This window comes from Micromonospora sp. DT233, assembly GCF_049841815.1.
Lineage (GTDB): Bacteria > Actinomycetota > Actinomycetes > Mycobacteriales > Micromonosporaceae > Micromonospora.
This window is the reverse complement of sequence record NZ_JBNCLB010000014.1, coordinates 54922-111813: the sequence shown is the minus strand read 5'-3', so window position 1 is coordinate 111813 and position 56892 is coordinate 54922. Positions and strand designations below refer to the sequence as shown.

Genomic DNA, 56892 nt, shown 5'->3' with positions numbered 1-56892 from the left:
AGCCCATGAACACCGAACGTCTCACCACCAAGAGCCGCGAGAGCATCACCGGTGCCGTCGCGCTGGCCAACCAGCGCGGCCACGCCACCGTGGAGCCCTGGCACCTGCTGTTGTCGCTGCTGGACACCGAGGGGTCGACCGCCGCCGGCCTGCTGCGCGCCGCCGGGGCCGACCCCGTCGAGCTGCGCCGGGCCGCCCAGCGGGCGGTCGACGCCCTGCCGGCCGCCCGAGGCTCCAGCCTCGCCGAGCCCACCCTCGCCCGCGAGTTCGTCAACGCCATCGGCGCGGCCGAGCAGATCGCCCGGCCGCTGGGCGACGAGTACACCTCCACCGAGCACCTGCTGGCCGGCCTGGCCCGGGTCGGCGGCGCGGTCGCCGGCGCGCTGAAGTCGGCCGGTGCGACCGAGGAGACCCTGGTCGCGGCCTTCCCGACCGTCCGGGGCGGGGACCGCCGGGTGACCACCGCCGACCCCGAGCAGACCTACCAGGCGCTGAGCAAGTACGGCGTCGACCTGACCGCCAGCGCCCGGGACGGCAAGATCGACCCGGTGATCGGCCGGGACTCCGAGATCCGCCGGGTGATCCAGGTGCTGTCCCGGCGTACCAAGAACAACCCGGTGCTGATCGGCGAGCCCGGCGTCGGCAAGACCGCGATCGTCGAGGGCCTGGCCCAGCGGATCGTGGCCGGGGACGTGCCCGAGTCGCTGCGCGACAAGAAGCTGATCTCGCTGGACCTCGGCGCGATGGTCGCCGGCGCGCAGTACCGGGGGCAGTTCGAGGAGCGGTTGAAGTCGGTGCTGGAGGAGATCAAGAACTCCAACGGCCAGGTCATCACCTTCCTCGATGAGCTGCACACCGTCGTCGGCGCCGGCAAGGGCGAGGGCTCGATGGACGCCGGCAACATGCTCAAGCCGATGTTGGCCCGCGGCGAGCTGCGGATGGTCGGCGCGACCACCCTGGACGAGTACCGCGAGCACATCGAGAAGGACCCGGCGCTGGAGCGCCGCTTCCAGCCGGTGCTGGTCGGCGAGCCGACCATCACCGACACCATCGGCATCCTGCGCGGGCTCAAGGAGCGCTACGAGGTGCACCACGGCGTACGGATCACCGACGCCGCCCTGGTCGCCGCCGCCGCCCTCTCCGACCGCTACATCACCGAGCGGTTCCTGCCCGACAAGGCCATCGACCTGGTCGACGAGTCCGCGTCCCGGCTCCGGATGGAGATCGACTCCCGGCCGGTCGAGGTGGACGAGATCGAGCGGGCGGTGCGCCGCCTGGAGATCGAGGAGATGGCGCTGGCGAAGGAGCCCGACGCCGCCTCCGCCGAGCGGCTGGAGCGGCTGCGCAAGGAGCTGGCCGACAAGCGCGAGCAGCTCACCGCGCTGTCGGAGCGCTGGAAGCTGGAGAAGGACCACATCACCAAGCTCTCCACGGCCAAGGAGGAGTTGGAGCGCCTCGGCGGCGAGGCCGAGCGGGCCGAGCGCGACGGGGAGCTGGAGCGGGCCGCCGAGCTGCGCTACGGCCGCATCCCGGCGCTGAAGACCGACCTGGCCAAGGCCGAGGAGGAGCTGGCCCGGCTCCAGGCCGACGGCGCGATCCTCAAGGAGGAGGTCGGCGCGGACGACATCGCCGCCGTGGTCGCCTCCTGGACCGGCATCCCCGCCGGCCGCCTGCTGGAGGGCGAGACCGCCAAGCTGCTCCGGATGGAGGAGTCGCTGGCCGCCCGGGTGGTCGGCCAGGCCGAGGCGGTCGGCGCGGTCTCCGACGCGGTCCGCCGCGCCCGGGCCGGCGTCGCCGACCCGGACCGCCCGACCGGCAGCTTCCTCTTCCTCGGCCCGACCGGCGTCGGCAAGACCGAGCTGGCCAAGGCGCTCGCCGAGTTCCTCTTCGACGACGAGCGGGCCATGGTCCGCATCGACATGAGCGAGTACGGCGAGAAGCACTCCGTGGCCCGCCTGGTCGGTGCCCCGCCCGGCTACGTCGGCTACACCGAGGGCGGTCAGCTCACCGAGGCGGTGCGCCGCCGGCCGTACTCGGTGATCCTGCTCGACGAGGTGGAGAAGGCCCACCCGGACGTCTTCGACGTGCTGTTGCAGGTGCTCGACGACGGCCGGCTCACCGACGGCCAGGGGCGCACGGTGGACTTCCGCAACGCCATCCTGGTGCTCACCTCCAACCTCGGGTCGTCCGTGGTCGGCGACCTGACGCTGGCCGACGAGCAGCGCCGCGAGGGCGTCCTGGCGGTGGTCCGGTCGCACTTCAAGCCGGAGTTCCTCAACCGGCTCGACGACATCGTGGTCTTCGCCTCGCTCCTCGGCGACGACCTGCGGGCCATCGTCGACATCCAGTTTGAGCGCATGCGCCGCCGGCTGGCCGACCGCCGACTCGGGCTGGAGATCACCGAAGCGGCCCGGGGCTGGCTGGCCGAGCACGGCTACGACCCGATCTACGGCGCCCGCCCGCTGCGCCGCCTGGTGCAGACCGCCATCGGCGACCAGCTCGCGCGCGCGCTGCTCTCCGGCACGATCCGCGACGGTGACACGGTGAAGGTCGACCTGGCCGACGGCAAGGACGGCCTGACCGTCACCGCGAGCTGACGGGCGACCGCCGCCGCGCAGAGGTCAGGGTCGCGCAAAGGTCAGGGTCGCGCAAAGGTCAGGGTCGCGCAAAGGGTCAGGAAGGGCCCCTCGGATCGACGGGGCCCTTCCTGCCGAGGAAGGACAGGGATGCTCGGACGGGGCAACAGGAAACTCGACGGGGCGGTCACTGAGCTGGCGGAGGCCAACGCCCTGATCTTCGGGTTGAGCATGCTCGGGGCGTCGCCGCAGGCCGAGGCGTACTGGGAGGTCGAGCGGCAGCTCGACGCGCACCCGGAGCAGGCCCGCCGGAAGGTCGACCGGCTGCTGACGCACGGCTCGCCGGCCGGCCGGGCGTACGCGGCCACCCTGCTCGACCGCATCGACCCGGCGGCGGGCCGCGCGGCCTGGGCGGCGATGCGCGCCGATCCGACCGAGCTCGTCACGCAGACCGGCTGCGTGCGCCGCCGGACGACGCTGGGCGAGTACGCCGCCGGCGAGCTCGGCAAACGTTGATCAAATAGCCGGGTCGACGCCGACCGATCGGGGCTGCCGAATGCCCGGCCGCCGACCGTACGGTGCGGGCATGACCGCACCCGGGGCTGCCCCGATCCGCCCGCCCCGACCGACCTCGGTCACCGTCGCCTGCTGGCTCCAGATCGCCACCGTGCTGATCCTGCTCGGGCTGGTCGCCCTGGCCGCGTACGAGGCGGTGCGCTTCGACGGGGAGATCAGCCGCGCGGCCCGGCTGGTGCCGACGGCCGATCCCGCCGAGGTGCGCGACGAGCGGAGTGCCAACGTCTTCGGCACCCTCTTCGTGGGCGTGCCCGTCCTGCTGCTCGCCGGGTGGCTCGCCGGCACCGCGCTGCCGCTGCTGCGGGGGCGCAACGTCGCGCGCGTCCTGGTCTTCGTCTCCGGCGGCGGGCAACTGCTGCTCTGCCTGGCCCAGGCGTGCGGTGGCGCGCTGCTGTTCCCGCTCGTGCTCGTGCTCGGGCTCTCCGAGGGCATCGATCCCGAGGGCATCGATCCCGAGGGGATGGGCCCCGACGGGGAGCCCTTCCCCGAGGAAGGCTTCTGGCAGGAGTCGAAGTTCCTGGAGACCCTGTACGAGCGGCAGGACGCCCACGACGCGGTGATCTTCCCGGTGATCGGCCTCGGCGTGCTGACCGTGCTGCTGCTCAGCGCGGCCGTGGTGCTGCTGCTCGCCCTGCCGCCCGCGAACCGTTACTTCCGGCCCCGGCCGCAGCCCCCGGCCGGCCCGATGCCGTACGTCGGCTGGCCCAGCCCTCCGCTTCCGCCCGCCGGGCCGGTCGCGCCGGTGGGCGGCTGGCTCCCGCCGGGGTATGCGGTCCCGCCCGGGTACGTGATCTGCCCCGCCCCGGCCCTGCACCTGGCCCACCCCCCGACGCCACCCGGCCCGGCACCCGCGCCGCCCGTGTCGCCCAGCCCCGGGCCCACCGATTCGCCCGCCGCGCCGGGTAGCTGATCGTTTACTCAGCGAACAGCTGGTTTCCCCACGTGCACGGGGTTGTTACCGTCCTCGCCGACGCACCTGGGGAGGCGATCGCAGTGGACGGATCGGTGGCGTATCTGGTGACGACGGCTGGCTGCCTCGTCGCGGTGGCCGGAATCGTGGTCGCCGTGCTGGCCTGGCGGCGGTCGCGCAAGAAGACGGGGCATGCCGGCCCGACGGATCCGTTCCGCGACCGGGATGCCGACGCGCTGCGCGGCGACCCGCGCCGGCTCAGCCCCGGCGACATCGTCGAGATCCGTGGCACGTCGTACGCGGTGCGCGGCTCGGTGCTGCTCAAGGAGGGCACCTGGACCTGGTCGGAGCACCTGCTCGACGACGCCGCCGGCGGGCAGCTCTGGCTCTCCGTCGAGGAGGACCCGGACCTGGCGCTGGTGCTCTGGACGACCGACCCGGCGCTCACCCTCACCCCGGGCGCGCGGAGCATCGACCTCGACGGCCGCCGGTACACCAGCAAGGAGTCCGGGCACGCCCTGTTCACCTCCACCGGGACCACGGGCCTCGACCCGTCGGGCGCGATGCGCTACCACGACTACCGGGGACCGGGCGCCCTGCGGCTCTCCTTCGAGGCGTACGGCAACGCGGCCTGGGAGGTCGCCCGGGGCGACGAGCTGCACCGCGCCGAGGTCATGATCTATCCGCAGTCCGGCCCGGAGAAGGTGGGCTGAGGCGTGCTGGTCACCCTGGACGCTCCGTACGTCGACACCAGCGCCGCCGACCTCAGCCTCGCCCTCGGCGACGCGGAACGCCCCGCGCTGCACGTGCTCGACCTCGACCTGCCCGCCGGCGTGCGGCTGCGGCTGCGACTGCTCGGCGCGTCCCACCAGGTGCTGCTGCGCGCCCCCGGCGTCGAGCTGACCGAGACCGTGGCGTGCCTGCCCGGCCGCCCGCCGGAGCTGCCCGCCACCAGGCTGGACGAGGCGACCGGCTACCGGTTCACCGCCACGGTGCTGCGGCCGACCGGCACCGGGCTCGCCGACCGGGTCGCCGCGCTCCGCGCCGAGCTCGCCGGCGACCCGTACGCCCTGGTCGGGGTCTTCCCCGGCGACGTGGACGCGGTGACCGCCCTCGCCGTCCGGGCCGATCCGCCGGGCGGGACGGTCGCCTGGCGCACCTGGCACGCGTATCCCCAGACCAACGAGCTGGTCCTGACCGAGACGGTGGTGGCAACTGTGAGCGCGAGGAGTGAGCCGGTTCTGCGAGCCCCGCAGTCGCGAGCGGAGGGGGAGCTGTGAAGAAGTCGTACCGGACCTGGCTCGTGGCGGGCGCGGCGCTCGCCGTGGTCGGCGCGCTGATCGCCGCCGTCGCCATCTTCTCCGGCAACTTCTCCCCCCGTGGGTACGTGGAGGACAACTACAGCCGGGCGTCGAGCCGGGACATCGGCGACGACGCGATCGCGTACACCTCGCCGAAGTCGCCCAGCCAGGTCGCCAAGGAGGTGACCGACGCGTGGAAGCCGGCCGACGAGTACGTCGACGGCAGCGGCGTCTACCTGCGCTACGACGACGACTCGGTGGTGATCCTGCCGATCGCCGCCGGCTCGGTGATCCTGCTCGAACGGATGACCACCGCCCACGCCCGCTACCACTCGACCGTCGGGTCGTACTGGGGTTGGGGGCGCGGCAACACCGTCCGGGGCGGCGGCCCCGGTTCCGGCAAGTAGCCCGACGACCGACCCCTCGAACTGGAGCCCCCTGTGCAGAATCTCGTCATCGACCTACTGGTCACCCTCGCCTACGGCGTGGTCGGCGTCGTCCTGATGGGCGTCGGCTACGGGCTGGTCGACGTGATCACCCCCGGCAAGCTGCACGAGCTGATCTGGACCGAGCGCAACCGCAACGCCGCGCTGCTGCTCTCCTCCAACCTGCTCGGCGTCGGCATCATCGTGGTCGCCGCCATCGTGGCCAGCGACGACGACTTCGTGCTGGGCCTGATCGGCGCGGCGGCGTACGGGATCGTCGGCCTGGTCATCATGGCCGTGGCCTTCCTGCTGCTCGACGCGCTGACCCCGGGCAAGCTCGGCGAGCTGCTGGTCGACCCGGAGCCGCACCCCGCCGTGTGGGTGTCGGCGGTGGTGCACCTGGCCACCGGCGCGGTCATCGCCGCCGCGATCAGCTGATGTTCACCCGCACCGCCGCCACCCCCGCCGACCCGGGCGACAAGCACCCGACGCCGCCGGAGAAGCCGCAGGCCAGTGCCTTCGCCGCCGGCCTGTTCATCTTTGCGCTCTGCGGCATCCCCTTCGGGCTCGGACTGGCCTTCGCCGACGAGTCCGGCACCGACGTGCCGCCGCCGACCGCCGAGGAGCGGGCCCAGACCGTGCCGCTGCTCGCCCAGGCCGCCGCCGGCCAGGGCATCTGCTATGGCTGGCGGCTGGAGCGAGATTTTGATTCCCTGGTCAATGTCGGCTCCAATTTCGGCGACGGGGTCGCCGTCAACAGCGCCGGCTGCACGCGCTGGGTGCAGGTCCGCGTTGTGATCGACTACGGCGTGGAGAGCCGCGACATCGCGTCAATTGCCGTGACCGGCTCGTCCGGCTTCCGATTCGCCGAGCTGCGCGCGATCGAGCGGGGCCTGGAGCGGTTCGGGCTGGACGAGGACGCCTTCCTCGACGAGCCCGGCTGGGCGATCTGCCGGGCCGCCGCGACGTTGCCGCTGCTGGCCGCCGAGGCCGGCCTGGCCCCGCCGGCCGCCCCGCCGAGCGCCGACCCGTCCGCCTCGGTGGCCCCGCTGCCCGGCGCCGGCAGCGACTTCTGGCGGGACCGCTGGGGCTGGCTGCTCGCCACCGCCGGGGTGCTGCTGGTCGCCGGGCTGCTGATCGCCGTCGGCCTCGTGCAGTGGCGTCGGCAGCGGGCGACGCCAGCCGGGCGTACCCAGGGCGCGGCGTGACCACCGACGTGTCGGCGGCGGCGGTCGACGGCGGGCCGACCGCCCGGCCGCGCCGCCGGTCGGCCCGCACGGCGGTGCTGGTCGCGGTCTTCGTCTGCGCCGCCTGCGGGTTGGTGTACGAGCTGGCGCTGGTCGCCCTCGGCAGCTATTTGATCGGCGACACGGTCGGCCAGGCGTCGATCGTGCTCGGCGTGATGGTCTTCGCGATGGGCATCGGCGCGCTCGCCGCCAAGCCGTTGCAGCCCCGCGCCGCCGCCGCGTTCGCGCTGGTCGAACTGGCCCTCGCCCTGCTCGGCGGGCTCTCGGTGCTCGGCCTCTACGCCGCGTTCGCCTGGCTGGACCTGTACGGCCCGGCGCTGGTCGGCACCGCGTTCGTGCTCGGCCTGCTCATCGGCGCGGAGATCCCGCTGCTGATGGTGATGCTGCAACGCATCCGGGAGCAGTCCGCCGGCAGCGCCGTGGCCGACCTCTTCGCCGCCGACTACGTGGGCGCGCTGCTCGGCGGGCTAGCCTTTCCGTTCCTGCTGATGCCGGTCTTCGGCCAGCTCAAGGGCGCGCTGGTGGTCGGTGCGGTGAACGCGGTGGCCGGCGTCGCGCTGGTCTGCACGGTGTTCCGCGCGGAGCTGGGTCGCCGGGCGCGGATCGCGGTCGGCGCGGGCTCCGTGGTGGTCGCCCTCTGCCTGGGCTACGCCTGGTTCACCGCCCACGACTTCGAGCTGACCGCCCGCCAGCAGCTCTACCGGGACCCGGTGGTGCACGCCGAGCGCAGCCGCTACCAGGAGATCGTGCTGACCCGCTCGGTGCGGGAGGCGGGCCGCACCGCCACCGACCTGCGGCTGTTCCTCAACGGCGACCTGCAGTTCAGCTCCGTCGACGAGTACCGCTACCACGAGGCGCTGGTGCACCCCGCACTCAACGGCCCGCGCGGCGAGGTGCTGGTGCTCGGTGCCGGGGACGGGCTCGCGGTCCGGGAGATCCTGCGCTACCCCGACGTGCGCCGGGTGACCGTGGTCGACCTCGACCCGGCGGTGGTGGCGCTGGCCCGCCGCGAGCCGCAACTGCGTGAACTCAACGGCGACGCGTTCGCCGACCCCCGGGTGCGGGTGGTCAACGCCGACGCGTTCGGCTGGCTGCGCGGCACCGCCGAGCGTTTCGACGTGGTGGTGGCCGACCTGCCGGACCCGGACGAGACGGCCACCGCCAAGCTCTACACCGTCGAGTTCTACGCCCTGGTCCGGTCGGTGCTCGCCGGGGACGGGCGGCTGGTGGTGCAGTCCGGCTCGCCGTACTTCGCGCCCCGGTCGTACTGGTCGATCGAGGCGTCGGTGCGGGAGGCCGGCTTCGCCACCGTGCCGTACCACGTCGACGTGCCCAGCTTCGGCGACTGGGGGTTCCTGCTGGCCGCGCCCGGGGCCACCCCGCCGGCGTTGGCGCTGCCCGCCGCCGCACCCCCGCTGCGCTTCCTGAGCGCGGGGACGCTGGCGTCGGCGGGGAACTTCCCCGCCGACCGGCCCCGGCTCGACGTCCCCGCCTCCACCCTGCTGCGACCCCGGGTCCTGGAGTACGCCCGCGCGGAGTGGCGCGGCTACTGACGGACCGACGGGCACCGGCGGTGGTCCGTTCGCTGGGCGACCCGGTCGCTCGGCGCATGGCGTGTCGGCGCGTTGTGCGTCCTTCGAGGTGCCGGCCTGGACCGCACTGGTTACGGTGTGAGCCCCAGCCCAGGAAGGGAGCATCGTGGTCGACCCGCACAGCCCCCCACCGGCCCGGACACGTCCGGCCGTCGTCACCGTCTCCAGTTACCTACTGATGCTCGTCGCCCTGATCCAGGTGATCCAGCTGATCTTGACGTTGGTCACCTTCGGCGCCACCCGCGACGTACTGCGCGACGCGTACGCCGGCACCAGCCTCGAGTCGACGACGGACTTCACCCTCGCGGTGGGCGTCGGCAGCTCCATCTTCGTGCTGCTCTTCGCGCTCGGCCTGGTGGCGCTGGCCTTTTTCAACAACCAGGGCCGCAACGGCGCCCGGATCACCACCTGGGTGCTGGGCGGCCTGATGGCCTGCTGCTCCGGCAGCAGCCTGCTGTTGAACAGCGTCGGCGGCGGGCTCGCCGACACGGGCGGAAGCACCAACGACGGGCCCAGCCCGGAGGAGCTCACCCGCCGGCTGGAGGCGGAACTGCCCTCCTGGCTGACCCCGGTCAGCAACACGCTGGGGGTCATCGCGGTGCTCGCCCTGTTGGCGGCGCTGATCCTGCTGGCCCTGCCGGCGGCGAACGCCTTCTTCCGCAAGCCGCAGCAGGCCTGGGAGCCCCCGGTGCCGGGTGCCGCCTACCCGGCGTACCCCCAGGCACCCGACCAGTCCTACGGTGCCGGCCAGTACGGCCAGCCCGGCCAGCCCGGTCAGCACGGCCAGCCCGGCCAGTACGGCCAGCCCGGCCAGTACGGCCAGCCCGGTCAGTCGTCCGCGCCGCACGCGGCTCCCGGCTCGACCTCCCCGGATCAGCCGTACCCGTACCCGGGCCAGCCGGCCCCGGGATCGTCGTACGACCCGCCGGGTCCGGCCGGGCCGGGGCAGTCGGCCGACCCCGGGCCGTCGCCCAGCGGCGGCAGCGGTCACAGCGGCGGAGACAGCGGCGGCAGCGGTCACAGCGGCGGCGGCGACTCCGGGGGCGGCTCCTCGTCGTCGGACTCGGGCTCGTCCTCCTCAAGCTGACCCCACCCCCGCGCGGGACGCGCCGGACAACGGGGACACCGACGATCCCTCCGAGTAGGTTCCACACGGACGCCTACCGGAGGGATCTGTCGTGTCGTACCCCGAGCAGGTGCCGGCCCGCCGCCCCGTGGCGGTGCGGCTGGCGGCCTCGATGCTGGTGCTGATGGCGGTCGGCGCGTTGGCCTACGCGATCGCCGCGCTGGTCACCCTGGGCGGCACCGTCGACCGGTTCCGGGCGGCGGCGGCCGACACCACCGCCGGCGCCGGGGCGGTCGACGGCCTGGTCACGGTGCTCCGGCTGACGGTGGGGCTGTCGGCGGCGCTGACCGTGCTGGTCGGCGTCGTGCTCGTCGGGCTGGCGTTCGGCCTGTTGGCCGGTCGCGGCGGGGCCCGGACGGCGACGTGGGTGGTCGCCGGCCTGGGGTCGGTCGTCGGCTGCTGCGGGCTCGCGACGCTGGCCGGCCAGCGGGCCGTGCCGCTGCGGGGCGACGCGAACGACCGGGCCACCACCGAGCTGCTCGGCCTGGTCGGCGACGCCTACCCGTCCTGGTGGCTTCCGGTCAACGCGGCCCTTTCCGTCGGCCAGGTCCTCGGTTACCTTGTGGTAACCGCGCTGCTGGCGCTGCCGGCCGCCAATGCGTGGTTCGGTCGGCGCCGTCGCGCGTCAACTCCGGTCGGTCCCCCGCCGGCCATGCCCCCGTACCCGCCCCGATGAGGACCCCGTGACCGCAGGGCAGGCCCCCGCCGCGCGCCGCGCGCTGGTCACCGGCGCGACCGCCGGTATCGGGGCCGAGTTCGCCCGCCGGTTGGCCGCCGAGGGCTGGGCCCTCGTGCTGGTGGCCCGCGACGCCGACCGGCTGGCGGCGGTCGCCGCCGAGCTGACCGGCCGGCACGGCCACCCGGTCGAGGTGGTCGCGGCGGACCTCTCCACCGACGAGGGCTGCCTCGCCGTGGAACGCCGGCTCACCGAGGGCACCCCGGTCGAGCTGCTGGTGAACAACGCGGGGACCAGCCTCAACCAGACCTTCCTGCGCTCCAGCGTCGCCGACGAGTCCCGCCTGTTGCGGCTGAACGTGCACGCCGTGCTGAGGCTGACCCTCGCCGCGATCGGGCCGATGACCGACCGGGGGCACGGGGCAGTGATAAATGTCTCTTCGATCGCGGGCTTCGGCCCGGTGATGCCCGGGTCGACGTACCCGGCGAGCAAGGCGTGGGTCACCGCGTTCAGCGAGTCCGTCGACCTCACCACCAGGCCCCGGGGAGTGCAGGTCATGGCCCTGTGCCCCGGCTACACCCGCACCGGCGCGCACGAGCGGCTCGGCATCGACATGTCGGCGATGCCCCGCGCGATGTGGCTGGAAGTCGAGCAGGTCGTCGGGGAAGGGCTGCGTGACCTGCGGAAAGGTCGCACAGTGAGCGTGCCGTCACGGCGCTACCGGCTGGCCGCCGCCGCCCTGCGGCACGCGCCCCGGAGCCTGCTGCGCCGATTCGGCCGAGACACCCGCGGACGCGATCGGCAAACTCCCGGCTGACCTGCGAGCCAGCGCCCGCCCCGGAGCCCGCAGGAGGTTCCGCCGGGCCCGGTGCCGCGAAGACGATCGCACAGAGTAGCTGAACATCGCCAACCATCGTCGCCCTCAGGGCTGATCCCGGGTGGGGCGCGCACACGGCACCCAGACTTGCGCAGTACCCTCTATCGCCATGGGGGCCCATGACGACCTGCGTAAATTCATCACTGACCTGGCTGTTGTCCAGGGGCGGGTGGTGCTTTCCTCGGGCCAGGAGGCGGACTGGTACGTCGATCTGCGACGTGTCACGCTCCATCACCAGGCTGCACCTCTGGTGGGTCAGGTGCTGCTCGACCTGACCTCCGACTGGGAGTACGACGCGGTGGGCGGCCTGACCCTGGGCGCCGACCCGATCGCCCTCTCCATGCTGCACGCCGCGTCGGCGACGGATCGCCCCCTCGACGCTTTCGTCGTTCGCAAAACGGGTAAGGCTCATGGCCTGCAACGTCGGATCGAGGGGCCTGACGTTGCAGGGCGACGGGTGCTGGCGGTCGAGGACACGTCCACGACCGGTGGCAGCGTGCTGACCGCGGTGGAGGCACTGCGCGAGGTCGGAGCCGAAGTGGTGGGTGTGGCGGTTATTGTTGATCGTGGCGCCGGCGACGCGGTGCGAGCCGCCGGATTGCCGTATCGGACGGCCTATACGTTGGCTGACCTCGGCCTTGTGGCCTAAAAGTTTACCGATTCGGATCTGCTGATATGCAGCCGGATCGATGCTGCTGGTGGAAGGATGGAATTCGTGGGAACTGCTTTGGCTGAAATGACCATGCCTCAGATCTCGCCGCTTGCCGGCGAGCCGATCGAACGTGCCGACGCCGAGCGGCTTGCGGGGGTCCTCAAGGCCCTCGCAGACCCCGCCCGGCTTCGGCTGCTCAGCCTGATCCAGTCGGCGCCCGAGGGCGAGGCGTGCGTGTGCGACCTGACCGCACCGCTCGGCCTCTCCCAGCCGACGGTCAGTCACCACCTGCGTATCCTCACCGAGGCCGGCTTGCTGGAGCGGGAGAAGCGCGGTGTCTGGGCGTACTACCGGCTGGTGCCGTCCGCGATCGCGACGATCGCGGATCTGCTCACGCCGCCGCGTAAGCGGGCCACGAAGAAGGCTCGCTGACGAGGTTCTCTTCCGGGCCGTCCCGTTCTCGGGCCGGCATCGGGTGGCGTGTCAGGGGTGGCGCCACCACCGGACGGTGATCCGTGCCCGGGTTACCGGCAGAGCCTTGTCGCTTCGTCCGCCGTCGATTCGTCGCGGCCTTTTCCGATGGCCGGTCCCGCAGCGCGGGGCCGGCCATCGGCGCGCGTTCCGCCGGCCCTCCGCCGGTCGTCGGGCCATGGCCTCCGCCGGACCGTGTCGCGACGGAGGCCACCGGCACCCGGCGTCGCCTATTGACCCTCGCCCGACTCCGGGCGCCGTCCACCGTAGGTCGTCGGCGGGTACTGCTGCGAGGGGTACTGCGCCGGCGGATCCTGCTCCTCGTACGGCGGCACCCCGTACAGCGGCGGCGACATCTGCGGCGCCTCCTGCTGCGGGGTACCCGGCGTGAAGGTCGCCTGCTGCAGCGGCGCTCCCTGGTCCCTGTAAAGCGGCTCGCCGTACTCCTGCGTCGGGTCGTGGTGCTGCCGAATCGGCTTGCCGTACTGCTGGGTCGGCTCGTCGTCGTGGTGGCGGTGGTGGTCGACGGCCTCCCGGAGGGCCTCCACCGCGCCGACGGCGCTGGCCGCCGCGACCACGGTCATCGTCTCGCCCCGCTTGCGGGCCCGCCGGTCGCGCAGGAACTCGAAGAAGATCGGCAGCACCGAGATCACGATGATCAGCGCGACCACCGGCAGGATGTACCGGTCGATCTTGTCGCCGATCGCGGCGTAGATCCGGTCGGCCAGCAGGTACCCGATCAGCAGGATGCCGTCCACCCAGAGGATCGCCCCGACGATGTTCCAGAGCAGGAACTGCTTGGCCGGCATACCGAGGACCCCGGCCACCGGGTTGAGGAACGTGCGGACGATCGGGATGAACCGGGCCAGCACCACGGCCTTGGCCGGGCCGAACTTCTGGAAGTAGTACTCCGCCTTCTCCACGTACTCCCGCTTGAACAACCGGGAGTTGGGGCGGTCGAACATCCGCCGGCCGTACCGCGCACCGAGCCAGTGCCCGAGCTGGGCGCCGACGATCGCGCAGATCGGCCCGCCGATCAGGAGCCCGGCCAGGGAGACCCGGGTGCCGTCGCCGAAGATCGCGTCCGCGACCGGCGACGCGGCGACGCCCGCCAGGAACAGCAGCGAGTCACCCGGGAAGAAGAAGCCGACGAGCAGGCCCGTCTCGGCGAACAGGATCACCCAGACGCCGACCAACCCGAAGGTGTGGATCAGATCCTTCGGGTCGAGCGGGTTCAGGGCGACGGTCTCGGCGACCGCTCGTGCCTTCTCTGCTGTGTCCACGGCCACAGAGGCTACCGAACCCCGCAGGACACGCCCACCCAGCACCGCCCCCGCCGGCCAGGCGGTGCCGGGGGGCGGCTGCGGGCCGGCCCGTCGGCACCGACGGGCCGGCGCGGCGGGGCCGTCAGAGGCGGGGGTCGACCGGCTCGGACTCGCAAGCCAGGATCGCGAAGACCAACTCGTGCCGCCGCCACAGTGGGGCGTCGCCCGCCAGCGCGTCCAGGGCGGCCAGGCCGAGCGCGTGCTCGCGCAGGGCCAGCCCCCGCTTGCGGCCCAACGACCGGCGGCGCAGCGCGGCGAGCTGCACCGGCGCGGTGTACCCCGGGCCGTAGATGATCCGCAGGTACTCCCGGCCCCGGCACTTGATCCCCGGCTGTAGCAGCGACCCCCGCGCCGACCGGGCGGCCAGCCCGGCGTACGGCTTGACCACCATGCCCTCCCCGCCCTCGGCGGTCAGCGCCAACCACCAGTCGGTCGCGGCGGCCTCGGCCGAGGCGTCGGCCAGGTCGACGACCCGCCGCCGGGTGAGCGTGAAGAACTCCGGGTCGGCGGCGCAGAGCCGGTCGGCCAGGTCGAGGTGCCAGCCGTGGTCCCGCTCGGCGTGGCTGGCCCCCGCCGAGGCGAGCACCGCGAACGGGGCGAGGGTCATCCCGCGCAGCCCGTCGGTCGGCCCCACGTACGCCCGGTAGGCCGCCGAGTACGCCGTCACCTCCGCCAGCCGGTCGGCCATCCGCTCCCGCAGCGCAGCCACCGGCAGGCCCCGCCCGACCGCCGCGTCCAGGGTGGCCAGCACCGCCGGCAGGGCGGCCCGGCCGGCCGCGCCGACGCTCGCGTACTGCTCCCGGATCAGCCCGCCGGCCTTCGCCGACCAGGGCAGCAGCTCGCAGTCCAGCAGCAGCCAGTCGGTGTCCAGCTCCGCCCAGAGCCCCGCCGTGGTCACCGCCGCCCGCACCCGGTCCAGCAGCTCGCCGTCGAGCGGTGGGCCGAAGAACGGCCGACCGGTGCGGGTGTGCACCACCCCGCCGCCCGGCCCGAACGGGCCGCCGTCCGGGTCGCGGCAGACCAGCACCACCGCCCGCGAACCCATGTGCTTCTCCTCGCAGACCACCCGCTCCACGCCCGCCGACCGGAAGTCGGCGAACGCCTGCGCCGGGTGCTCCAGGAACCCCTCGACCGTGGCCGTCGAGCAGGGCGCCATGGTCGGCGGCAGCCAGGCCAGCCGGTGCGGGTCGACCGCGAAGCGGCTCATCACCTCCAACGCGGCGGCCGCGTTCTCCGCCGGCACCGTCAGCGTCCCGTACGCGTGCTCGACGTGCCGGCGGCCGGTGACGTCGCGCAGGTCCAGCACCGTGTCGGGGCGGGCCGGTGCGGGCTCGACCAGCGGGCGCACCGGCTCGTACCACTGGCGCAGCGCGTCGACGGCGACCAGCTCCCGCTCCGGGTAGCGCAGCGCGGTCAGCTTGCCGCCGAAGACGCAGCCGGTGTCGACGCAGAGGGTGTTGTTCACCCACTCCGGCACCGGGGTCGGCGTGTGCCCGTACACGACCATGGCCGAGCCCCGGTATTCGCGCGCCCACGGGTAGCGCACCGGCAGGCCGTACTCGTCGGTCTCGCCGGTGCTCTCCCCGTAGAGCGCGAACGACCGGACCCGGCCCGACGCGCGGCCCTGGTAGGCCTCCTTGAGCCCGGCGTGCGCCACCACCAGCCGGCCGCCGTCGAGGACGTAGTGGCTGACCAGGCCGTCGATGAACGCGGCGGTCTGGGCGACGAACTCCGCCGGCTCCGCCTCCAGCTGGGCCATCGTCTCGGCCAGCCCGTGGGTCAGCCGCACGTCCCGGCCGCGCAGCTTGCGCAGCAGCTTCTGCTCGTGGTTGCCCGGCACGCAGATCGCGTGGCCGGCCGCCACCATGCCCATCACCAGGCGCAGCACCCCGGGGGAGTCCGGGCCGCGGTCCACCAGGTCACCCACGAAGACGGCGGTACGCCCCGCCGGGTGCGCCGCGTCCACCGGGCGGCCCGCGTCGTCGTGGCGCAGCAGGTAGCCCAGCCGCAGCAGCAGCGCCTCCAGCTCGGCGCGGCAGCCGTGGACGTCGCCGACGATGTCGAACGGCCCGGTCAGCTCCCGCCGGTCGTTGAAGAGCTTCTCGTAGCGGATCTGCGCCGCGTCGATCTCCTCGACGCCGCGCAGCACGTGCACCTTGCGGAAGCCCTCCTGGGCCAACTGCCCGTACGACCGGCGCAGGTCCCGCTGCATCCGGGCCAGCACCGGCCGGCCGAAGCTGCGGTCGGCGCGGCCCTGCGTGCGCTCCCAGGCCAGCGGCTCCGGCACGTCCAGCACGATCGCCACCGGCAGCACGTCGTGCTCCCGGGCCACCCGGACCAGCCCGGCGCGGGCATGCGACTGGAGGTTCGTGGCGTCCACGACGGTGAGCCGGCCGCGCCGCAGCCGGATGCCGGCGACGTGGTGCAGCGCGTCGAAGGCGTCGGCCGACGCCGACTGGTCGTTCTCGTCGTCGGCGACCAGCGTCCGGAACGCGTCGGAGGAGAGCACCTGGCTCGGGGCGAAGTGCCGCCGGGCGAAGGTCGACTTGCCGGAGCCGGAGACGCCGACCAGCGCCACCAGGGCCAGCTCGGGAATGTCGATCACCGGGTCTCCGCCTTCGTCGCCGTCGTCTTCGCGGTCCGCGCTGCCTCGCCGGTCCGCGCTGCCTCGCCGGCCCTTGCCGGCCCGCCGGCCTTCGCCGGCTCGGCGGTGCGGAAGACGGCGAGCTGGGTGGGCGGGCCGACCTGCGGGTCGTCGTCGCCGATCCCGTCGATCGTCGCCGTGTAGCCGTGCGCGGCGGCGACCCGCCCGACCCAGGCGGCGAACTCTGCGCGGGTCCACTCGAAGCGGTGGTCCGGGTGCCGGAACCGGCCCGCGCCCAACCCCTCGTAGCGGACGTTGTGCTCGGCGTTCGGCGTGGTCACCAGCACCGTGGTTGGGCGGGCGTGGCCGAACACGGCGTCCTCCAGCGCCGGCAGGCGCGGCGGGTCAACGTGCTCGATGACCTCCATCAGCACCGCCGCGTCGTACCCGCGCAGCCGGTCGTCCCGGTAGGTCAGCGCGGACTGCCACAGCCGGATCCGGTCCCGCTGCCGCTCCGGCAGCCGGTCCAGCCGCAGCCGGCGCTCGGCCATCGCCAGTGCCCGCACGGAGACGTCGGTCCCGACGACCTCCGTGTAGCGGCGGTCGCCGACCAGGGCGGCCAGCAGCGCGCCGGGGCCGCAGCCCAGATCCAGCACCCGGCTCGCCCCGCTGGCGGCCAGGGCGGCGAGCACCGCCTCCCGGCGGCGTACGGCCAGCGACGGTGAGCGGGGCGGCTCCTCGCCGTCGGCCTCGACCACGCTGTCGACGGGCGGCTCCTCGGCCAGCCGCTCCTCGGCGAGGCGGGCCAGCGCCTCCCCGGCCAGGGCGCGACGGTGGGCCAGGTAGCGGCGGGTGATGGTGGAGCGCTCCGGGTGGGCGGCCAGCCACCCCGCACCGGCCCGGAGCAGCTTGTCGATCTCGTCCGGGGCCACCCAGTAGTGCTTGGCGTCGTCGAGCACGGGCAGCAGCACGTACAGGTGGTTGAGGGCGTCGGCGAGCCGCAGCGCGCCGGTCAGCGTCAGGTCCACGTACCGGCTGTCGCCCCACTGCGGGTACGCCTCGTCGAGCGGGATCGGGGTGGCCGTCACCGCCCAGCCCAGCGGGGCGAACATCCGCTCGGCCAGCTCGGCCCCGCCCCGGCAGCGCAGCACCGGCACCCGCACCTCCAGCGGGATGGCGGCGGCGGCCAGCTCGGGCCGGTCCCGGGACTCGCCGCGCAGGGCAGAGCGGAACACCTTGGCCAGCGCGGAGGAGAGCAGGCTCGACGCGGCGTACGGCCGGTCGTTGACGTACTGCCCGAGGGTGAAGCCCTCCGGGGCGCTCTGCTGGCCGCGCCCCCGGCCCTGGCCGCGCCCGCCGGCCAGCTTCAGCGGATCCACGTCGACCAGCAGGGCGGCGGTGCAGCGCCCCTCGTCGGCCTCGGGGTAGAGCACGTGCGCGGCACCGACGGGCAGCTCGAAGGTGTGCACCCGGTCGGGGTGCTTGACCAGCAGGTACCCGAGGTCGGTCGCCGGCCGGTGGGTGGTGGTCAGGGTGAGCAGCACGCGCCCATGCTGTCAGGGCTCTCGATCTTGCGTCGTCCCCTTTTCCGGCCTTTCCGGGCCGCCGGTACGGCGGCGTCGCTGGTCATCGCGCCGAAACGGCGTCGCCCCGCCGACCCGGGGTGGGTCGGCGGGGCGACGGGTGTCGCGGGTGGATCAGGCGACGACGGTGATCAGGCGACGAAGTGGGTCTTGCGCCGCCGGGCCAGCAGGTAGCCGCCGATGCCGGCCACCAGGAGCAGGCCGCCGATGCCGGCGATCAGGCCGGTCGGGGTGCCGGTGATCGGCAGCGAGCCGCCGCCGCCCTGCCCGCCGTCGCCGCCGTCGCTGCCGGCCGGGTTGACCACGAGCCAGGTCTTGTCGTTGGCCGGCTTGATGTCGTCGTCGAAGCTGCCGCCGGCGGGGCACTCGCACTCCGCGTTGACCCGCACCAGGCCCCGTGCGTTCGGGACGACCTTGTCGATGCGCAGCCGGAAGTCCTTGGTGTAGGTCTCGCCGGCCACCAGGAGCATGCCCGAGGCGCACAGGTACTTGCGGGTGCTGCCCTGGCGCAACCAGCAGTCGTCGGGGGTCTCGACGGCGCTGGTGCCGGGCGGCAGCTCGACGTCCAGGTGGGTGGCGGCCTCGTTGTCGCCGTTGACGCGGTCGAGCGTCGCCGGGCCGTTGTTGCGGAAGCCGACGGTGGCGGTGACGACCGCGCCGGCCTTGCCCTGCACCGTGTCGCCGACCGCCGCCAGGTCGACGCCGTTCTTGCCGTTGACCTTGATGCTCCACCCGGTGTAGTTGTTGCTCGGGTCGACGTCGGTCTGGGCGGCGTCCACCGCCTGCTTCGGGGCCTTGCCCAGCATCAGCTTCGGCCCCTTACCGGGGACCGCCGAGTCCGCCTTGGCGATCTTGCTCTGCTGCCGGTTCTCGAAGTCCTCGACCGTCATCCAGAGCGCGTTGCCGCTCTGGTTGGTCGGCGCGTAGGTGTCCTTACGGAAGTAGAAGTCCAGCGTGGCGGTGCGCCCCTCGCCGACCGGCAGCTTGTCGTCGAACTGGCACCAGATCGGCTGGTCGTCGACGTACCGGCAGTTGCTGAACTGCTCCTCGGTCCGCATCGCGTGGCGGAGCTCGAAGACCGCGACGAAGCCGTCGACCGTCGTCTGGCCGACGTTGAACACGGTCAGCGGCAGCTTGAACTTCCCGCCCGGCTTGGAGGCCGGCAGGGTGGTGTGCGGCCCGCCGGCCAGATCGATGCCCTCGTCGATCCGGATCTTTGCGGTGGTGGTGGCGGTCACGCCGCCGGCCGCCCGGAGGCTGATCCGCACGTCGCCGGAGTCGCCGAGCTTCGCCTTGGCGGTGGGGACGACGGCCACCGAGCCGGGGTGCGGCTCGTAGAGGCGGTCGACAGGAAATTCGCGCGCGTCCGTGCAGACCAGCACGCCCTGCTCCGGAGCGGTGCAGTCGGCGCTCCCCGCGTCCTTGAGCGTGACCTTGTCGGCGATCGAGCCGTATTCGTACCGCACCTCGATGTCGCGGAGCACGGTCGGCTCGTCGGTCCGCAGCTCCACGTTGACGGAGACGCCGGAGGAGCCCGGAGGAACGAAAGCGTCCGGAAGGCGGATCTCGATACCGGGCGCGGCGAGGGCCGGGGTGGCGGCGGTGGCGACGAACGCGGCGGCCACGCCGATCCCCGCCAGCCAGCGCGAGGTCGAGTGCTTCAGCATCAAGGAATTCCTCCTGTGGGGGGTCAGGCGACGAAGTGGGTCCGGCGCCGCCGGGCCAGCAGGTAGCCGCCGAGGCCGGCCACCAGCAGCAGGCCGCCGATGCCGGCGACCAGGCCGGTCGGGGTGCCGGTGATCGGCAGCGAGCCACCGCCGCCCTGCCCGCCGTCGACCGGGTTGGCCACGAGCCAGGTCTTGTCGTTGGCCGGCTTGTAGTCGTCGTGGAAACCGCCGCCGCTGGGGCACTCGCACTCCGCGTTGACCCGCACGAGGCCCTTGGCGTTCGGGATGACCTTTTCGATGCGCAGCCGGAACTCCATCGGGTAGGTCTCGCCGGCCACCAGGAGCATGCCCGACCCGCACAGGTACTTGCGGGTGCCCCGGCGCAACCCGCAGTTGTCGGGTTTCTCGACCACAGCGGTGCCCGGCGGCAGCTCGACGTCCACGTACGTGGCGGCCTCGTTGTCGCCGTTGACGCGGTCGAGCGTCGCCGGGCCGTTGTTGCGGAAGCCGACGGTGGCGGTGACGACCGTGCCGGCCTTGCCCTGCACCGTGTCGCCGATCGCCTCCAGGTCGACGCCGTTCTCGCTGTTGACCTTGATGCTCCACGAGGTGTAGTTGTTGCCCGGCTTGGCGTCGGTCTGGCCGGCCCGCACCGTCTCTTTCGACACCGCACGGAGGGTCAGCTTCGGCCCGTCGCCGACGGTGGCCGCCCGCGCTCGGGCCTTCGCCCCCCGCTCGCTGTTCTCGAAGTCCTCGGTCGTCATGAAGTGGGTGTGGCCCCATTGAGTGGTCGGCACCGCCGTGTCGTCGCGGACGTAGAGCTTCAGCGTGGCGGTGCGACCCTCGCCGGCCGGCAGTTTCTCGTCGAACTGGCACCAGACCGGCTGTTCCTCGACGTACCGGCAGTTGCTGAACTGCTCCTTGGCGCGGAGCGCGGGGCGGAGAGTGAAGACCGTGAAGAAGCCGTCGACGGTCTTCTCGCCGACGTTGGAGACGGTCAACGGCACCGCGAACTTTCCGCCCGGCCTCACGGTCGGCAGGGTCATGCCCGGCCCGCCAACCAGATCGACGCCCTCGGAGATCCGGAACCTGGAGGTGGTGGTGGCGGTCAGCCCGCCGTCCGCCCGGACGCTGATCTGCACCTCGCCGGAGTCGCCGACCTTGGCCTTGGCGGTGGGGGCGGCCTGCACGGTGCCGTAGAAATCCTCAAAGGTCTCGCCGACGGAGTAGCTGGCCCGCTCGCAGAGCAGGACGTCCTGCTCCGGGACGCTGCAGGCGACGCTCGTCGCGGTCTTGATTGTGACCTTGCCGGCCAGGGCGCGGTAGTCGTAGCGCACCTGCAGGTTGCGGAGCTGAGCCGGCCGGTCGGCCCTCAGCTTGACGTTGAGGGAGACTCCGTCGGAGCCCGGGGCCAGGGAGACGTCCTGGAGCTGGACTTCGATCTTGGACGCTGGCGCGGCGAGTGCCGGGGTGGCGGTGGCGGCGAACGCGGCGATCACGCCGATCCCCGCCAGCCAGCGCGAGGCCGAGTGCTTCAGCATCAAGGAGTTCCTCCTGTGGGGGTCAGGTGGCGCCCGGTGATTTTAGGCCTCCCGTGAGTCATTCGGTCGTCCTTGTCGGAGGTCCGACGACCGAATGAACCGATCGGTGGCCACTTCTGCCGCAACGTTCCGCCGGCCCGGTCCCGTCATCAGGGCAGGAGACCGGGAGGTGCAGTGACGTACGAGGAGTTCGCCGATTCGCGGCTGACCGCCCTGCTGCGGTACGCGGTCATGCTGACCGGCGACCCGCACCAGGCGCAGGATCTGGTGCAGGAAACCATGGTCCGGGCCCAGCTGAACTGGCGTCGGGTGGCGCGGGCCGACTCGCCGGAGCGGTACGTGCGCCGGATGCTCACCAACCAGTACGTCGACTGGCGACGCGGCTCGTGGGTGCGCCGGGTGCTGCTGCGCGCCGAACCGGAGGACGTCGTTGCGGTCTCCGTCGACCATGCGCAGGCCGCCGTGGACCGCGACCAGGTCTGGACCTGGCTGGCCCGGCTGCCGCGCCGACAGCGCGCCACCCTGGTGCTGCGCTACTACGAGGACCTGCCCGACGCGGAGATCGCCGAGATCCTCGGCTGCGCGGTCGGCACCGTCCGTTCGTCCATCTCCCGCGCCCTGGCGACCCTCCGGGCCGAATACGTGGAGGCCTGACCATGATCGAGGAAGACCTGCGTGCCGCGTTCGCCCGGCACGAGCCGCTGACCCCGGCGACCGGCCCGCTGCGGGCGGCGATCGACCGGACCGCCACCACCGTCCGTCGCCGTCGACGGCGGCGTACCGCGATCGGCGCGGCGTGCCTGGTCCTGCTGACGGTCGCCGGGTTCGGTTCGGTCCGGCTCGTAGACTCGGTGCGGGACCCCCGGCCGGCGCACCTCCTGGCCACCCCGCCCGGCGGCGCGCCCGCCGGGGCGATGAACGTGCTGCTGCTCGGCGTGGACCTCGGCAGCGGCCCGGAGCCGCCGAGGGCCGACTCGGTGCTGCTGGTGCACGTGCCGGCCGACCGCAGCCGGCTCTACCTGCTCTCCATCCCGCGCGACCTGGAGGCGGCCGTTCCGGGCCACGGCCTGGACAAGATCAGCGCCGTCTTCTCCTTCGGCAGCCACCGGGAGGGGCGAAGGCCCGATCTCGGCGCGGGCTACCACCTCACCTCCCAGGCCGTCGCCGGGCTGACCGGCGTACGCGTCGACGCGGGCGCCGTGTTGACCTATCCCGTGCTGCGGAAGGTCACCGATTCGGTGGGCGGGGTGGAGCTCTGCCTGCCGAGCGAGGTGTACTCGATGCACACCGGCCGGACGTACCGGGCCGGCTGTCAGCACCTCGGCGGGGCCGCCGCCGTGGACCTGCTCCGGCAGCGGTACCGACTTGCCGACGGCGCCCGGGATCGGGACCGCAACGCCCAACGATTCGCCGCCGCCCTGCTGCGCCGGGTCGACGAGCGGGGCGTGCTGCACGATCCGGTGCGGCTGTCCCGGCTGGCCGCCGAGATCGGCCCGGACCTCACCCTCGCCTCGGCCGGTGGCTCGCTACATGAATGGTTGGCACTCGTGCCCCAGTTGAAGTCCACCGAGGTGGTGGGCGTCAACCTGCCGGTCGTGCCGGCCGACGGGCAGGACTACAACTTCGACCCGGACCCGGCCGCCGCCCCGGAACTGCTCGCCGCGCTGCGGGCGGACCGTCTCGGGGCGTGGGTCGCGGCGCACCCCGACCGGGTCACCGGCCTGCGGTGAGGGGTGGACGCCCGACCCGGTCACCGGCCTGCGGTGACGCCGGCGGCGACGGGTGGGCGTCCGGCCCGGCCCGTCGCCGCCGACCGGCGGTCGCCGTCGATCGGCCTCAGCGGTAGTCGTCCTCGTCGGGGGCGACCACCCGGGCCTGCTCCATGGCGTCCCAGTCGTCGACCTCCAGGCCCCGGCTCGGCTCCGCCTCACCGTCGGCCGGATCGGTCGAGGTGGCCTGTTCCACTGCATCGGCCGAGGGCGTCTCCGGATCCCGCTCCTCGGCGCCGAGGTTGTCGCTCGGGGCGAAGTCCTCGTCGGGCTGACCCATCGTCCCTCCCTGATTACGGTGGAAAGCTATCCATACCGTACGGGCTGGCGAGGTTCCGCGCTCGGAGGCGGGGAGCAAGGCCCGGGCTCGCTGGTGGCGAGACGACTCGCCGGCGGCTCGCGGCCCGGCAAGCTGGGAGGAGCGCGAGTCGGCGCAATCGCCCCTGGCAGCCGGGGCGGCGGTGCCAGGATGGGACCGTGGGCTTCCTGATCCGGCTGGCGATAACGGCCGTCGCGTTGTGGGTCACCACCCTGATCGTGCCCGGTGTCGAGGTGAACGGCCGCGACGGCGTCGACACCGCGGTGACCCTGGTGGTCGTGGCGTTGATCTTCGGCGTGGTCAACGCCGTGCTCAAGCCGCTGATCAGGGGGGTGGGCTGCGTCTTCTACCTGTTGACCCTGGGCCTGTTCGCGCTGGTGGTCAACGCGCTGCTGTTCCTGCTGACCGACTGGATCGCCGGCCTGTTCGACCTGTCGTTCGAGGTGGACGGCTTCTGGGCGGCCTTCTGGGGCGCGATCGTGATGGCGGTGGTGACCTGGCTGATCAGCGTCGTCGTGCCGAACCGGCTGGACGAGCGGTGAGAGCGGCGGCGGTAGGTGCGCAGACGCCGCCCTCGTCGGCCGTCCCAAGGGTCGGTTGCGGCGGCGCTCGCCTGCTGCGGGATACTTCCGGCGGAGGACAGCGCGGTCCGGCTCACCCCACGACGGGGCCAGCCAGCCCCACGAAGGGCCCGGCGCACCCCACGGAAGACAGCGGCCAGCACGGCCGAGAGCGGTAAGTAAGGAGCGTTTCGAGATGCCCATCGCTTCCCCCGAGGCCTACGCGGAGATGCTGGACCGCGCCAAGGCGGGCCGGTACGCGTACCCCGCCATCAATGTGACCTCCTCCCAGACGCTGAACGCGGCGCTGAAGGGCTTCGCCGACGCCGAGAGCGACGGCATCATCCAGGTCTCCACCGGCGGCGCGGAGTACCTCTCCGGCCCCTCGGTGAAGGACATGGTCACCGGCGCGGTGGCGTTCGCCGCCTACGCCCACGAGGTCGCCAAGAAGTATTCGGTCAACGTGGCCCTGCACACCGACCACTGCCCGAAGGACAAGCTGGACAAGTTCGTCCGGCCCCTCATGCAGATCTCCAAGGAGCGGGTGGACGCCGGCCAGGCGCCGCTGTTCCAGTCGCACATGTGGGACGGCTCGGCCGTGCCGGTGGCGGAGAACCTCACGATCGCCTCCGAGCTGCTGGACCGGGCCGCCGAGGCCAAGATCGTCCTGGAGATCGAGGTCGGCGTCGTCGGTGGCGAGGAGGACGGCGTCGAGAACGCCATCAACGACAAGCTCTACACCACCGTCGAGGACGGGCTGGCCATGGTCGAGGCCCTCGGCCTGGGCGAGAAGGGCCGCTACATGGCGGCGCTGACCTTCGGCAACGTGCACGGCGTCTACAAGCCGGGCAACGTCAAGCTGCGCCCGGAGATCCTCAACCAGATCCAGCAGGCCGTCGGCGCCAAGTACGGCAAGGACAAGCCGCTCAGCCTGGTCTTCCACGGCGGCTCCGGCTCGCTGCTGGAGGAGATCCGCGAGGCTCTTGACTACGGCGTGGTGAAGATGAACATCGACACCGACACCCAGTACGCCTTCACCCGCCCGGTCGCCGAGCACATGTTCCGCAACTTCGACGGCGTGCTGAAGATCGACGGCGAGGTCGGCAACAAGAAGCAGTACGACCCGCGCGCCTGGGGCAAGCTGGCCGAGGCCGGGCTCTCCGCCCGGGTCGTCGAGGCCTGCGAGCACCTGCGCTCCACCGGCACCCGGATGAAGTAACCCGGACGCTGCGCACGACAGGGCCCCTTGTCCTCGCCGCCCCGGCGACGACAGGGGGCCCTCTGTCAGGAACCGGACCCGCGCTAGCCGGCGGTCAGCACCCGGACCGCCTCCCGCACGTCATCGGTCAGGTGGATGCTCGCGGAGAGGTCGCCGAACGGCGAGGCGGCCAGCAGCGGGCGCAGCAGCGCCTCGACCGGCAGCTCGGTCGTCCAGTACGCGCGGTCCAGGAAGACGTACGCGCCGCTGGCCCCGTCCGTGCCGTAGTAGGTCTTCGTCGCCGCCTGGAAGACCTCCTGCACCGTGCCGGCCCGTCCCGGTGCGAAGACGATGCCGCCCCGGGCCAGCCGCAGGATGGTGTCCTCCCGGATGGCGTTCGAGAAGTACTTGGCGATCCGCCCGGCGAAGAGGTTCGCCGGCTCGTGGCCGTACAACCAGGTGGGGATGGCCAGCCCGCCGGCGCGCGCCCAGGCCAGGTCGTCGCCGCGCTGCGCGGGCACCACCGGCGGCGCCCCGAACCGGCGGCGGACCTCAAGCGCGGTGGCCGTGTAGCGCTCGTGGTCGGTGAAGTCCGGCGCGGTGGCCAGCAGGTCGATCGCCTCGGTCAGCTCCTCCGCCGGCCGGGTCGACAGGTACGCGCCCAGGTTGGCCGCCTCCATCACGCCGGGGCCACCGCCGGTCACCACCAGCCGGTCGGCCCGCGCCAGCTCCCAGCCCAGCACCGCCGCCATCCGGTACGACGCGCTGCCCCGGCGCACCGCGTGCCCGCCCATCACGCCCACCACCGACTGCGGGCCGCGGGCGGCCAGCCAGGCGCGGGTGGCGTCGACCAGCGCGTTGTCCACGCCGTGGTCGTGCAGGCGTTGGCCGAGCGCCTCCTTGACGTCCGGCAGCGCGCCGCCGTGCGCCCGGAAGTGCGCGTACACCCGGGTGTCGTACATGCCCGCGAAGCCGCCCTCGGCGAAGCCGGCGGCCAGGTCGTCGGGGGTGTAGAGGTGCGCCGGCTGGGTCGGGTACGGCAGCCCGGAGAAGGGCGGCACCACGTTCGCGCCGCGTCGCACCAGGTCCGCGCCCACCTCGCGGGAGGCGAAGCGGCAGCCCACGAAGAGCGTGCCGGTCACCTCCGTCGCGGTGAGGTCGGGCACCGGGTCGACGTCGAGGCGCAGACCCTGGACGGTCAGCCCGGCCAGGGTGCCGGTGGTCAACCGCTGCTCGAAGGCGCTGCGGGTCTCGATTTCGGTGACATCGGTGTCGTGCGGGGAGATGACGTCCGCAGGAGGTGGGGTTGGCACCGGCTCATCGTGCCCACCGGGGGCAACCCGCCAAACCCGCACGCCGACGGGCGCGGACGTGCTCCCCGCGACAGCAGCCCGTCCGGGGCGGCGCGCACGACAGGAGCCCGGTGGCGCGGCCACCGGGCTCCTGCACAACCGGTTCCTGGGGAGGCTCCGGACCAATAGTTGTAGTGCAACAGGCCGACCGGCGGCATTGGCCGCAGGTGTCGCCCGCGTTGCCGCGGGCGTGACCGACGCCTCAACCGTTCGGTTAGCCGGGTTCGCCGACCCCCTCGCGCGACGCCGAGCGAAGCGGGTTGAATGGGACGATGCAGAACCTGTTGCCTGAGCCGCCGGCCACCCTACTGTCCGCGCACGACGAGGCCGACGCGGTGCTCGCCGCCGCGACCGAGGCCGGCACCGATGAGGCGTACGCCGAGGTCGCGGCCCGTTTCCCGACCTACAGCGCCGGCTGGGGCGCGCTCGCGGCCCGCGCCCTGGCGGCCGGTCAGGTCGTCCCGGCGTACGCGTACGCGCGGACCGGCTACCACCGGGGCCTCGACCAGTTGCGCCGCAGCGGCTGGAAGGGGCACGGCCCGGTGCCCTGGTCGCACGCGCCCAACCAGGGCTTCCTGCGCTGCCTGTACGTGCTCTCCCGGGCCGCCGGCGAGATCGGCGAGGCGGACGAGGCGGCGCGCTGCGCCCAGTTCCTGCGCGACTGCGACCCGGCGGCCGGTGACGCGCTGGCCAGCGACTGATTCGCCCCGGCTGCACGGCGGCGGCCGGCCCGACACCCGTCGGTCCGGCCGCCGCGCCGTCCGGCGTCGTACCGCTCGGACGTTCAGCGCACTCTCTCGCTCAGAGCCTCGCCGCTCAGAGCCCCTCGGCCACCGATGCGGCGATCTTCAGCCAGGCGTCCCGGGTGGCCGAGGAGAGCCCGCCGTACCGGATCGGCTCGCCGGTGTCGATCAACCGCTCGTACGGGGCCAGCAGCACCGCCCGGGTCCGGGCCGCGAAGTGCTCCTGGATGGCCGGCAGGTCGATCTCCTTGCGGGACGGCGGCATGGAGACCACCGTCACCGCCTGCCGGACCAGCCGGTGCCGGCCGCTCTGCTCCAGGTGGTCGAGCATCCGCGCGGCCGTCTCCGCCGAGTCGTTCCGGGCCGACATGGTGACCACGAGTTGGTCGGTGGCGTCCATCGCCGCCTGCCAGTTCTGCGCCCGGACGTTGTTGCCGGTGTCCACGAAGATCAGCTTGTAGAACCGGCTGACCACCTCCCGGATCTCGGCGAACGCCGAGGCGGTGAGCATCTCGCCGCCGGTCGCCGACTCGTCCGAGGCGAGCACGTCGAACATGCCCTCGCCCTGGGAGCGGACGTACTGCGACAGGTCGCCCACCCGCCCGTGGGCACCCTGGAACTGGCCGAGGTCGCGCAGCATGTCGCGCACGGTGCGGGAGTGGAAGTCCTGCTGGGCGCGCATGCCCAGGGTGCCCTGGGTCTCGTTGTTGTCCCAGGCCAGGACGTACCCGCCGCGCTTCTGACCGAAGGTCATGGCGAGCAGCAGGATCGCCACCGTCTTCCCCGCGCCGCCCTTCGGGTTGACCACGGTCACCTGACGCAGCCCGCCGAAGTTGCGGCGCACCATCTCGATGTCGCGGCGCAACTCCTGCTCGTGCCGCCCCGGCGGGAGCCTGAGCAGCCCGGTCTTGTTCACCACCGCCCGCACGCCCATCGTCGCCACCGGGTCGGCCGGGCGCACCTGTCGGCGGCGGGCGAAGTCCTCCGCGGTCGGCGCGGTCCCGAAGTCGGACGCCCAACCCGCATCCGGGTACGCGGGCGGCACCCGGTTCCCCCCGTCCGCCTCCGGGAACGGCGGTGGCGTCGCCGGAGCCGTCGGCTGCCCAGCGGGCGGCGACCAGGACTGGTACCAGCCCGGCTGCGCCGTGTCGGCGGACCCGGTGCCGGGCTGCCCCGGCCCGGGTTGGGCCGATGTCTGCGGGGCCGGCCCCGGTGGCATCAACCCTGGTGGGGTCGGGCCCGGTGGCATCGGCCCTGGTGGGGTCGGCCAGGTCGGGTCCGGAGCCCTCGCCGGGGTGGGGTGCGGCGCCGGCGCCCATCCCGGCGACTGCCCGGCTGCCTGCGGCTCGGCCGCCGGGGCGTACGGGCCGCCCATCGCAGGTGCGGGCGCGTAGGGGCCGGCCGCCGGAGGGCCGGGGGCGTACGGATCAGTCGGCGTGCCGCCGGTGGCCGGTGGGTAGGGGGTTGCTGGCGACGGCCCGGGTGGGGTCGACACCGGCGGGAACGGCCCCGAGGGGCGTGCCGCGTTGCCTGCGGGAACGGAGGCGGTGCCCCGGCCGGTGACGAACTCCGGGCCGCCAGTCGTGGTGTCGCCAACCCGGCTCTCCGCCCCGCTTCCCGCCCCGCTCCCCGCCGGCTGCGGGGGCGGCTCCGGCACGGTCGCGCCGGGACGTCTCGGTGGCAGGGCCCACGGGGAATCAACCGGGCGCGGCCCGCCGCTCCACTCCGGCGCCGTTCCGCTTCGCTCGCCGGTGCCGGTGCCGGTGCCGGTGCCGGTGCCGGTGCCGGTGCCGGTGTTGGTGTTGGTGCTTGTGCCGCCTGCGCCGGCCTCCTGCCCTGCCGTCGTTCCGTCTCGGGCGGCCTGGTGCCGGGCGGCCTGGTCCGGGGCGGTCTCCTCCGGGACGGCCTGGTCCGGGGCGATCTGGTTCCGGGCGGCCTGCTCCGGCTCGTGCGGTGCCCCGCCGTCGCCCGCCTTCGAGGCCGATGAGCCGTGGTTCGGCCGCGCGGCCGAGGAGCCGTCGCCCGCAGGCGCGCCGACCGGCCTGTCACCGCTGCCAGCAGCGCCCGTCGCCGGCCCGCCGTCTCCCGTCGGGTCGACCCCCACGGTCGGCCCGGCGGTGGTGCCCGTTCCGGCGGTGGTGCTCGTTCCGGCCGTGGTGCTCGGACCGACAGTCAGGGGCGGAACGGTCCCCTCAGTCGGAACGGTCCCCTCGGTCGGAGTAGTAGCTGCGGTCGGCTCGCTCGGGCCGGTCACCGCAGTCGGGCCGGTCGTCGCGCCCAGGCCGGTAACCGCAGTCGGGCTGGTCGCCGCGCTCGGGCCGGTTGCCGTGTTCGGCCCGGTCGTCCGAGCTGCTGCCGGGTCGGCCACCGGTGGCGCTGCTGGCGGCTGCGGAGGTACCACCGGGTGCGGCGGCGCGACCGTCGGCGGCGCGACCGTCGGCGGCCCCGGGTGCGGCGCGGCCGGCCCGCCGTCCGGGGGCGGCGCTGCCCAGCCGGCCCCCGACGCCACCGGCGCCCACGAGTTCGCCGCCCACGAGTTGGCCTGGTTCGCCCAACCCTCCGGCTGGTTCGCCCAGCCGTCCGTCTGTTCCACCCGCGAAGCCGGTCGATTCACCCGCGTGTCGGGTTCCGGCGCGCTCCGGCCGTGCCCCGGGCCGTCGTGCCGCCCGACCGCAGCGGGGTAGCCGCCCTGCCAACCAGGCCCGGGGTGCCCGCTGGTGGCGGGGTAGGCGTCGTGCGCCGGCGGCCCGGGGTGCCCGCTGGCGGCCGGGTAGGCGTCGGGCCGGCCGGGATCGGGATAGCCACTGGTGGCGGGATAACCGCTGGTGGCGGGGTACGCGCTGGTGGCGGGGTAGGCGTCGGGCGCTGCGGAATCGGGGTGCCCGCTGGCCGGACCGTCTGCGGGTGGGTAGGTGTGCGCCGGGGTCGGCGTGGCGGTCAGGGACGGGTAGGCGCTCTGCGCGGCGGCGGTCCCCGGCGGCGAAAGGTCCGGTGGAAGGTCCGGCGGAAGGGCTGTCGGCTGGTGGGGCACGTGCCCGGCCCAACCAGGGCCGGGGTCGGCCGGCCCGGCATCGGTCCGCTCCGGCGGCCAGAGCGGTTCGATGTCCCGCTCCGGAGCAGGCTGCTGGCCGGGCACGTGGACCCGGTCGGCGTTGTCGTCCACGACGGTTCCTCCCCCATAGCTATGCCGAGGATAGGCCCCGAGGTCGAGTCGGCGATCATTGCCGCCGATCTCCGCCGGCCACGGCCATCGCCTCCGGAGGCGCTTCCCCGGACGCTTCCCGCGAGCCGGCACACCATCCGTCGCGCTGGCCGTACCCGGCCGGGCCGTGCCCGGCGCGGTGTCCCGTACCCCGAGAATCGGGGTCGTACCCGAAGGATGTGGGGCAGCGGGGGCGGCTGGGCCGGCGGCGTCAGACGGCCCAGACCGCCCAGGCGCCCGGCTCGGTCCACCAGGACCGCTTCCGGCTCAACTCTCCCTCGACCCCGTCGTCGAGATACGGCACCCGCTCGTCGCGCGGGACGACGGCCACCGCGCGCCCCCGCGCCCGGCGTACCTCGATGCGTACCCGCTTCCTGCCCAACGCCGAACGGGTCACCACGGGAACGGCCACCGCCACCTCGACCAGGCCGTCCGTCGGGTCGGCGGCGGTGAGCAGCGGCAGCCCGTCGAGCTGGGCGTACCCGGAGCTGTTGCCGATGGCGCAGGCCAACAGGGGGTCGTCGCCCGCCGAGAGCACGGCGTCGTCGACCTCCACCCGGCCCCGCCAAGGTAGCGGCCGGCCGGCGTCGTCGGCGGCCCCGAGCAGCGCGCCGTCCAGCGTCACCGAGCCGCCGTCGTTGCGCAGCAGGTCGAGCCGGCGCGGGGTGCCGTCCAGGATCGCGGCGGCCACGGCCGCCGGGTCGCGCGGCAGCCCGAGCTGCGCGGCGAGGTCACGCTGCCCGCCAGTGCGGGCCGGGTCGAGCGGGAGTACGCCCACCGGCGGCAGGTCCGGCACCGTCCGGTTGGCGGGCAGGTCGGCGGGACGACGGCTGGGCGGTGGGGCGTACCGGCGCACGAGGCGGCGCACGACGGCGCGCAACTGGCCGTCGCTGGCCGTGGCGACGACCAGCCGGGTCTTCGAGTCGGGGTCGGGCCAGGTCAGGCCGTCGGGGCGGGGCGGGGCGTCGAGCCGGGCCAGCACCTCGTCGATCTCCGCGTCCGAATGGGCGGTGACCAGCTCCACCCGGGCACCCCGGGCGGTCAGCGTGTCCGCGCAGGTCAGCACCGGCACCCGGGGAGTCGCACAGCGTTCCTCGGCCCGGCCGGGGCCCGTCTCGGCGGCACCCTGCCCAGGGGCCTTCTCGGCCGCGCCCCCGCAGCAGGCGTCGCCGCTGCCGCAGCCCCCGCCGGGGGCGTCCCGCCCCGAACCGAGGGTGAGCAGCACCACGTCGTACACGAAGAGCCTCCTGCCTCTCGACGAACCCCTGCCGGCACCGCCGTGAACTCTTGTTAGCCTGACACCCCGGGCTCGCCGACCGGTCGCCACCTGGCACCCGAGCCTTCTGGAGGCGAAAAGATGCCAGCGATCGTGCTCATCGGCGCTCAGTGGGGCGACGAGGGCAAGGGCAAGGTTACCGACCTGCTCGGTGAGCGGGTCGACTACGTCGTGCGCTACTCCGGCGGCAACAACGCCGGCCACACCGTGATCACCCCGGACGGGCAGAAGTACGCGCTGCACCTGATGCCGTCCGGCGCGCTCTCGCCGAGCGCAATGATCATCATTGGCAACGGGGTGGTGGTCGATCCGAAGGTGCTGCTGACCGAGATCGACGGCCTCGCCGAGCGCGGGGTCGACGTATCCCGGCTGCGGATCTCCGGTGACGCGCACCTGATCATGCCGCACCACCGGGCGCTGGACCGGGTGGTCGAGCGGTACCTGGGCAGCTCGCGGATCGGCACCACCGGCCGGGGCATCGGCCCCGCCTACGGCGACAAGGTCGCCCGGATGGGCATCCGGCTGCAGGACCTGCTCGACCCGGGCATCCTGCGCAAGAAGCTGGAGCTCGCGCTGCGCGAGAAGAACCAGATCATGTTCAAGGTGTACAACCGCAAGGCGATCGACGTCGACGCGACCGTCGAGGAGTACCTGGGCTACGCCGAGCGGCTCAAGCCGTACATCGCCGAGACCCGGGTGATGCTCTGGGACGCCCTGGACCGGGGTGAGACGGTGCTGCTGGAGGGCGCCCAGGCCACCATGCTCGACATGGACCACGGCACGTACCCCTTCGTGACCTCGTCGAACCCGACGGCGGGCGGGGCATGCGTGGGCGCGGGCATCCCGCCGACCGCGATCAACAAGGTCATCGCGGTGAGCAAGGCGTACACCACCCGGGTCGGCTCCGGCCCGTTCCCCACCGAGCTCTTCGACGAAAATGGCCAGCACCTGCGCAAGGTCGGCCACGAGTACGGCACGACGACCGGCCGGGAGCGCCGGTGCGGCTGGTTCGACGCCGTCGTCGCCCGCTACTCCTGCCGCCTCAACGGGGTCACGGACCTGGTGATCACCAAGCTGGACGTGCTGACCGGCCTGCCGAAGGTGCCGCTCTGCGTCGGATACGAGATCAACGGCAAGCGCTTTGCCGACATGCCGATGACCCAGACCGAGTTCCACCACGCCACCCCGATCTACGAAGAGCACGACGGCTGGCACGAGGACATCACGAAGGCGAGAACCGAGGCGGACCTCCCGGAAAACGCGAGACGCTACATCGCCCGCATCGAAGAACTCTGCGGCACCCGAGTAAGCCTGGTAGGCGTAGGCCCCGGCCGCGAGGAAAACGTAACCCGCCACCCCCTCTCCCCCTAACCCCCACCCCCCACCCCCCACCCCCCACCCCCCACCCCCCCCGTCCCGTCCCGTTGATCAAGAGGTTTGCGTCAATCTCGATCTCCAAATTGACGCAAACCTCTTGATCAACGCGTTGGGCTTCCCGGTTGTCCACAGGGTTGTCCACAGGGGTCGAGAGGGGGTGTGTCGGCGGGGCAGGGTGGAGCGGTGATGCCTTTGGAACTTGTTCAGCGGGTTGCTGCCGGGCAGGACGGGATGATCACCACTGCTCAGGCGGTGGCGGCCGGTCTGACCCGCGACGAGGTCCGGCAGCTTTGGCGCTCGGGCCGTTGGATGCGGCTGGGGCGCGGTTGTTTCGCCCCGGTACGGGAACTACGCGAGCCGTTCGCCACTCGAGCCCGCATCCGAGCGGCCGTGACCAGCCTCGGACCGGGAGCGTTCGCCGTCCTCGACAGCGCACTCGTTCTGCACGGCATCGACGGCCTGCGCCGAAGTTCCGCCATCCACGTCTCGGTGCCGGTGGATCGTCCCCGGCCGCAGCGGCACCGCGATCCCTCGCTGGTGGTTCACCAACTGACCGTGGCTGCCGCTGACATCGTCCGGGTGGCCGGCATCCCCACCACCTCGCCGCTGCGTACCGTCTCCGACGTCATCCTCCGCCAGGACCGTTTTCCCGCCGTCTCTTTGCTCGACTCGGCGCTCAACCGTGGGCTCGTCACGCCGGAGGAGATGGCGCTGGTGCCGATGCTGATCCGGGGGCGTCGGGGTGCCGTGGCCGCCCGGGGGCACCTCGGCGAGGCGGACGGCCGGGCGCAGTCGCCCCTGGAGACGCGGGCCCGGCTCCGGTGCATCGACGGTGGGGTGCCTCCCGACGTGCTGCAACTGGAGGTCCGCGACGAGGACGGGTACCTCCTCGGCGTCGGTGACCTGGGCTGGCGCGCGGCGCGGCTGATCGCCGAGGCCGACGGCAGCGGCCCGCACGGCACGCCCGAAGCGATCTTCGCCGACCGCCGCCGGCAGAACCGCCTGATCAACGCAGGCTGGCGAGTCCTCCGCTTCACCTGGGCCGACACCCTGCACCCCGACTACATCCCCTGGACCGTCCGCCAAGCAATGACCACCCACCCCTGACCCACCCCACCCCTGACCCACCCACCCCACCCACCCCACCCCACCCCACCCCACCCCACCCACCCCACCCACCCACCCACCCCACCCACCCACCCGCCCCACGTCGAGCCCCGCGTTGATCAAGAGGTTTGCGTCAGATGGGAGATCGAACTTGACACAAACCTCTTGATCAACCTGTTGGAGGGTGGGCGCAGTGGGGGCGCAGGGGGGGCGGTGGGGGTGGGTAGAGTGCCTCGGCGTGCGCGTACTTCTTTTGGGTGGTGGGGGGCGGGAGCATGCGCTCGCGCTCGGGCTTGCCGCAGATTCGTCCGTCGAGGCACTGATCGCTGCGCCCGGGAATCCGGGGATCGGCGGGGTGGCCGAGCTGTGTCAGGTCGACCTCACCGATCCGGCGGGGGTTGCCGGGCTGGCCGTGGAGGCCGGGGTCGACCTGGTGGTGATCGGGCCGGAGGGGCCGCTGGTCGCCGGGGTGGCCGACGCCGTGCGGGCGAAGGGCATTGCCGTGTTCGGGCCGTCCGCCGAGGCCGCCCGGCTGGAGGGGTCGAAGACGTTCGCCAAGGACGTGATGACCGCCGCTGGCGTGCCGACCGCGCGGGCGTTCACCTGCACGGATCCCGAAGACACCGCGAAGGCGCTGGACGAGTTCGGCCCGCCGTACGTGGTGAAGAACGACGGGCTCGCCGCCGGCAAGGGCGTCGTGGTGACCGACGACCGGGCCGCTGCGCTGGCGCACGCCGCCGAGTGCGGGCGGGTCGTCGTCGAGGAGTACCTGGCCGGCCCCGAGGTCTCCCTCTTCGTGGTCACCGACGGGGAGGCGGCGGTGCCGCTGCTGCCGGCGCAGGACTTCAAGCGGGTCGGCGACGGCGACGCCGGCCCGAACACCGGCGGGATGGGGGCGTACGCGCCGCTGCCCTGGGCCCCGCCCGGCCTGGTCGACGAGGTGATGGCCGACGTCGTCCACCCGACCCTGGCCGAGCTGCGCCGCCGGGGCACCCCGTTCGCGGGCCTGCTCTACGTGGGGCTGGCGATCACCGCCACCGGCCCCCGGGTGATCGAGTTCAACGCCCGCTTCGGCGACCCGGAGACCCAGGTCGTCCTGGCCCTGTTGGAGACGCCGTTGGCGGGCCTGCTGCACGCAGCCGCCACCGGCACGCTTGCCGCGCACCCGCCGCTGCGCTGGCGCGACGGGGCGGCGGTGACCGTGGTGGTGGCCGCCGAGAACTACCCGGGGACCCCGCGCACCGGCGACGTGATCACCGGCGCGGAGCGGCCGGGGGTGATCCACGCCGGCACCGCCCGCCGGGCCACCGACGGCGCGTTGCTCTCCACCGGCGGCCGGGTCCTCTGCGGTACGGCCACCGGCCCCACTCTGGCCGCCGCGCGCGACGCCGCGTACGAGCTGGTGCGTGGCATCGGCCTCGCCGGCTCGCACCACCGCACCGACATCGCGGCGGCGGCGGTCGAGGGCCAAATCACCATTCCCGACTGACGGAGGGTCAGCAGCCGATTCCCGACCGCCACTTCACCTTCTTCGCCTTCATCGGGACATGGAATGGCCACCCGCCGGAGGTGTAGCAATCGGTGCCGGTATACGTGTTCCCCAAGTATTCGAAAATCGATGACTGGGGTCTCGGTGGGGCCGCTCTCCGGGTGTTGCGTGCCGGACCAGCCGCAGAACGACCCCTCCGGGCAGTTGCCCGGCGGCGAGTTTCACTCGGGTGCGTGAGCGGCTGCCGCCGGGGCGGCGGTGGTGGCCAGCACGCCGGCGACGGAAGCGGCGAGGGCGAGGGCTTTCATCAGCACGGTGACCTACCAAGGAATGTGTTGTTACGCATTCCTGATTGGCGCAGGGCTCCAGGCGCGCCCGGAGCCCTGCTGTCTCGCACCTGGCCGGCCGCTGCGGCGGTCGAGGGCCGGATCACGATTCCCGACTAACGAGGGTCACAGTCCTCCCAGACCACCTTCGACACCGTGAAGGGAATGTAGAACCAATTCTCGCCGGGGGTAACGCACACCGTGCCGCTCCACCGGTCAAGGTGGTTCCAGCTGACCTTCGCTTTGCGCGAGGTGTAGTTGTAGTACTGGTACACCATGACGTTGCCGGTCCAGTCGGTGTTGGTCTTCAGGGTCGGAGTCTCCGTAGGGCCCCCCTCCGGGTGTTCCGTGCTGGGCCAGCCACAGAGGTAGCCCGGTGTGCAGTTTCCGGGCCCCCAGTACCTCCAGTCCGGGGTGTGTGAGGTTGTTGCCGCCGAGGCGGCAGGGGCGGTGACCAGCACGCCTGCGACGGACGCGGCGATGGCGATGGATTTCAGCAGCACGATTACCCGCCTCTAGATATTAACGAATGTGGATGTTCACGTTAACATCGAGGTAACTGAACGGTCAAGCAATTGGAGTGCTCCCGCCAGACCCGCTACCGGGGATTCATGGTCCGCCCCGGCGGCCGGTGGGCTCGGCGGCCGGGGCGGTCGGCGGGTGCGGGTCAGGCCATGCCGAGCGCGGCGGTGATGACGGCCTGGGCGGTGCGGCTCAACTCCTCGCCCTTGGCGTTCGTCGCGGTGATCGAGTACTCGACCCGGAAGCGGCCGTCCCGGGTCGAGGCCACGGCGGCCAGGTAGCCGTACCGGGAGCCGGTCTTGGCCCAGAGGATCTCGCCGTTCGGCAGCGGCATCGCGGTGAGTCCGGCGCTGTATCGGGCCGGCCCGCCCTCGACGTCGTCCACCTGCGGGAGGGTGAACATCTCGGTGAGCTGCGGCTGCGGCACCACCCGGCCGGCGAAGAGCGCCGTGATGAAGGTGTCCAGGTCGGTGAGGCTGGAGATGACGTTTCCGGCGGCGGGGGTGAAGGTCTGGCTCCAGGTGGTCGCGTCCACCAGCTCGGTCATCCCGTCCCGGACCACGGCCTGGTAGCCGTGCGCGTGCGGGCCCCGGATGCGCGGGTCGTCACCGGGCGCGTACGTGTCGCGCAGACCGAGCGGCCGGGCGATCCGCCGGTCCAGCTCCGCGGCGTACGAGTGTCCGGTGACCTTTTCGATCAGCAGGCCGGCGACGATGTAGCCCATGTTGGTGTAGTGCTGCTTCCTCCCGGGGTCGAACTCGCGGGGGTTGGCCAGTCCGAGGCGGACGATCCACTCCGGGGTCCAGCGGTCGTACCGGTGGGCGAGCTGCCACTCGATGCCGTCGGGCAGGGTGGGGCTGGGGATGCCGTTGGTGTGGTTGAGTAGCTGGCGGACGGTCACGGCCGGGTAGTCGGCGGGGAGCAGGCCGGGCAGGTACCTCTGCACGGGCCGGTCGAGGTCGACCCGGCCCTCGGCGGCGAGTTGGAGCACCAGCGCGGCGGTGAAGACCTTGGTGGCGCTGCCCACCCGGAACCGCGCGTGCGGCGGCACCGGGGCCTGGGTGCGCAGGTCGCGCACGCCGCTGGTGCCCGTCCAGCAGCCCTGTGGCGTGGTGATCCGGACCTGGGCGCTGGTCGCGTCGGAGTTGGGCAGCCCGGCGATCGCCTGCCGGAGGGGAGCGGGGTAGAGGGTGCCGGGTAGGCAGGCCGCCCGGTCCCGGTCGGCCCCGGCGGGGCCGGCGGTGGCCGGGCCGGGGGCGGTGAGGGTGAGCAGGATGCCGAGCCCGGCACCGACGAGGGCCGTACGGCGATTCATGAGCTTCATGTTCTGGAGCCTGCCCGCCCAGCGGGGGCGGGGCATCGGGGAGAGTCCCTCGTTCCACCCGGATTGTCCGGTCGGGGACAGACCGAGAAACCGTCGCCGGGGGCAGCGCATTCCGTGCCGCTCCACTGCCCGTTGACGAAGGTCGCGCTGATCTTCGCATAAATGGATGTTCCCGATAACACGAGGTAACTGGACGGTCAAGCAAATGGAGGGTGGTCCGGCGCTCGGGCTCCGGTCAGCCGAGGCGGTCGCGCAGCTCCCGGGTGAGCACCTTGCCGGTGGCGTTGCGCGGCAGGTCGTCCACGAAGTGGACGTCGCGGGGGACGGAGAACCGGGCCAGGTGGTGCCGGACGTGTTCGCGGACGGCCTCCGGGTCCAGGGTCTCGCCGGGATGCAGGGCGAGGAACGCGACGAGCCGCTGGCCGTACTCCGGGTCCGGCGCGCCGAGCACGGCCGCCTCCCGCACCTCGGGCAGCCGGGCCAGCAGCTCCTCCACCTCGGACGGGAAGACGTTCTCGCCGCCGGAGACGATCATGTCGTCGGCCCGCCCGTCGACGAAGAGCAGCCCGTCGTCGTCGAGCCGGCCGAGGTCCCCGGTGTCGAGCAGCCCGTCGCGGATCTCCCGGCCGGTGCCGGAGGTGTAGCCCTCGAAGAGCATCTCGTTGCCCACGAAGATCCGGCCGACCTGACCGGTGGGCACCGGCGCGCCCGAGTCGTCGAGGATCCGCAGCCGGGTGCCGTGCGGCGGGCGGCCGGCGGTGGTGGGGGCCCGGCGCAGGTCGGCGGGGCCGGCGATGGAGGCCCAGGAGACCTCGGTGGAGCCGTACAGGTTGTAGAGGACGTCGCCGTAGGTGTCCATGAAGCGCAGGGCCAGCCCGCCGGGGAGCGCCGACCCGCTGACCGCGACCACCCGCAGCGGCGGTCTCGGCTGCGGCGGGGGGACCTCCATCAGCCGCTGCACCATCACCGGCACGGCGAACATGGCGTCGCAGCGCTGCGCCACCAGCGCCGCCAGCGTCGCGGCCGGGTCGAAGCGGCGGTGCAGCACGATGGTGGCGCGCAGGGCGAAGCAGACCTGGAGGGCGGCGTACCCCCAGGTGTGGAAGAGCGGCGCGGCGATCAGCACGGTCTGCCGGGTGCGCAGCGGGATGCGGCCGATGATGGAGACCAGCGGGCCGAAGCCGCTGGGGGTGGGGCGGCGGGCGCCCTTGGGGGTGCCGGTGGTGCCGGAAGTGAGCACGATGGTCCGGCCGTCGCGCGCCGGCGGCCGCAGGTCACCGGGGGGTGCAGCGGCGATCAGCTCCGCCAGCCGGGTCTCGTCGACCCGCGCCACGTCGGCGGGGAGGCCGGTGGCCCGCTCGGCGAACTCGGCGTCGTGCACCAGCACCCGCAGCCCCTGCTCCTGCGCGACGGCGGCGAGCTGCGCGGCGGAGAGCCCGGTGTTGACCAGCACCGCGTCGGCGCCGAGCAGGGTGGTGGCGACCATCGCCTCGATCAGCCCGTGGTGGTTGCGGCAGAGCAGCCCGACCCGGTCGCCGGCCGCGACGCCGAGCGCGTCGCGCAGCGCCTTCGCCAGCAGTTCCGCCCGGTCGAGCAGCTGCCGGTACGTCAGGGTCTCGCCCCGCTCGTCGACCAGGGCGGTGCGCTCCGGGTCCCGGTTGGCGGCCTGGCGCAGCTCGCCGGCCAGGCCCCAGCCCCACCTGCGCAGCGCGTTGAGCTGCGCGGCGATCCGGACGGGCGGGCCGGGCGTGAGCAGGCCGCGCCGGACGAGCGTGGCGGCGGTGAAGGGCAGATCCATGTCGCAGGGTCTCCTTCGGCGGTGGGTGAGAGGGCCCCCTTCGCCGGGGACCCTTCGCCGGGTGTGTCCTGTGCTGGTGTGCGTGCGTGTCGGTGTCGCCGGGGCAGCGCGCGCGAACCGAGAGCGGCGCGGGCGGTACGGTCCGGCGACGCGCCGGCACCCGAACGGGGGATGGGTGCCGGCGCGTCGGGCCGGGATCAGCGGATCTGCATCCCGGAGATGGCTCGGGAGATCACCAGTCGCTGGATCTCGGACGTGCCCTCGAAGATGGTGTAGATCTTGGCGTCGCGGTACCACCGCTCGACCGGGTGGTCCCGCAGGAAGCCGGCCCCGCCGAGCAGTTGGACGGCCTTCTCGGTGACCGAGACGGCGACCTCGCCGGCCTTGAGCTTGGACATCGAGCCCTCACCGGCGGTGAACGGGCGGTTGTTGCGCCCCATCCAGGAGGCCCGCCAGACCAGCAGCCGGGCGGCGTCGATCTCCATCTTCATGTCGGCGAGCGCGAACGCGACCGCCTGGTTCTCGATGATCGGCCGGCCGAACTGGACCCGGCCCTTGGCGTAGTCGAGGGAGTACTCGTAGGCGGCCCGCGCCACGCCGAGCGCCTGCGCGCCGACGGTGGGGCGGGAGAGCTCGAAGGTGCGCATCGCGGCCTGGCCCGAGGCCCGCTGGCCGGAGCGGGCCCGGTCGAGCCGTTCCAGCAGGGCCTCGCGCTCGCCGAGCAGGCAGCGCCCCGGCACCCGGACGTCGTCGAGGAAGACGTCCGCCGTGTGCGAGGCGCGCAGCCCCAGCTTGCGCAGCTTCCGGGTGGCGGTCAGCCCGGGGGTGCCCGGCGGTACGACGAACGCGGCCTGGCCGCGCGAGCCGAGCGTCGGGTCGACGGAGGCGGTGACGACGTGCACCCCGGCGATGCCGCCGTTGGTGGCGTACGCCTTCTGGCCGTTGAGCACCCACTCGTCGGTGGCCTCGTCGTAGACGGCGCGGGTGCGCATCGACCCGACGTCGGAGCCGGCCTCCGGCTCGGTGGTGCAGAACGCCGCCACGGCGGGGGAGTCGACGTCGCCGAAGCACTGCGGGACCCACTCGACGAGCTGGTCGGGGGTGCCGGTGCCGTAGATCGCGGCGACCGCCAGGGAGGTGCCGAAGATGCCCAGGCCGATGCCGGCGTCGCCCCAGAAGAGCTCTTCGCTGGCGATGGGCAGGGAGAGGCCGGTGGGGTCGGCCCAGCAGGTGGCGAGGAACTCGAAGCCGTACAGGCCGACCTTCGCCGCCTCCTGGATGATGGGCCAGGGGGTTTCTTCGCGTTCGTCCCACTCGGCGGCGGCCGGGCGCACGACCTCGGCGGCGAAGCCGTGCACCCAGTCCCGCAGGTCCCGCTGCTCTTCGTTCAGGTCGAGGGAGAACTCGGCCATGGCGTCAGGCCTTGGGGATGTTGAACAGGTTGGCGATGTTGGCGGCCAGGCCCAGGTCACCCTTTGCCTTCAGCTTGCCGGTCATGAACATCATCACCGGGTTCGCGCCGCCGGAGACGATCTTCAGGAACTCGACCGGGCCCATGGTGAGGCTCAGCTTCGGGTCGTGCTGCGGCGGGTCGTTGACCACGCAGGTGCCGTCGGCGATGACGACCTCGTAGGTGTCGGTGCCGCCGTCGGGGCGACCGGTGATGTTCCAGTGGATCACCGCGTTGGTGGAGCCGGCCCGGTCGGCGCGGAACATCGACGGCATCCGGCTGAACACCTCGCCGAGGACCTTGCCGCGCACGTCGCTGGACATCACCTCGGCGATCTTGCTGTCCGGGGTGGACTTGACCAGCTGGGCGAACTCCTTCGGGCCGTAGTTGGCGAAGTTCGCCGGGTCGAAGTCAGTCATGACGATGAACCTCTCGGTGCAGCGGATTTAGGTTACTCAAGCGTAACCTTACGCACGAGTAGGTATGCTCGCAAGGTGTCCAGCAGCCCCACCTTCAAGCGCCTGCCCCGGGCCGTGCGCGAGCAGCAGATGCTCGACGCGGCCGTCCGGGTCTTCTCCCGTCGCGGCTTCCACGCCGCCAGCATGGACGAGATCGCCGAGGACGCCGGGATCTCGAAACCCATGGTCTACGCGTACCTCGGCACCAAGGAGGAGCTCTTCGTCGCCTGCCTGCACCGGGAGGGCACCCGGATGATGGAGGCCATCGCCGGTGCCGCCGCCCCCGATCTCGACGCCGACGAGCGGCTCTGGCGGGGGCTGCGGGCGTTCTTCGGCTTCGTCGGGGCGCATCGGGACGGCTGGGCGGTGCTCTACCGGCAGGCCCGGGGCTCCCAGCCGTTCGCCGGTGACCTCGCCACCATGCGGGGCCGGTTGGTCGAGGTGGTCGCCGGAATGCTCGACCACGCGCTGCGCGCCCGAGGGCGCGAGGTCAGCGACATGGACCTGGAGGTCGTCGCGTACGCCCTGGTGGGCGCGAGCGAGTCGCTGGCCGACTGGCTCGCCGACCACCCGGAGGCCGACCCGGAGAAGACCGCCACCCGGATGATGAACGTCGCCTGGGTCGGTGCCGACCAGCTCCTGCGCGGCGTCACCTGGCACCCCGGCCCGTAGCCGCCGCCCTCGTCGTCCGGCCCGCAGCGCCCAGCGCCCGGCCCGCAGTGGTGCCGCGGCGGCTCAGCGATGGGTGCGGCGGCGCAGCCAGCCGACGGTCTCCATCAGCGCGGTGACCGCGACCGCCAGCCCCACGCCCGCCAGCAGCCCGGCGACGGGATTGCGTTCGAAGGCCAGCCCGCCGAAGTAGCCGAGCAGGCCGCAGTAGACCGCCCAGGAGGCGGTGGCCAGGGCGTCGAAGAGCAGGAACGAGCGCAGCGGGTACCGCACGGCCCCCATCGTCAGGGTCACCGCCGTGCGGCCGCCGGGCAGGTAGCGGGCGGTGACGAGGATGAGCCCGCCGCGCCGCCCCACCGCCCGGCGGGCCCAGTCCGTGCCGGTGCGCCGGCGGCTGCCCGCCGGCAGCCGGGTCAGCCGCTGCGCCCCGCCGCCCCTGCCGATGGCGTACGACAGGTGGTCACCGGCCAGCGCGCCCAGCGCCGCCACCGCGATCACCGCGGCCAGGTCGGGCTGCCCGCCCACCGCGAAGACCCCGGCGGTGACCACGACCGTCTCGCCGGGGACCACCGGGAAGACGGCGTCCGCCGAGGTGACCAGGAAGATCACCAGGTAGACCCACGGCGAGGTGATCGTGTGGTGGAGCAGGTCGAGCACCGACTGCATGCCCCCATGCTCGGCCGCCGCGACGCGCGGGAGGGGCTGTTCCTAGACAACGGCCGCGGACGCGACGCCCTTTCGGACGGCCTTGCCCTCGGCGGTGGGCGAGCGGGAAGTGAGCACCACCGGGGCGCCCAGCGCCTCCTGCACGGCCGAGGGCCAGTCGGCCGGCGGGGCGTCGTCGTAGACCGGGCGGACGGCCAGCAGCCGGGCGGTGAGCGCGGCCTGCCGGTCCAGGTCACCGGGCGGGCCGGGGGTCAGCCGTTCGACGGTGTCGTAGCGGCGGCAGATCCGCAGGCCGGAGCCGGCCAGGTCGAGGTGGGTCAGGGCGAGGCCGTCGACCCCGCCGGCCGCCGCCAGGGCGTACCGGTGGGCGACCGCGTCGAAGTGGCCGAACCGGAACCGCCCCTGCCACGGGTTCGTCGCGTTGTGCGGGTCGGCCAGCGGCAGCGCCGGGTCGTGCGTGACCAGCGGCCCCGGGCCGTGCCGGGTGGTGGCGATGCGCAGCACCCCGAGCCGCTGCGCCGCGCCGGCCTGGCCCGCCTCCGCGAGCAGGCCCTCGGCGTTGGCGAACGTGGTGGTGCTCCACGTCGTGTACGGGTGGAAGCCATGCCACTCGTCGAGCAGCACCCCCTGCGCCCCCTCGAAGACGCAGGTCCCGGCGCACAGCACCCCGGCCAGGTACGTGCGGTCGACGATCGCCACCCGCTCGCCGAACGCGGTGAACGCGGGCAGGCAGTCGGCGACCGGCGGGGCGTCCAGCGGGCCGAGCTCGGCGGTCAGCCGCTCGCGCAGCTCGGTGAGGCGGCGGCGCAGCACCGCCGGGGTGCGGCAGTCGGCCACCCGCGGTGCGGAGTCGGGGTGGGCGAGCCCGTACGCGACGGCCTCGCCCACCCCCAGCCCGCAGGAGCCGTGCCGGTCGGCCCCCCGGGCCAGCTCCCGGGCCCGATTGGCGGCCCGGTGGTAGGGGGTGGCCAGCAGCGCCTCCCCGTCGACCGTGAGCCGGTCGAGCGCGTCGGGCACCCCCACCGACGTGAGGTGGTCGGCCTCGGCGGCCAGCGCCAGCGGGTCCACCACCACGTGCCGCGCCAGGTGGGTCCGCACCCCGGGGCGGAACGTCCCCGCCCCGAACTGGGCGAACGTGTGGTGTCGCCCGTCGCGCAGGACGACGTTGTGCGCCGCCTGCGCGCCCCCGTTGAAGCGGACCACCGTGTGGACGGGCCGGGTCGCGCAGAGCCAGTCCACGACGGTGCCCTTGCCGGCGTCGCCGTAGCCGAGGTCGACCACCATCACGTGCGTCACAGCCGGGTGACCCCCCGGCCGCCGCCACCGATGGCGGGCAGCGTCGACGCGGCCGGCAGCGTGCCGACCCGGGCCCGCGCCGGGTCGAGCGGGGCCAGCGCCCGGGAGACCGTGCCGGTGGCCGTCGAGCCGGCCCGCTTCAGGTCCGCGAGCCCCTGGTCCAGGTCGACGGCCTGCTCGCCGAGGCCGATGGTGAGCGCGATGGTCTCGGAGACGGCGTCCACGTCGTCCAGCACGACCGCGTTCTGCCCGAGCAGGTCCCGCCAGAAGTCCAACACCTTGGTGTTGCGGGCGTAGTGGCTGCCGGTGGGGAGCAGGTAGTACAGGTCCCAGCGGCGGGTCACCTCGTCGACGATCTGCCGCAGCGACACCTCCTCGCTCAGCTCCTCGCCGGTCCACTGGCTGACCTGCTGCCGGTCCACCCGGGGGTAGGCCAGTTCGTCACCGATGATGAACAGGTAGCCGCGTCGGCCGCGCTTGGCCCAGCAGTCGGTGACGGTGCGCCGGGCCAGGTAGTACATGGCCAGCTCGTAGGACTCCATCATCTGACCGCCGCCGCCGCCCTCCAGCACGATCCGGCCGAGGTCGTCGTCCATCCGGTTGTCGGACTCGAACTGCCCCACCTGCAACGGCACCCGGTCGCAGGTGGCGTCGCCGATCGCGCCGAACATGATCTGCGGGTCGCGGGCGTACCCCTGGCGCAGCAGCAGCCCGAGCAGCTGCGGCAGCTTGGCCTGCAGGGTGCGGGGGACCTTCCCCATCGAGCCGGTCACGTCGAAGAGCACCGAGATGGCCGTCGACTGCGGGTGCTCGGCCGAGTCGCGGCTCTCCCGGACCGCGCCGCGCGGGTCGAGCGCGGGGTGCACCTGGCGGGCCCCGCTGTCGCTGTAGGCGAACGCGCTCTTGCCGGTGCTCCGGCGGTACCGGTCGGCGGCGTCGTACACGTCGGTGGACCACATTCCACTGCCCATGGCAGCCTCCTTAGGGGGTGAGGGTGAAGGGTCGGAAGGTGCGCGGCCCGTAGAGCCGCTCCAGCACCTCGTCCAGCTCGGCCAGCAGCCGCCAGGCGTCGTCGGGCCGGGAGCTCAGGGCCGGCAGGCGGCAGCCGTCGGCGAAGGCGCGCAGCTCGCGCGGGGCCCGGTCGCCCATCAGCCAGCGCATGCAGCCGGCGGCCATCGCCAGGTCGGTGCCGGGCCCGCAGGGGCGCTTCGCGGCGACCTCCGCCGGGTACCACTGCTCCTGGCCGGGCACCAGCGCCGGGATCGTGCCGTCGCCGACGACCGAGAAGCACCAGTCCACGAGCACCACGCCGTGCCCGTCGGGCTCGATCAGCACGTGCCGGGGCAGCACCGCGCCGTGCACCACGCCGGCCCGGTGGGCCAGGCCGAGGGCGACCAGCAGCCGCCGCCACATCCAGGCCGCGTCGCGGGCGTCCACCCCATCCGGGTACGCCCGGCGCACCTCGTGCAGGTCGTGCAGTCCGGGCGCGGTGGCCAGCACGACGATCCGCCGCTCCGCGCCGGTGCCGGCCTCCCGGTGCCGGAAGGCGTCGACCAGCCGGGGCACGTAGGGCAGGTAGCGCGGGTCGCCGCGGTCGGCGATGGTGCGCAGGGCGTGCTCCTCGCGGGCCATCAGGTCGTTGTCGGCGGGGTCGCGGGGCAGCTTGAGCAGCCGGTCCGCGCCCACGTCGTAGAGGTCGGCGAGGTCGCCGGCATGCGCCAGCGCGCCGAGCCGGTACGCCCCGAGCGGGAACCCGCCGTCGGCGTCCGCCCGGCCGGCCCGCCACCGGGTGGTGACCCGCACGAACGCGTCGGTGGCCGCGGCGCGTACCGCCTCGTCGAGCGCGCCCAGCCGGTCGGGGTGCAGGGCCGCGACCAGCTCGCGGTAGCGGTGGGCGGGCGCGTCGGAGCCGAAGAGGTCGGCGTCGGTGCGGGCCGCCGCGACCAGCCGGAGGGCCTCGTCGGTGTTCATCGCACCGTCTCCTCCCGGGCGGGGCGCAGCAGCGCCGGGTGCAGCAGCCGGGCGTCGCCGGCGCGGTAGAGCTTGGCGCGGGGGCCGCCCCGGGCGCCGCCGCGCTCGGTGCTGGCCCCGGTGCTCTCCACGAAGCCCGGCACGGAGAGCACCTTGCGGTGGAAGTTGCCGGGGTGCAGGGGGTGCCCCCAGACCGTCTCGTAGACGGCGCGCAGCTCGGTGATGGTGAACTCGTCGGCGAGGAAGCGGGTGGCCAGCGGCGTGTACTCCAGCTTGGAGCGGGCCCGCTCGAGGCCGTCGTCGATGATCCGGGCGTGGTCGAAGGCGAGCTGCCGGCTGGGCAGCGCGGTCACCGGCAGCCAGATCGCGTCGTCGGCGTCGCTGCCGGCGGCCGGGTCGGGCAGGTCGGGGGCGAACGCGAGGTGCGCCACGGAGACGATGCGCATTCGGGGGTCCCGGTCGGGGCTGCCGTAGCTGCCGAGCTGCTCCAGGTGGATCCGGCCCAGCCGCGCGCCGCCGAGCTCGGTCTCCTCGGCCAGCTCCCGGCGGGCGCCGGTGGCGAGGTCCTCGTCGGTGTGGACGAAGCCGCCGGGCAGCGCCCAGTAGCCCTCGAACGGCGGTGCGCCCCGGCGCACGAGCAGCAGGTGCAGCGCGCCGTCGCGGATGGTCAGGGCGACCACGTCGACGGTGACGGCCACGGCCGGGTAGTCGCGGGGGTCGTAGGCGGCGAGGTACTGCTGCTCGTTCACGGCATCTCTCTCACTCTGAGAAAAACTCTATGTGAGAACAACTTAGCGTATGCGGGGGCCGCCGCCAACCCCCGACTTCGTCAGTGCGCGGCACCCACCAGGTGCGGACGGCCCGTCCGCGCGTCGTGCAGGGCGAACTCCCAGCCACCGTCGCCGGCCGTGGCGCTCAGCGCCACCGTCGTCGGCAGCGGCACCGGCAGCTTGAAGGCCACCTCCACGGTGTACGCCTCCGGTAGCCGGCCCTCCAGCGCGGCCAGGCAGCGGGCCTTGCTCCACATGCCGTGCGCGATCGGGCGCGGGAAGCCGAACAGCCGCGCCCCGAGCCGCGAGGTGTGGATCGGGTTGCGGTCGCCGGAGACCTGCGCGTACGCCACGCCCACCCGAGGGTCCACCCGCCAGTGCGCGGTGGCCGCCGGCGGCGCGGGCCGCTCGCCCCGGTCGCGGCGCTCGCCGCCGCCGGCCGAGCGCTCCCTGCCCAGGTACGTCGACACGCCCCGCCACACCTCCTCCCCGTCGACCGAGCCGACCAGCACCACGTCGACCTGCCGGCCCCGCTCGTGCGGGCGCAGGTGCTCCGCGTACGCGGAGAAGTCCAGCGTCTCGCCGGCGGAGATCGGCCGGTGCGCGGTGATCCGGTTGGCCACGTGCACCAACCCGACCAGCGGCATCGGGAAGTCCGGCGCGGTCATCAGCCGCAGCGCCAGCGGGAAGCCCAGCACGTGCGGGTACGTCACCGGCAGCCGGTCGGTCAGCCGGAACCCGCAGACCCGGTCGTAGGCGGCCAGGTGCGCCCGGTCGACGGTGACCCCGGCGGCGGTCAGCTCGACCTGCGGCAGGGTGTCGCCGCGCCGGCCGCCCACCCCGGGCAGGGCCCCGAGCAGGGCCCGCCGGTAGAGCGGGCCGGCCTGCGGCAGCCGGGGCAGCGCCACCACCCGCCGGCCGTCGCCGTTCCCGGCGTGGTCGGCGTCGCCGTTCCCGGCGTGGTCGGGGTGGCCGTCCCCGGCGTGGGCGGGGTGCCCCTGGCCCGTGGCGGCGTGGCCGGGCTGCCCTGCCCGGCCAGGGCCGGCGTCGTCCGGCTCTCCGCGGCGGCCCGTCTCGGCGGCGCCGGCGGCCCGGGCGGCGGCCAGCTCCTGCGGGGAGATGACGTCGGTCGGCCCCTCGATCAGCTCGTGCACCGACAGGTCGTCGGCGTGGTCGTCAGCCCTGGCCATCACGCCCCCAGCAGGCTCTGGCCGCAGACCCGGACGACGTTGCCGCTGACCGCGCCGCTGGCCGGCCAGGCGAGCCAGCCGATCGTCTCGGCCACGTCGACCGGCTGGCCGCCCTGGGCCATGCTGTTCATCCGGCGACCCGCCTCCCGGATCACCAGCGGGATGCGGGCGGTCATCCGGGTCTCGATGAATCCGGGGGCGACCGCGTTGATGCTGATCCCGCGCTCGCGCAGCACCGGGGCCAGGGAGTGCACCAGGCCGATCACGCCGGCCTTGGAGGTGGCGTAGTTGGTCTGGCCCCGGTTGCCGGCGATCCCGGCGATCGAGGAGACCGAGACGATCCGCCCGCCGGCCGGAATCAGCCCCCGCTCCAGCAGCACGTCGTTGATCCGCTCCTGGCTGGAGAGGTTCACGTCGAGCACCGAGTTCCACCGGTCGGCGTCCATCCGGCCGAGGGTCTTGTCCCGGGTGATGCCGGCGTTGTGCACCACCACGTCGACGTGCCCGTGCCGGTCGGCCAGGTGGTCGGCGAGCCGGGTCGGCGCGTCCGGGGCGGTCAGGTCGAGCTGCACGGCGGTGCCGCCGATCTCGTTGGCCACGGCGGCCAACTCGTCGCCGGCGGCCGGGACGTCCAGCGCGACGACCCGGGCCCCGTCGCGGGCCAGCACCCGGGCCAGGGCCGCGCCGATGCCCCGGGCCGCGCCGGTGACCAGGACGACCTGGCCGTCCAGCGGGCGGTTCCAGTCGGCCGGCGGCTCGGCGGCGCCGGCACCGACCCGGACCACCTGCGCCGAGACGTACGCGGAGCGGCCGGAGAGCAGGAAGCGCAGGGTGGACTCCAGCCCGGTGGTGGTGCCGGCGTCCCCGTTCGCGGTGACGTAGACGAGCTGGGCGGTGATGCCCCGGCCGAACTCCTTGCCGATGCTGCGGGTCAGCCCCTCGAGGGCCCGCTGGGCCGTCGCCTCGCGCGGGGCGTCGCACTCCTCCGGCGGGGTGCCGAGGACGATCACCCGCCCGCTGGGCAGCACCGACCGGGCCTGCGGGTGGAAGAAGTCGTAGAGCTGGCGCAGGCCGGTGGAGTCGGTGATGCCGGTGGCGTCGTACACCAGGGCGGCGTGCCGCCGTGCGGTGCCGGTGGCGGCCGGGTCGGTGGTCGCGGCCGGGTCGGCCAGCTCGACCCCGGCGGCGGTCAGGATCCTGGTGGTCGGCTCGGCGAGCCGGCCCCCGGTCGCCGCGCCGAGCAGGACCGGCCCGGGGAGCAGCGGGTCGCCGGGCGTGTGCCGGCGCAGTCGTGGCGGGTCGGGCAGGCCCAGGCGCTTGACCAGCGCCCGGCCCGCCCCCGATCGGACGAAGCTCGCGTACCTGTCGGTCATAGGCGTAGCCTACTGGCCAGTAGGTTGTGGGCAAGTCCTGAATTGGAGGCGGCAACGTGCAGAGCATCCGGCGAGTGGCGGTCATCGGCGGCAACCGCATCCCCTTCGCCCGGTCCAACTCCCGGTACGCCGACGCGTCCAACGCCGACCTGCTCGGCGCGGCGCTCGACGGCCTGGTGGCCCGGTTCGGGCTGGCCGGCCAGCGGGTCGGCGAGGTGGTCGCGGGCGCGGTGCTGAAGCACTCGAAGGACTTCAACCTCACCCGCGAGGTGGTCCTCGGCTCCCGCCTCGACCCGCACACCCCGGCGTACGACATCCAGCAGGCCTGCGGCACCGGCCTGGAGGCGGTGATCCTGGTCGCCAACAAGATCGCCCTCGGTCAGCTCGACGTCGGCATCGCCGGCGGCGTGGACACCACCTCCGACGCCCCGCTGGCGATCAACGAGGAGATGCGCCGCACCCTGCTGCGGCTCAACTCCGCCCGCACCCTCGGCGAGCGGCTGAAGATCGCCGCGAAGCTGCGCCCCACGCAGCCGTTCCGCCCGGAGATCCCGCGTAACGCCGAGCCGCGCACCGGGCTCTCGATGGGCGAGCACGCCGCCCGCACCGCGCTGCGCTGGAACGTCGACCGGCAGTCCCAGGACGAGCTGGCACTCCGCTCCCACCAGCGGCTCGCCGCCGCGTACGAGCGGGGCTTCTTCGACGACCTGATGACGCCGTACCTGGGGCTGACCCGGGACCAGAACCTCCGCCCGGAGAGCAGCCTGGAGAAGCTCGGCTCGCTCAAGCCGGTCTTCGGGACCAGGGGCCCGGACGCCGAGCGGGCCACCATGACCGCCGGCAACTCGTCCCCGCTCACCGACGGCGCCTCCACGGTGCTGCTGGCCAGCGAGGAGTGGGCGCGCGAGCACCAGCTGCCGGTGCTGGCCTGGTTCAGCTGGTCCGCCACGGCCGCCGTCGACTTCGTGCACGGCGACGAGGGGCTGCTGATGGCCCCCGCGTACGCCGTGCCGAGGATGCTGGCCCAGGCCGGACTGACGTTGCAGGACTTCGACCACTACGAGATCCACGAGGCCTTCGCCTCGCAGGTGCTGGCCACCCTGGCCGCCTGGGAGTCGCCGGAGTTCTGCAAGGAGCGGCTGGGCCTGGACGCCCCGCTGGGCGCGATCGACCGGGAGAAGCTCAACGTCAACGGCTCGTCGCTGGCGGCCGGGCACCCGTTCGCCGCGACCGGCGGCCGGATCGTGGCCACCCTGGCCAAGCTGCTGGCGGAGAAGGGCTCCGGGCGCGGCCTGATCTCGATCTGCGCCGCGGGCGGCCAGGGCGTGACGGCGATCCTGGAGCGCTGACCGATCGGGCTTCGGTAACGCCGACGGAGCGGGCCGGCGGGGGCGCGGCGGCCCTCGCCGGCCCGGCGGCCAGCGGCTGCGTGATCGGCCCGGCGGGCAGCGGTTACTTGATCGTGCCGGCCGGGGCGATCCACCGCACGGGCTGGCCCGTGACGGCGGCGACCTGGTCGAAGTCGCGGTCGTAGTGCAGCAGGCAGAGGCCGTGATATTCGGCGGTGGCCGCGAGCAGCAGATCGACGGTGCCGGCCGACCGGTGGGCACCCCGTTCGGTGAGCTCCTGCTGGATCTCGGCGGCCCGCTCGTAGCTCCGGTCCGGCATGGCCACCCAACTGAACGCGGCCCGCAGCTGCTCGCCGAGCCACGCCCGGTCGGCGACCGACCGCGCGGTGTAGAGGAATTCCAGCTCGACCAGGGGGCAGACGGCGAGCAGCCCGGCGGTGACGGACGGCTCCCAGCGCGACCGCAGGGCCGGGTCCCGGAGCAGGCGCACCAGCGCGCTGGTGTCGAGCAGGTAGTCGGCGAGCCTCACGACCGCTAGCTGTCCTTGTCGAGCAGCTCGTCGAAGTCCCCGGCCTGCGCCCGCGCGCCCAGCTCGGCGAGCGCGCGGGCGCGGCGCAGGCGGGCGGCCCCCTCGCGCAGCGCCACGTTCACCGTCTCCTTCTTCGTCCGGGTGCCGAAGGCCTTGGCCGCGTCGGCCAGGGCCTCGTCGTCGACGTCCACGAGAATCTTGGTCACGGCCCCCCCTATATACGAATGACCCGCAGAGTATATCCGAGGTGGGCTGGCGGGGAGGGTGCTTCGGCGTCCGGGAGAATGAGGCACGTGACGACGATCCCGAACGTGCTCGCCCACCGCTACGCCTCGCCCGAGCTGGTCGCCCTCTGGTCGCCGGAGGAGAAGGTCCGGATGGAGCGCCGGCTCTGGCTCGCCGTGCTGCGGGCCCAGCGGGACCTCGGCGTGCCCGTCCCCGACGGGGTGGTCGAGGCGTACGAGCGGGTGCTCGACGACGTCGACCTGGCGTCGATCGCCGCCCGGGAACGGATCACCCGGCACGACGTGAAGGCCCGGATCGAGGAGTTCAGCGCGCTCGCCGGGCACGAGCACGTGCACAAGGGCATGACCTCGCGGGACCTCACCGAGAACGTCGAGCAGCTCCAGGTCCGCGCCTCGCTGGAGCTGGTCCGCGACCGGGTGGTGGCCACCCTGGCCCGGCTGGCCCGGCTCGCCCAGGAGCACGCGCCGCTGGTGCTGACCGGCCGCTCGCACAACGTCGCCGCGCAGGCCACCACGCTGGGCAAGCGCTTCGCGTCGGCCGCCGAGGAGCTACTGATCGCGTACGAGCGGCTCGACGACCTGATCGCCCGGTACCCGCTGCGCGGGATCAAGGGCCCGGTCGGCACCGCGGCCGACCAGCTCGACCTCTTCGACGGCGACGCCGACAAGGTCGCCGAGCTGGAGCACCGGGTCGCCACGCACCTTGGCTTCGCCCGGGTGCTCGACAGCGTCGGCCAGGTCTATCCCCGCTCGCTCGACTTCGACGTGCTCGCCGCGCTGGCCCAGGTCGCCGCCGCGCCGTCGTCGCTGGCCACCACGATCCGGCTGATGGTCGGCCAGGAGCTGGCCACCGAGGGCTTCAAGCCGGGGCAGGTCGGCTCCAGCGCCATGCCGCACAAGATGAACACCCGCTCCAGCGAGCGGGTCAACGGCTTCGCGGTGATCATCCGGGGGTACCTGTCGATGGTCGGCGAGCTGGCCGGCGACCAGTGGAACGAGGGGGACGTCTCCTGCTCGGTGGTCCGCCGGGTCGCCCTGCCGGACGCGTTCTTCGCCGCCGACGGGCTGTTCCAGACGTTCCTCACCGTCCTGGACGAGTTCGGGGCGTACCCGGCGGTGATCAACCGGGAGTTGGAGCGGTTCCTGCCCTTCCTGGCCACCACGAAGATCCTGGTCGGGGCGGTCCGCCGGGGCGTCGGCCGGGAGGCCGCGCACGAGGCGATCAAGGAGCACGCGGTCGCCGTGGCGCTGGCCATGCGCGAGCGGGGCGCCCCGGAGAACGACCTCTTCGACCGCCTGGCCGCCGACGAACGCCTAAACCTCTCCCGCACCGACATCGACGCCCTAGTCGCGGACCGCAACGCCTTCACCGGCGCGGCAAGCGCCCAGATAAACGCGGTAACGACCCGAATCGCCAAGCTGGTCACCACCCACCCCGACGCGGCCACCTACACCCCCCCACCCATCCTCTGACGCCAGCCGCCTCAAGGCCCAACCCCGGCCCTAACCCCGGCCTTAGTGCGTTGATCAAGAGGTTTGCGTCAAGTTCGATCTTCAGCTTGACGCAAACCTCTTGATCAACCGCGAAGGACGGGGTGGGGTGGGGCCGGGGTGGGGTGGGGTGGGGTTAGGTCTTGCGGGTGGGGGTTTCGGCGGCCGAGGCCAGGTTTGGGGCGCTGGCCGGTTCGGCGATGCCGCCGGGGGCCTCGGCGATGGCGGGGTCGCTGGCCGTTTCGGCGGCGATCAGGGGCTGGTCGGGGGGCATGACGTCGGGGGTCGTGGCGGCCACGATCACCGCGGTGCCGTAGGCGCAGATCTCCATCCACATCTCGCCGCAGTCCCGGCTGTCGAAGCGCATGCCGATCACGGCGTTCGCGCCGAGCCGGCGGGCCTCCTCGCCGAGGCGGGCCACCGAGTCCGTACGCCAGCGGGTCAGGTTGTCCGGCGCCATCGGGTCGTACGCGCCGCCGCGCAGGTTCTTGACCCCCTCTCGGTACGGGTTGCGGGTCCGGGCCATCGAGGACACCACCTCGCCGAGGATCTGGCGGATCTCGTAGCCGGGCAGTTGATCCGTCGTCACGACCAGCACCCTTCGATGCTGTCCTATCGGCGGGGGCCGGTGCGTCGGCCGTGCTCGGCCGACCGGATGCTGCAAAAGGAGTCGGCGCGGACGACCGGCGTGTCGCCGGCCATCCGCGCCGAGCACGGCGTCAACCACCCGGCGCGGGCCGGACGGGCCGTCAGGGGGTGGGACCGTCAGACACCGGCCACCGAGGTGATCCAGGACCGGTTGTACGCGACGCTGCCGTAGTTCTGGATGCTCGACCCGTCGGCGGTGGAGGCGACGCCGACCTGCTGGCCGTTGTAGAACTCCGGCCCGCCGGAGTCGCCGCGCCAGGCGTTGCCGTTGATCCGGGTGCTGCGGATCGCCTGGCCGCCGTACGCGTCGGTGACGCTGGTGCTGGTCACCCGGACGCTGGCGGTCTTGAGCTGGCTGGCGGCCGAGCAGCCGCTGTAGCAGGTCATGCCCCAGCCGTAGATCGTGTTGGTGGAGCCGACCGGCGGGTTGCTGCGGGCCAGCGTCACGGTGGAGGTGCTGACCGCGCTGGAGAGCCGCAGCAGGGCCAGGTCGTTGCGGGTCTGCGAGGAGCTCACGGTGCGGGTGGTGCCGCCCGAGGCGTAGTAGACGCTGCCGATCCGCACCGACATGGTGCCGCTGACGCAGTGCCGGGCGGTGAGCACCCACTGCGCGGCGATGACGCTGCCGGAGCAGGTGAACGAGCCGTTGCTGAACACGGCGGCGGCCCACGGGGCGGAGGAGACGGTGCCGCCGCCGATGATCGGCTGGGGGCCGGCCGGCGCGGCGACGGCGCCGGTGCTGGCGCCGAGGACGCCGACGAGGGCGGTGCCGACCACGGCGAGCATGGAACGGATACGCATGGGGACGCACTCTCCTTGGCTCCGACCCGGGGTCGCCGGGTCGCGCCGGCGGGATGGACCGCCCGCCGGAGCTCATCGACTCTTGACGATGGATACTAGGGGTGGTCGGTTCTGTCGACAAGCATTCGATCGAGGTCGGGTGATGTAACAATTCGGCGTCCGTGAGCGTGGCGAATCACCTGCTCCCGGACGTTCCGCAGGGGATCGGTCACGATATGACCGCCCATCCCACCGTTATGTTGATCACCGCCCGAACTGTCCCCGGCCGGTGCGGCTGGGGCCGTATCTGCCAGGTAGGCTGGCTCCGCTCGCCCGTTGTGGGTCGGCACCCAACTGCGTACACAGTCAGGAGTGCCCAGTGCCTCGCGTCGTCGTCGACGTCATGCTCAAGCCCGAGATCCTCGATCCTCAGGGCCAGGCCGTCGCAAACGCGCTGCCCCGGCTCGGCGTCAGCGACGTCGCCGCCGTCCGGATCGGCAGGCGGATCGAGATCGAGTTCACCGGTGAACCGGACCTGGACCAGGCCCGGGAGATCGCCGACAAGCTGCTCGCCAACCCGGTCATCGAGGACTACACCGTCCGCCTGGCCGAAGCCGACGAGATCGTGGACTCCCGCCGGTGACCGCCCGCGTCGGTGTGGTGACGTTCCCCGGCTCGCTCGACGACGGGGACGCGGCGCGGGCCGTGCGGCTCGCCGGCGGGGAGCCGGTCCGGCTCTGGCACGGCGACGCGGACCTGCGCGGGGTCGACGCCGTCGTCCTGCCCGGCGGGTTCTCCTACGGCGACTACCTGCGCTGCGGCGCCATCGCCCGGTTCGCCCCGGTGATGGAGACCCTGGTGGACGCCGCCCGGGGCGGCCTGCCCGTGCTCGGCATCTGCAACGGCTTCCAGATCCTCTGCGAGGCGCACCTGCTGCCCGGCGCGCTCACCCGCAACCAGCACCTGCACTTCCGCAACCGCGACCAGGTGCTGCGCATCGAGGCGGCCGGCACGGCCTGGACGAACACGTTCCAGCCCGGCCAGGAGGTGCTGATCCCGGTCAAGAACGGCGAGGGCTGCTACGTCGCCGACGCCGCGACGCTGGACGAGCTCGAGGCCGAAGGCCGGGTCGTCGCCCGCTACGTCGGCGGCAACCCCAACGGATCGCAGCGCGACATCGCCGCGATCACCAACCCCGCCGGCAACGTGGTCGGCATCATGCCGCACCCCGAGCACGCGGTGGAGGCGCTCACCGGCCCCTCCCTGGACGGCCTCGGCTTCTTCACCTCGGTGCTCAAGCACCTGGTGGGGGCCCCGGCGTGACCGTGCGCGGCATCATCGGTCGGCTCAGGCGCCCCTGCGGCGGCAAGCGCAGCGAGGAGAGGTCATGACCACCCACCCGGACCCGGCGCTACGGCAGACCCGGGGCGGCTTTCCGGCCATCCCCGCAGAGCCGTACGCGGCTCCCGTGGCGGCGCAGCCCGGCCCGGTCGAACCGGCCCGGCCCGTCGCCCCGGCCCGTCAGCCGGCCCCGCCCCGGCCCGCCCCGACCGACGACTGGGCACACGGCCTGGACACCGTGCCGCGCGCCACGGAGACCCCCGACGAGCTCCAGCCGTACGCGGAGCTGGGCCTGCGTGACGACGAGTACGACCGGATCCGGCACATCCTCGGCCGCCGCCCCACCCAGGCCGAGCTGGCCATGTACTCGATCATGTGGAGCGAGCACTGCTCCTACAAGTCGAGCAAGGTGCACCTGCGCCAGTTCGGCGAGAAGGCCCCGCCGAGCGACCGGCTGCTCGCCGGCATCGGCGAGAACGCGGGCGTGGTGCAGGTCTCCGACGAGCTGGCGGTGACCTTCAAGGTCGAGTCGCACAACCACCCGAGCTTCGTCGAGCCGTACCAGGGCGCGGCGACCGGCGTCGGCGGCATCGTCCGCGACATCCTCGCCATGGGCGCCCGCCCGGTGGCCGTGATGGACCCGCTGCGCTTCGGTGCCGCCGACCACCCCGACACCGCCCGGGTGCTCCCCGGCGTGGTGGCCGGCGTCGGCGGCTACGGCAACTGCCTCGGCCTGCCCAACATCGGCGGCGAGGTCGTCTTCGACCCCTGCTACCAGGGCAACCCGCTGGTCAACGCGCTCTGCCTCGGCGTGCTGCCCGTCGACCGGCTGCAGAAGAAGGAAGCCACCGGCCCCGGCAACGTCGTGGTGCTGATGGGCGCCCGGACCGGCCGCGACGGCATCGGCGGCGTGTCGGTGCTGGCCAGCGCCACCTTCGACGAGGGCAGCGAGAAGCGCCGCCCGTCGGTGCAGGTCGGCGACCCGTTCATGGAGAAGCTGCTCATCGAGGCGTGCCTGGAGCTGTACGAGGCCGAGCTGGTCGTCGGCATCCAGGACCTCGGCGGCGCGGGGCTGACCTGCGCGCTCACCGAGACCGCCGCGTCGGCCGGCACCGGCATGCGGGTCTGGCTGGAGCGGGTGCCGCTGCGCGAGCCCTCGATGGAGCCGCAGGAGA

At 73.4% G+C, this 56892-nt stretch carries 51 protein-coding genes and 2 pseudogenes (1 of these 53 only partly in view); 28 read left to right on the top strand and 25 right to left on the bottom strand.

The genetic code is table 11. The features are described 5' to 3' along the window. Positions 1-5: 5 nt before the first annotated feature. The 14 genes from clpB to ACLQ2V_RS23595 all read left to right on the top strand — a co-directional run bounded on the left by clpB (position 6) and on the right by ACLQ2V_RS23595 (position 12390). A complete protein-coding gene (gene clpB / locus ACLQ2V_RS23660) occupies positions 6-2597 on the top strand; it encodes an ATP-dependent chaperone ClpB (RefSeq protein WP_425720751.1) in 2592 nt (863 codons plus the stop codon). A gap of 129 nt (positions 2598-2726) precedes the next feature. Next, positions 2727-3092, top strand: coding sequence for a hypothetical protein (locus ACLQ2V_RS23655; protein ID WP_425720750.1), 366 nt, complete (start codon positions 2727-2729; stop codon positions 3090-3092). 70 nt (positions 3093-3162) lie between these two features. Continuing rightward, positions 3163-4062: a hypothetical protein gene (locus tag ACLQ2V_RS23650; RefSeq protein WP_425720749.1), complete on the top strand. Its 900-nt coding sequence runs from the start codon at positions 3163-3165 to the stop codon at positions 4060-4062. 83 nt (positions 4063-4145) lie between these two features. Continuing rightward, on the top strand, positions 4146-4775 hold the full coding sequence (locus tag ACLQ2V_RS23645) for a DUF4178 domain-containing protein (RefSeq protein ID WP_425720748.1): 630 nt from the start codon (positions 4146-4148) through the stop codon (positions 4773-4775). Between the two features lie 3 nt (positions 4776-4778). Next, positions 4779-5342, top strand: a complete 564-nt coding sequence (locus ACLQ2V_RS23640) for a DUF2617 family protein (protein WP_425720747.1) — start codon at positions 4779-4781, stop codon at positions 5340-5342. Continuing rightward, positions 5339-5770 carry a DUF4247 domain-containing protein gene (locus ACLQ2V_RS23635; RefSeq protein WP_425720746.1) on the top strand — a complete coding sequence of 144 codons (432 nt, stop codon included), beginning with the start codon at positions 5339-5341 and terminating at the stop codon, positions 5768-5770. The genes ACLQ2V_RS23640 and ACLQ2V_RS23635 overlap by 4 nt, the downstream gene beginning before the upstream one ends. Before the next feature lie 33 nt (positions 5771-5803). Next, entirely contained in the window at positions 5804-6226 is a 423-nt protein-coding gene (locus ACLQ2V_RS23630; RefSeq protein ID WP_425720745.1) for a DUF350 domain-containing protein, read from the top strand. Beyond that, the gene (locus tag ACLQ2V_RS23625) at positions 6226-6996 is read left to right on the top strand and encodes a hypothetical protein (protein WP_425720744.1); all 771 of its coding nucleotides are present in this window, start codon (positions 6226-6228) and stop codon (positions 6994-6996) included. Before ACLQ2V_RS23630 ends, ACLQ2V_RS23625 begins: the two co-directional genes overlap by 1 nt. Beyond that, a complete protein-coding gene (locus ACLQ2V_RS23620) occupies positions 6993-8588 on the top strand; it encodes a polyamine aminopropyltransferase (RefSeq protein ID WP_425720743.1) in 1596 nt (531 codons plus the stop codon). The genes ACLQ2V_RS23625 and ACLQ2V_RS23620 overlap by 4 nt, the downstream gene beginning before the upstream one ends. A gap of 145 nt (positions 8589-8733) precedes the next feature. Further along, positions 8734-9714: a hypothetical protein gene (locus ACLQ2V_RS23615; RefSeq protein ID WP_425720742.1), complete on the top strand. Its 981-nt coding sequence runs from the start codon at positions 8734-8736 to the stop codon at positions 9712-9714. 91 nt (positions 9715-9805) lie between these two features. After that, positions 9806-10429, top strand: coding sequence for a hypothetical protein (locus ACLQ2V_RS23610; RefSeq protein ID WP_425720741.1), 624 nt, complete (start codon positions 9806-9808; stop codon positions 10427-10429). 7 nt (positions 10430-10436) lie between these two features. Continuing rightward, on the top strand, positions 10437-11246 hold the full coding sequence (locus ACLQ2V_RS23605; protein ID WP_425720740.1) for an SDR family NAD(P)-dependent oxidoreductase: 810 nt from the start codon (positions 10437-10439) through the stop codon (positions 11244-11246). Positions 11247-11415: 169 nt separating this feature from the next. Next, positions 11416-11955, top strand: coding sequence for an orotate phosphoribosyltransferase (gene pyrE, locus ACLQ2V_RS23600; protein ID WP_425720739.1), 540 nt, complete (start codon positions 11416-11418; stop codon positions 11953-11955). 57 nt (positions 11956-12012) lie between these two features. Next, positions 12013-12390, top strand: a complete 378-nt coding sequence (locus ACLQ2V_RS23595; protein ID WP_088969178.1) for an ArsR/SmtB family transcription factor — start codon at positions 12013-12015, stop codon at positions 12388-12390. A gap of 551 nt (positions 12391-12941) precedes the next feature. Here the strand turns inward: ACLQ2V_RS23595 and ACLQ2V_RS23590 are convergent. From ACLQ2V_RS23590 to ACLQ2V_RS23570, 5 genes and pseudogenes are all read right to left on the bottom strand, one after another. Then, positions 12942-13718, bottom strand: a pseudogene (locus tag ACLQ2V_RS23590) (DedA family protein); the annotation flags it as partial. A 118-nt stretch (positions 13719-13836) separates the two neighbouring features. Then, positions 13837-16359 carry a polynucleotide kinase-phosphatase gene (locus ACLQ2V_RS23585; protein ID WP_425720738.1) on the bottom strand — a complete coding sequence of 841 codons (2523 nt, stop codon included), beginning with the start codon at positions 16357-16359 and terminating at the stop codon, positions 13837-13839. Next, a complete protein-coding gene (locus ACLQ2V_RS23580) occupies positions 16356-17882 on the bottom strand; it encodes a 3' terminal RNA ribose 2'-O-methyltransferase Hen1 (RefSeq protein ID WP_425720737.1) in 1527 nt (508 codons plus the stop codon). The genes ACLQ2V_RS23585 and ACLQ2V_RS23580 overlap by 4 nt, the downstream gene beginning before the upstream one ends. A 170-nt stretch (positions 17883-18052) precedes the next feature. After that, positions 18053-19588: an LPXTG cell wall anchor domain-containing protein gene (locus ACLQ2V_RS23575; RefSeq protein WP_425720736.1), complete on the bottom strand. Its 1536-nt coding sequence runs from the start codon at positions 19586-19588 to the stop codon at positions 18053-18055. Positions 19589-19611: 23 nt separating this feature from the next. Continuing rightward, complete coding sequence (locus ACLQ2V_RS23570; RefSeq protein WP_425720735.1) at positions 19612-21129, bottom strand: LPXTG cell wall anchor domain-containing protein; 1518 nt, start codon at positions 21127-21129, stop codon at positions 19612-19614. 174 nt (positions 21130-21303) lie between these two features. On the opposite strand from ACLQ2V_RS23570, the gene ACLQ2V_RS23565 reads away from it, so the two are divergent. Both ACLQ2V_RS23565 and ACLQ2V_RS23560 read left to right on the top strand, forming a co-directional pair. Further along, positions 21304-21783 carry a SigE family RNA polymerase sigma factor gene (locus ACLQ2V_RS23565; protein WP_425720734.1) on the top strand — a complete coding sequence of 160 codons (480 nt, stop codon included), beginning with the start codon at positions 21304-21306 and terminating at the stop codon, positions 21781-21783. A gap of 2 nt (positions 21784-21785) precedes the next feature. Then, a complete protein-coding gene (locus tag ACLQ2V_RS23560) occupies positions 21786-22859 on the top strand; it encodes an LCP family protein (RefSeq protein WP_425720733.1) in 1074 nt (357 codons plus the stop codon). A gap of 106 nt (positions 22860-22965) precedes the next feature. Here the strand turns inward: ACLQ2V_RS23560 and ACLQ2V_RS23555 are convergent, their stop codons facing one another. Continuing rightward, complete coding sequence (locus ACLQ2V_RS23555; protein ID WP_425720732.1) at positions 22966-23178, bottom strand: hypothetical protein; 213 nt, start codon at positions 23176-23178, stop codon at positions 22966-22968. Positions 23179-23375: 197 nt separating this feature from the next. Here ACLQ2V_RS23555 and ACLQ2V_RS23550 point away from each other — a divergent pair, with 197 nt between their 5' ends. Together ACLQ2V_RS23550 and fbaA are read left to right on the top strand one after the other, a co-directional pair. Next, positions 23376-23759 carry a phage holin family protein gene (locus tag ACLQ2V_RS23550; RefSeq protein WP_425720731.1) on the top strand — a complete coding sequence of 128 codons (384 nt, stop codon included), beginning with the start codon at positions 23376-23378 and terminating at the stop codon, positions 23757-23759. A 214-nt stretch (positions 23760-23973) separates the two neighbouring features. After that, positions 23974-24996, top strand: a complete 1023-nt coding sequence (gene fbaA, locus ACLQ2V_RS23545) for a class II fructose-bisphosphate aldolase (RefSeq protein WP_425720730.1) — start codon at positions 23974-23976, stop codon at positions 24994-24996. 83 nt (positions 24997-25079) lie between these two features. On the opposite strand, the gene ACLQ2V_RS23540 is transcribed toward fbaA, so the two are convergent. After that, on the bottom strand, positions 25080-26288 hold the full coding sequence (locus ACLQ2V_RS23540; protein WP_425720729.1) for an LOG family protein: 1209 nt from the start codon (positions 26286-26288) through the stop codon (positions 25080-25082). A gap of 311 nt (positions 26289-26599) precedes the next feature. On the opposite strand from ACLQ2V_RS23540, the gene ACLQ2V_RS23535 reads away from it, so the two are divergent. Next, positions 26600-27028: a DUF3151 domain-containing protein gene (locus ACLQ2V_RS23535; protein ID WP_425720728.1), complete on the top strand. Its 429-nt coding sequence runs from the start codon at positions 26600-26602 to the stop codon at positions 27026-27028. A 115-nt stretch (positions 27029-27143) separates the two neighbouring features. Here the strand turns inward: ACLQ2V_RS23535 and ACLQ2V_RS23530 are convergent, their stop codons facing one another. Next, positions 27144-29324, bottom strand: coding sequence for a chromosome partitioning protein (locus ACLQ2V_RS23530; protein WP_425720809.1), 2181 nt, complete (start codon positions 29322-29324; stop codon positions 27144-27146). Between the two features lie 1159 nt (positions 29325-30483). Beyond that, a complete protein-coding gene (locus ACLQ2V_RS23525; protein ID WP_425720727.1) occupies positions 30484-31509 on the bottom strand; it encodes a hypothetical protein in 1026 nt (341 codons plus the stop codon). Between the two features lie 120 nt (positions 31510-31629). Here ACLQ2V_RS23525 and ACLQ2V_RS23520 point away from each other — a divergent pair, with 120 nt between their 5' ends. The 3 genes from ACLQ2V_RS23520 to purD all read left to right on the top strand — a co-directional run bounded on the left by ACLQ2V_RS23520 (position 31630) and on the right by purD (position 35521). Beyond that, entirely contained in the window at positions 31630-32919 is a 1290-nt protein-coding gene (locus ACLQ2V_RS23520) for an adenylosuccinate synthase (RefSeq protein ID WP_425720726.1), read from the top strand. 192 nt (positions 32920-33111) lie between these two features. Continuing rightward, positions 33112-34032, top strand: a complete 921-nt coding sequence (locus tag ACLQ2V_RS23515; protein WP_425720725.1) for a type IV toxin-antitoxin system AbiEi family antitoxin domain-containing protein — start codon at positions 33112-33114, stop codon at positions 34030-34032. 238 nt (positions 34033-34270) lie between these two features. Further along, on the top strand, positions 34271-35521 hold the full coding sequence (gene purD / locus ACLQ2V_RS23510; RefSeq protein WP_425720724.1) for a phosphoribosylamine--glycine ligase: 1251 nt from the start codon (positions 34271-34273) through the stop codon (positions 35519-35521). A gap of 442 nt (positions 35522-35963) precedes the next feature. On the opposite strand, the gene ACLQ2V_RS23505 is transcribed toward purD, so the two are convergent. The 5 genes from ACLQ2V_RS23505 to ACLQ2V_RS23485 form a co-directional block, all read right to left on the bottom strand. Next, entirely contained in the window at positions 35964-36350 is a 387-nt protein-coding gene (locus tag ACLQ2V_RS23505) for a hypothetical protein (RefSeq protein WP_425720723.1), read from the bottom strand. A 164-nt stretch (positions 36351-36514) separates the two neighbouring features. Then, on the bottom strand, positions 36515-37693 hold the full coding sequence (locus tag ACLQ2V_RS23500; RefSeq protein ID WP_425720722.1) for a serine hydrolase domain-containing protein: 1179 nt from the start codon (positions 37691-37693) through the stop codon (positions 36515-36517). A 235-nt stretch (positions 37694-37928) separates the two neighbouring features. Further along, positions 37929-39491 carry an AMP-binding protein gene (locus ACLQ2V_RS23495; protein WP_425720721.1) on the bottom strand — a complete coding sequence of 521 codons (1563 nt, stop codon included), beginning with the start codon at positions 39489-39491 and terminating at the stop codon, positions 37929-37931. Positions 39492-39688: 197 nt separating this feature from the next. Continuing rightward, positions 39689-40903, bottom strand: coding sequence for an acyl-CoA dehydrogenase family protein (locus ACLQ2V_RS23490; RefSeq protein ID WP_425720720.1), 1215 nt, complete (start codon positions 40901-40903; stop codon positions 39689-39691). A gap of 4 nt (positions 40904-40907) precedes the next feature. After that, positions 40908-41360, bottom strand: coding sequence for an SCP2 sterol-binding domain-containing protein (locus ACLQ2V_RS23485; RefSeq protein ID WP_425720719.1), 453 nt, complete (start codon positions 41358-41360; stop codon positions 40908-40910). 75 nt (positions 41361-41435) lie between these two features. On the opposite strand from ACLQ2V_RS23485, the gene ACLQ2V_RS23480 reads away from it, so the two are divergent. Beyond that, complete coding sequence (locus ACLQ2V_RS23480; protein ID WP_425720718.1) at positions 41436-42071, top strand: TetR/AcrR family transcriptional regulator; 636 nt, start codon at positions 41436-41438, stop codon at positions 42069-42071. A gap of 63 nt (positions 42072-42134) precedes the next feature. On the opposite strand, the gene ACLQ2V_RS23475 is transcribed toward ACLQ2V_RS23480, so the two are convergent. The 7 genes from ACLQ2V_RS23475 to ACLQ2V_RS23445 form a co-directional block, all read right to left on the bottom strand. Then, positions 42135-42734, bottom strand: a complete 600-nt coding sequence (locus ACLQ2V_RS23475) for a DedA family protein (protein ID WP_425720717.1) — start codon at positions 42732-42734, stop codon at positions 42135-42137. A 42-nt stretch (positions 42735-42776) separates the two neighbouring features. Then, positions 42777-44030, bottom strand: coding sequence for an adenylosuccinate synthetase (locus ACLQ2V_RS23470; RefSeq protein WP_425720716.1), 1254 nt, complete (start codon positions 44028-44030; stop codon positions 42777-42779). Next, positions 44027-45001, bottom strand: coding sequence for a hypothetical protein (locus ACLQ2V_RS23465; RefSeq protein WP_425720715.1), 975 nt, complete (start codon positions 44999-45001; stop codon positions 44027-44029). The genes ACLQ2V_RS23470 and ACLQ2V_RS23465 overlap by 4 nt, the downstream gene beginning before the upstream one ends. A 10-nt stretch (positions 45002-45011) precedes the next feature. Next, the gene (locus tag ACLQ2V_RS23460; RefSeq protein ID WP_425720714.1) at positions 45012-46001 is read right to left on the bottom strand and encodes a serine/threonine protein kinase; all 990 of its coding nucleotides are present in this window, start codon (positions 45999-46001) and stop codon (positions 45012-45014) included. Beyond that, the gene (locus tag ACLQ2V_RS23455) at positions 45998-46750 is read right to left on the bottom strand and encodes an NUDIX hydrolase (protein ID WP_425720713.1); all 753 of its coding nucleotides are present in this window, start codon (positions 46748-46750) and stop codon (positions 45998-46000) included. Before ACLQ2V_RS23455 ends, ACLQ2V_RS23460 begins: the two co-directional genes overlap by 4 nt. Before the next feature lie 80 nt (positions 46751-46830). Further along, a complete protein-coding gene (locus ACLQ2V_RS23450) occupies positions 46831-47961 on the bottom strand; it encodes a MaoC/PaaZ C-terminal domain-containing protein (RefSeq protein WP_425720712.1) in 1131 nt (376 codons plus the stop codon). Continuing rightward, positions 47961-49334 carry a 3-oxoacyl-ACP reductase gene (locus tag ACLQ2V_RS23445; RefSeq protein ID WP_425720711.1) on the bottom strand — a complete coding sequence of 458 codons (1374 nt, stop codon included), beginning with the start codon at positions 49332-49334 and terminating at the stop codon, positions 47961-47963. The genes ACLQ2V_RS23450 and ACLQ2V_RS23445 overlap by 1 nt, the downstream gene beginning before the upstream one ends. A gap of 56 nt (positions 49335-49390) precedes the next feature. Here ACLQ2V_RS23445 and ACLQ2V_RS23440 point away from each other — a divergent pair, with 56 nt between their 5' ends. Beyond that, a complete protein-coding gene (locus ACLQ2V_RS23440) occupies positions 49391-50683 on the top strand; it encodes an acetyl-CoA C-acetyltransferase (protein ID WP_425720710.1) in 1293 nt (430 codons plus the stop codon). Between the two features lie 103 nt (positions 50684-50786). Here ACLQ2V_RS23440 and ACLQ2V_RS23435 read toward each other — a convergent pair whose 3' ends face one another. Then, positions 50787-51212: a PIN domain nuclease gene (locus ACLQ2V_RS23435; RefSeq protein ID WP_425720709.1), complete on the bottom strand. Its 426-nt coding sequence runs from the start codon at positions 51210-51212 to the stop codon at positions 50787-50789. Positions 51213-51217: 5 nt separating this feature from the next. After that, a complete protein-coding gene (locus ACLQ2V_RS23430) occupies positions 51218-51418 on the bottom strand; it encodes a type II toxin-antitoxin system VapB family antitoxin (protein ID WP_425720708.1) in 201 nt (66 codons plus the stop codon). 87 nt (positions 51419-51505) lie between these two features. Between ACLQ2V_RS23430 and purB the strand changes: the two genes are divergently transcribed. Continuing rightward, positions 51506-52930, top strand: coding sequence for an adenylosuccinate lyase (purB, locus tag ACLQ2V_RS23425; RefSeq protein ID WP_425720707.1), 1425 nt, complete (start codon positions 51506-51508; stop codon positions 52928-52930). A 154-nt stretch (positions 52931-53084) separates the two neighbouring features. On the opposite strand, the pseudogene ACLQ2V_RS23420 reads toward purB, so the two are convergent. Together ACLQ2V_RS23420 and ACLQ2V_RS23415 are read right to left on the bottom strand one after the other, a co-directional pair. Continuing rightward, positions 53085-53650: pseudogene (locus ACLQ2V_RS23420) on the bottom strand (YbjQ family protein). A 63-nt stretch (positions 53651-53713) separates the two neighbouring features. Then, on the bottom strand, positions 53714-54397 hold the full coding sequence (locus ACLQ2V_RS23415; protein WP_425720706.1) for a S1 family peptidase: 684 nt from the start codon (positions 54395-54397) through the stop codon (positions 53714-53716). A gap of 358 nt (positions 54398-54755) precedes the next feature. On the opposite strand from ACLQ2V_RS23415, the gene purS reads away from it, so the two are divergent. The 3 genes from purS to purL all read left to right on the top strand — a co-directional run. Beyond that, positions 54756-55019 carry a phosphoribosylformylglycinamidine synthase subunit PurS gene (purS, locus tag ACLQ2V_RS23410; RefSeq protein ID WP_425720705.1) on the top strand — a complete coding sequence of 88 codons (264 nt, stop codon included), beginning with the start codon at positions 54756-54758 and terminating at the stop codon, positions 55017-55019. Beyond that, positions 55016-55699 (top strand): phosphoribosylformylglycinamidine synthase subunit PurQ, encoded by a 684-nt coding sequence (gene purQ / locus ACLQ2V_RS23405; RefSeq protein ID WP_425720704.1) that lies wholly within the window; start codon positions 55016-55018, stop codon positions 55697-55699. Before purS ends, purQ begins: the two co-directional genes overlap by 4 nt. Positions 55700-55763: 64 nt before the next feature. Next, positions 55764-56892, top strand: partial view of a phosphoribosylformylglycinamidine synthase subunit PurL gene (purL, locus tag ACLQ2V_RS23400; protein ID WP_425720703.1) — the start only. The gene runs 1637 nt beyond the window's last position; 1129 of the gene's 2766 nt are visible here — the first part of the coding sequence; the start codon lies at positions 55764-55766; its stop codon lies off the right edge, out of view.

Excerpts from the sequence above, each read along its gene's own strand:
- ACLQ2V_RS23490 (WP_425720720.1), bottom strand. The coding sequence starts at position 40,903 with ATGGCCGAGTTCTCCCTCGACCTGAACGAAGAGCAGCGGGACCTGCGG.
- ACLQ2V_RS23570 (WP_425720735.1), bottom strand. The coding sequence starts at position 21,129 with ATGCTGAAGCACTCGGCCTCGCGCTGGCTGGCGGGGATCGGCGTGATC.
- ACLQ2V_RS23625 (WP_425720744.1), top strand. The coding sequence starts at position 6,226 with ATGTTCACCCGCACCGCCGCCACCCCCGCCGACCCGGGCGACAAGCAC.
- ACLQ2V_RS23500 (WP_425720722.1), bottom strand. The coding sequence starts at position 37,693 with ATGAAGCTCATGAATCGCCGTACGGCCCTCGTCGGTGCCGGGCTCGGC.
- ACLQ2V_RS23535 (WP_425720728.1), top strand. The coding sequence starts at position 26,600 with ATGCAGAACCTGTTGCCTGAGCCGCCGGCCACCCTACTGTCCGCGCAC.
- ACLQ2V_RS23595 (WP_088969178.1), top strand. The coding sequence starts at position 12,013 with ATGGAATTCGTGGGAACTGCTTTGGCTGAAATGACCATGCCTCAGATC.
- ACLQ2V_RS23495 (WP_425720721.1), bottom strand. The coding sequence starts at position 39,491 with ATGGATCTGCCCTTCACCGCCGCCACGCTCGTCCGGCGCGGCCTGCTC.
- ACLQ2V_RS23485 (WP_425720719.1), bottom strand. The coding sequence starts at position 41,360 with ATGACTGACTTCGACCCGGCGAACTTCGCCAACTACGGCCCGAAGGAG.
- fbaA (WP_425720730.1), top strand. The coding sequence starts at position 23,974 with ATGCCCATCGCTTCCCCCGAGGCCTACGCGGAGATGCTGGACCGCGCC.
- ACLQ2V_RS23575 (WP_425720736.1), bottom strand. The coding sequence starts at position 19,588 with ATGCTGAAGCACTCGACCTCGCGCTGGCTGGCGGGGATCGGCGTGGCC.
- pyrE (WP_425720739.1), top strand. The coding sequence starts at position 11,416 with ATGGGGGCCCATGACGACCTGCGTAAATTCATCACTGACCTGGCTGTT.
- ACLQ2V_RS23555 (WP_425720732.1), bottom strand. The coding sequence starts at position 23,178 with ATGGGTCAGCCCGACGAGGACTTCGCCCCGAGCGACAACCTCGGCGCC.
- ACLQ2V_RS23650 (WP_425720749.1), top strand. The coding sequence starts at position 3,163 with ATGACCGCACCCGGGGCTGCCCCGATCCGCCCGCCCCGACCGACCTCG.
- ACLQ2V_RS23465 (WP_425720715.1), bottom strand. The coding sequence starts at position 45,001 with ATGGGCAGTGGAATGTGGTCCACCGACGTGTACGACGCCGCCGACCGG.
- ACLQ2V_RS23450 (WP_425720712.1), bottom strand. The coding sequence starts at position 47,961 with ATGGCCAGGGCTGACGACCACGCCGACGACCTGTCGGTGCACGAGCTG.
- ACLQ2V_RS23460 (WP_425720714.1), bottom strand. The coding sequence starts at position 46,001 with ATGAACACCGACGAGGCCCTCCGGCTGGTCGCGGCGGCCCGCACCGAC.
- ACLQ2V_RS23415 (WP_425720706.1), bottom strand. The coding sequence starts at position 54,397 with ATGCGTATCCGTTCCATGCTCGCCGTGGTCGGCACCGCCCTCGTCGGC.
- ACLQ2V_RS23560 (WP_425720733.1), top strand. The coding sequence starts at position 21,786 with ATGATCGAGGAAGACCTGCGTGCCGCGTTCGCCCGGCACGAGCCGCTG.
- ACLQ2V_RS23520 (WP_425720726.1), top strand. The coding sequence starts at position 31,630 with ATGCCAGCGATCGTGCTCATCGGCGCTCAGTGGGGCGACGAGGGCAAG.
- clpB (WP_425720751.1), top strand. The coding sequence starts at position 6 with ATGAACACCGAACGTCTCACCACCAAGAGCCGCGAGAGCATCACCGGT.
- ACLQ2V_RS23515 (WP_425720725.1), top strand. The coding sequence starts at position 33,112 with ATGCCTTTGGAACTTGTTCAGCGGGTTGCTGCCGGGCAGGACGGGATG.
- ACLQ2V_RS23475 (WP_425720717.1), bottom strand. The coding sequence starts at position 42,734 with ATGCAGTCGGTGCTCGACCTGCTCCACCACACGATCACCTCGCCGTGG.
- ACLQ2V_RS23655 (WP_425720750.1), top strand. The coding sequence starts at position 2,727 with ATGCTCGGACGGGGCAACAGGAAACTCGACGGGGCGGTCACTGAGCTG.
- ACLQ2V_RS23445 (WP_425720711.1), bottom strand. The coding sequence starts at position 49,334 with ATGACCGACAGGTACGCGAGCTTCGTCCGATCGGGGGCGGGCCGGGCG.